44 protein-coding genes, 2 tRNA genes and 1 pseudogene are annotated in these 49,461 nt (G+C 72.3%); 22 read left to right on the forward strand and 25 right to left on the reverse strand.

Annotated elements, in window-relative coordinates:
* From BG452_RS29475 to BG452_RS29485, 3 genes and pseudogenes are all read left to right on the forward strand, one after another.
* Positions 1 to 324: pseudogene (locus tag BG452_RS29475) on the forward strand (hypothetical protein); the annotation flags it as partial.
* A 227-nt stretch (positions 325 to 551) separates the two neighbouring features.
* A complete protein-coding gene (locus BG452_RS29480) occupies positions 552 to 2,090 on the forward strand; it encodes a N,N-dimethylformamidase beta subunit family domain-containing protein (RefSeq protein WP_188307401.1) in 1,539 nt (512 codons plus the stop codon).
* A gap of 134 nt (positions 2,091 to 2,224) precedes the next feature.
* Positions 2,225 to 3,124 carry a phosphoribosylaminoimidazolesuccinocarboxamide synthase gene (locus BG452_RS29485; protein WP_188307402.1) on the forward strand — a complete coding sequence of 300 codons (900 nt, stop codon included), beginning with the start codon at positions 2,225 to 2,227 and terminating at the stop codon, positions 3,122 to 3,124.
* 28 nt (positions 3,125 to 3,152) lie between these two features.
* Here the strand turns inward: BG452_RS29485 and BG452_RS29490 are convergent, their stop codons facing one another.
* The 7 genes from BG452_RS29490 to BG452_RS29520 all read right to left on the reverse strand — a co-directional run bounded on the left by BG452_RS29490 (position 3,153) and on the right by BG452_RS29520 (position 7,764).
* Positions 3,153 to 3,776 (reverse strand): response regulator transcription factor, encoded by a 624-nt coding sequence (locus BG452_RS29490; RefSeq protein WP_188307403.1) that lies wholly within the window; start codon positions 3,774 to 3,776, stop codon positions 3,153 to 3,155.
* A gap of 17 nt (positions 3,777 to 3,793) precedes the next feature.
* Positions 3,794 to 5,029 (reverse strand): sensor histidine kinase, encoded by a 1,236-nt coding sequence (locus BG452_RS29495; RefSeq protein ID WP_188307404.1) that lies wholly within the window; start codon positions 5,027 to 5,029, stop codon positions 3,794 to 3,796.
* 86 nt (positions 5,030 to 5,115) lie between these two features.
* Positions 5,116 to 5,943 (reverse strand): ABC transporter permease, encoded by an 828-nt coding sequence (locus BG452_RS29500; protein WP_188307405.1) that lies wholly within the window; start codon positions 5,941 to 5,943, stop codon positions 5,116 to 5,118.
* Positions 5,940 to 6,956, reverse strand: a complete 1,017-nt coding sequence (locus BG452_RS29505; RefSeq protein WP_188307406.1) for an ABC transporter ATP-binding protein — start codon at positions 6,954 to 6,956, stop codon at positions 5,940 to 5,942. Before BG452_RS29505 ends, BG452_RS29500 begins: the two co-directional genes overlap by 4 nt.
* A gap of 160 nt (positions 6,957 to 7,116) precedes the next feature.
* Positions 7,117 to 7,192 (reverse strand) — tRNA-Gly (locus tag BG452_RS29510).
* 40 nt (positions 7,193 to 7,232) lie between these two features.
* Positions 7,233 to 7,305: transfer RNA gene (locus BG452_RS29515), tRNA-Gly, on the reverse strand.
* A gap of 141 nt (positions 7,306 to 7,446) precedes the next feature.
* Positions 7,447 to 7,764 carry a histone-like nucleoid-structuring protein Lsr2 gene (locus tag BG452_RS29520; protein ID WP_188307407.1) on the reverse strand — a complete coding sequence of 106 codons (318 nt, stop codon included), beginning with the start codon at positions 7,762 to 7,764 and terminating at the stop codon, positions 7,447 to 7,449.
* Between the two features lie 468 nt (positions 7,765 to 8,232).
* Between BG452_RS29520 and purS the strand changes: the two genes are divergently transcribed.
* The 4 genes from purS to BG452_RS29540 all read left to right on the forward strand — a co-directional run bounded on the left by purS (position 8,233) and on the right by BG452_RS29540 (position 12,344).
* Positions 8,233 to 8,487 carry a phosphoribosylformylglycinamidine synthase subunit PurS gene (gene purS, locus BG452_RS29525; protein WP_188307408.1) on the forward strand — a complete coding sequence of 85 codons (255 nt, stop codon included), beginning with the start codon at positions 8,233 to 8,235 and terminating at the stop codon, positions 8,485 to 8,487.
* Positions 8,484 to 9,161: a phosphoribosylformylglycinamidine synthase subunit PurQ gene (gene purQ, locus BG452_RS29530; RefSeq protein ID WP_188307409.1), complete on the forward strand. Its 678-nt coding sequence runs from the start codon at positions 8,484 to 8,486 to the stop codon at positions 9,159 to 9,161. Before purS ends, purQ begins: the two co-directional genes overlap by 4 nt.
* Positions 9,161 to 11,416 (forward strand): phosphoribosylformylglycinamidine synthase subunit PurL, encoded by a 2,256-nt coding sequence (purL, locus tag BG452_RS29535; protein ID WP_188307410.1) that lies wholly within the window; start codon positions 9,161 to 9,163, stop codon positions 11,414 to 11,416. The genes purQ and purL overlap by 1 nt, the downstream gene beginning before the upstream one ends.
* A 115-nt stretch (positions 11,417 to 11,531) precedes the next feature.
* A complete protein-coding gene (locus BG452_RS29540; RefSeq protein ID WP_223242906.1) occupies positions 11,532 to 12,344 on the forward strand; it encodes a maleylpyruvate isomerase family mycothiol-dependent enzyme in 813 nt (270 codons plus the stop codon).
* Here BG452_RS29540 and BG452_RS29545 read toward each other — a convergent pair.
* Positions 12,341 to 13,042: a hypothetical protein gene (locus BG452_RS29545; RefSeq protein WP_188307412.1), complete on the reverse strand. Its 702-nt coding sequence runs from the start codon at positions 13,040 to 13,042 to the stop codon at positions 12,341 to 12,343. The two genes, BG452_RS29540 and BG452_RS29545, sit on opposite strands and share 4 nt — an antisense overlap.
* A 146-nt stretch (positions 13,043 to 13,188) precedes the next feature.
* A complete protein-coding gene (locus tag BG452_RS29550; protein ID WP_188307413.1) occupies positions 13,189 to 13,962 on the reverse strand; it encodes a DUF3152 domain-containing protein in 774 nt (257 codons plus the stop codon).
* Between the two features lie 261 nt (positions 13,963 to 14,223).
* Between BG452_RS29550 and BG452_RS29555 the strand changes: the two genes are divergently transcribed.
* Positions 14,224 to 14,655: a DUF3151 domain-containing protein gene (locus BG452_RS29555; protein WP_188307414.1), complete on the forward strand. Its 432-nt coding sequence runs from the start codon at positions 14,224 to 14,226 to the stop codon at positions 14,653 to 14,655.
* Between the two features lie 98 nt (positions 14,656 to 14,753).
* On the opposite strand, the gene fbaA is transcribed toward BG452_RS29555, so the two are convergent.
* A complete protein-coding gene (gene fbaA, locus BG452_RS29560; protein WP_188307415.1) occupies positions 14,754 to 15,776 on the reverse strand; it encodes a class II fructose-bisphosphate aldolase in 1,023 nt (340 codons plus the stop codon).
* A gap of 341 nt (positions 15,777 to 16,117) precedes the next feature.
* On the opposite strand from fbaA, the gene BG452_RS29565 reads away from it, so the two are divergent.
* Complete coding sequence (locus BG452_RS29565) at positions 16,118 to 16,837, forward strand: DedA family protein (protein ID WP_188307416.1); 720 nt, start codon at positions 16,118 to 16,120, stop codon at positions 16,835 to 16,837.
* 164 nt (positions 16,838 to 17,001) lie between these two features.
* Here BG452_RS29565 and pyrE read toward each other — a convergent pair whose 3' ends face one another.
* The 5 genes from pyrE to BG452_RS29590 all read right to left on the reverse strand — a co-directional run bounded on the left by pyrE (position 17,002) and on the right by BG452_RS29590 (position 22,773).
* Positions 17,002 to 17,538: an orotate phosphoribosyltransferase gene (gene pyrE / locus BG452_RS29570; RefSeq protein ID WP_188307417.1), complete on the reverse strand. Its 537-nt coding sequence runs from the start codon at positions 17,536 to 17,538 to the stop codon at positions 17,002 to 17,004.
* A 43-nt stretch (positions 17,539 to 17,581) separates the two neighbouring features.
* Positions 17,582 to 18,640 (reverse strand): hypothetical protein, encoded by a 1,059-nt coding sequence (locus BG452_RS29575; RefSeq protein ID WP_188307418.1) that lies wholly within the window; start codon positions 18,638 to 18,640, stop codon positions 17,582 to 17,584.
* Positions 18,641 to 18,952: 312 nt separating this feature from the next.
* Positions 18,953 to 20,620: a polyamine aminopropyltransferase gene (locus BG452_RS29580; protein WP_411293041.1), complete on the reverse strand. Its 1,668-nt coding sequence runs from the start codon at positions 20,618 to 20,620 to the stop codon at positions 18,953 to 18,955.
* 169 nt (positions 20,621 to 20,789) lie between these two features.
* On the reverse strand, positions 20,790 to 21,317 hold the full coding sequence (locus BG452_RS29585) for a DUF2617 family protein (protein WP_188307419.1): 528 nt from the start codon (positions 21,315 to 21,317) through the stop codon (positions 20,790 to 20,792).
* Between the two features lie 685 nt (positions 21,318 to 22,002).
* Positions 22,003 to 22,773, reverse strand: coding sequence for an MBL fold metallo-hydrolase (locus BG452_RS29590; protein WP_188307420.1), 771 nt, complete (start codon positions 22,771 to 22,773; stop codon positions 22,003 to 22,005).
* 330 nt (positions 22,774 to 23,103) lie between these two features.
* Here BG452_RS29590 and BG452_RS29595 point away from each other — a divergent pair, with 330 nt between their 5' ends.
* The 3 genes from BG452_RS29595 to BG452_RS29605 are packed head-to-tail and all read left to right on the forward strand — an operon-like array spanning position 23,104 to position 25,488.
* Positions 23,104 to 23,631, forward strand: a complete 528-nt coding sequence (locus BG452_RS29595) for a hypothetical protein (protein ID WP_188307421.1) — start codon at positions 23,104 to 23,106, stop codon at positions 23,629 to 23,631.
* A gap of 25 nt (positions 23,632 to 23,656) precedes the next feature.
* Positions 23,657 to 24,823: a sensor histidine kinase gene (locus tag BG452_RS29600; RefSeq protein WP_188307422.1), complete on the forward strand. Its 1,167-nt coding sequence runs from the start codon at positions 23,657 to 23,659 to the stop codon at positions 24,821 to 24,823.
* The gene (locus BG452_RS29605; RefSeq protein ID WP_188307423.1) at positions 24,820 to 25,488 is read left to right on the forward strand and encodes a response regulator; all 669 of its coding nucleotides are present in this window, start codon (positions 24,820 to 24,822) and stop codon (positions 25,486 to 25,488) included. Before BG452_RS29600 ends, BG452_RS29605 begins: the two co-directional genes overlap by 4 nt.
* Positions 25,489 to 25,597: 109 nt before the next feature.
* On the opposite strand, the gene BG452_RS29610 is transcribed toward BG452_RS29605, so the two are convergent.
* Together BG452_RS29610 and BG452_RS29615 are read right to left on the reverse strand one after the other, a co-directional pair.
* The gene (locus BG452_RS29610; protein WP_188307424.1) at positions 25,598 to 26,758 is read right to left on the reverse strand and encodes a pyridoxal phosphate-dependent aminotransferase; all 1,161 of its coding nucleotides are present in this window, start codon (positions 26,756 to 26,758) and stop codon (positions 25,598 to 25,600) included.
* A gap of 186 nt (positions 26,759 to 26,944) precedes the next feature.
* Positions 26,945 to 27,508, reverse strand: a complete 564-nt coding sequence (locus BG452_RS29615) for a YbjN domain-containing protein (RefSeq protein WP_188307425.1) — start codon at positions 27,506 to 27,508, stop codon at positions 26,945 to 26,947.
* 358 nt (positions 27,509 to 27,866) lie between these two features.
* On the opposite strand from BG452_RS29615, the gene BG452_RS29620 reads away from it, so the two are divergent.
* Positions 27,867 to 28,148 (forward strand): helix-turn-helix domain-containing protein, encoded by a 282-nt coding sequence (locus tag BG452_RS29620; protein WP_188307426.1) that lies wholly within the window; start codon positions 27,867 to 27,869, stop codon positions 28,146 to 28,148.
* A gap of 76 nt (positions 28,149 to 28,224) precedes the next feature.
* Here the strand turns inward: BG452_RS29620 and clpB are convergent, their stop codons facing one another.
* Positions 28,225 to 30,831: an ATP-dependent chaperone ClpB gene (gene clpB, locus BG452_RS29625; protein WP_188307427.1), complete on the reverse strand. Its 2,607-nt coding sequence runs from the start codon at positions 30,829 to 30,831 to the stop codon at positions 28,225 to 28,227.
* Between the two features lie 187 nt (positions 30,832 to 31,018).
* Positions 31,019 to 31,951, reverse strand: coding sequence for a LysR family transcriptional regulator (locus BG452_RS29630; protein ID WP_188307428.1), 933 nt, complete (start codon positions 31,949 to 31,951; stop codon positions 31,019 to 31,021).
* A 70-nt stretch (positions 31,952 to 32,021) separates the two neighbouring features.
* Here BG452_RS29630 and BG452_RS29635 point away from each other — a divergent pair, with 70 nt between their 5' ends.
* The 6 genes from BG452_RS29635 (at position 32,022) to BG452_RS29660 (ending at position 38,718) form a co-directional block, all read left to right on the forward strand.
* Positions 32,022 to 33,158, forward strand: coding sequence for a TDT family transporter (locus tag BG452_RS29635; protein ID WP_188307429.1), 1,137 nt, complete (start codon positions 32,022 to 32,024; stop codon positions 33,156 to 33,158).
* A gap of 669 nt (positions 33,159 to 33,827) precedes the next feature.
* Positions 33,828 to 34,823, forward strand: coding sequence for a LuxR family transcriptional regulator (locus BG452_RS29640; RefSeq protein ID WP_188307430.1), 996 nt, complete (start codon positions 33,828 to 33,830; stop codon positions 34,821 to 34,823).
* Complete coding sequence (locus tag BG452_RS47280; RefSeq protein WP_188307431.1) at positions 34,813 to 35,844, forward strand: helix-turn-helix transcriptional regulator; 1,032 nt, start codon at positions 34,813 to 34,815, stop codon at positions 35,842 to 35,844. Before BG452_RS29640 ends, BG452_RS47280 begins: the two co-directional genes overlap by 11 nt.
* The gene (locus tag BG452_RS29650) at positions 35,837 to 36,799 is read left to right on the forward strand and encodes a LuxR C-terminal-related transcriptional regulator (RefSeq protein ID WP_188307432.1); all 963 of its coding nucleotides are present in this window, start codon (positions 35,837 to 35,839) and stop codon (positions 36,797 to 36,799) included. The genes BG452_RS47280 and BG452_RS29650 overlap by 8 nt, the downstream gene beginning before the upstream one ends.
* The gene (locus tag BG452_RS29655; protein WP_188307433.1) at positions 36,792 to 37,754 is read left to right on the forward strand and encodes a LuxR C-terminal-related transcriptional regulator; all 963 of its coding nucleotides are present in this window, start codon (positions 36,792 to 36,794) and stop codon (positions 37,752 to 37,754) included. The genes BG452_RS29650 and BG452_RS29655 overlap by 8 nt, the downstream gene beginning before the upstream one ends.
* Positions 37,747 to 38,718: a helix-turn-helix transcriptional regulator gene (locus BG452_RS29660; protein WP_188307434.1), complete on the forward strand. Its 972-nt coding sequence runs from the start codon at positions 37,747 to 37,749 to the stop codon at positions 38,716 to 38,718. The genes BG452_RS29655 and BG452_RS29660 overlap by 8 nt, the downstream gene beginning before the upstream one ends.
* Before the next feature lie 7 nt (positions 38,719 to 38,725).
* Here the strand turns inward: BG452_RS29660 and BG452_RS29665 are convergent, their stop codons facing one another.
* Positions 38,726 to 39,343 (reverse strand): hypothetical protein, encoded by a 618-nt coding sequence (locus BG452_RS29665; protein WP_188307435.1) that lies wholly within the window; start codon positions 39,341 to 39,343, stop codon positions 38,726 to 38,728.
* Positions 39,344 to 39,669: 326 nt separating this feature from the next.
* Between BG452_RS29665 and BG452_RS29670 the strand changes: the two genes are divergently transcribed.
* Positions 39,670 to 39,837 carry a hypothetical protein gene (locus tag BG452_RS29670; RefSeq protein ID WP_188307436.1) on the forward strand — a complete coding sequence of 56 codons (168 nt, stop codon included), beginning with the start codon at positions 39,670 to 39,672 and terminating at the stop codon, positions 39,835 to 39,837.
* Between the two features lie 38 nt (positions 39,838 to 39,875).
* Here the strand turns inward: BG452_RS29670 and BG452_RS29675 are convergent, their stop codons facing one another.
* The 5 genes from BG452_RS29675 to dnaK form a co-directional block, all read right to left on the reverse strand.
* The gene (locus BG452_RS29675; RefSeq protein ID WP_188307437.1) at positions 39,876 to 40,892 is read right to left on the reverse strand and encodes a helix-turn-helix transcriptional regulator; all 1,017 of its coding nucleotides are present in this window, start codon (positions 40,890 to 40,892) and stop codon (positions 39,876 to 39,878) included.
* A gap of 197 nt (positions 40,893 to 41,089) precedes the next feature.
* Positions 41,090 to 41,602: a heat shock protein transcriptional repressor HspR gene (locus BG452_RS29680; protein WP_188307444.1), complete on the reverse strand. Its 513-nt coding sequence runs from the start codon at positions 41,600 to 41,602 to the stop codon at positions 41,090 to 41,092.
* Positions 41,603 to 41,651: 49 nt separating this feature from the next.
* A complete protein-coding gene (gene dnaJ / locus BG452_RS29685; protein WP_188307438.1) occupies positions 41,652 to 42,806 on the reverse strand; it encodes a molecular chaperone DnaJ in 1,155 nt (384 codons plus the stop codon).
* 145 nt (positions 42,807 to 42,951) lie between these two features.
* On the reverse strand, positions 42,952 to 43,572 hold the full coding sequence (grpE, locus tag BG452_RS29690) for a nucleotide exchange factor GrpE (RefSeq protein WP_188307439.1): 621 nt from the start codon (positions 43,570 to 43,572) through the stop codon (positions 42,952 to 42,954).
* On the reverse strand, positions 43,569 to 45,416 hold the full coding sequence (gene dnaK, locus BG452_RS29695; protein WP_188307440.1) for a molecular chaperone DnaK: 1,848 nt from the start codon (positions 45,414 to 45,416) through the stop codon (positions 43,569 to 43,571). Before dnaK ends, grpE begins: the two co-directional genes overlap by 4 nt.
* A gap of 408 nt (positions 45,417 to 45,824) precedes the next feature.
* On the opposite strand from dnaK, the gene BG452_RS29700 reads away from it, so the two are divergent.
* Positions 45,825 to 48,047 (forward strand): (Fe-S)-binding protein, encoded by a 2,223-nt coding sequence (locus tag BG452_RS29700; RefSeq protein ID WP_188307441.1) that lies wholly within the window; start codon positions 45,825 to 45,827, stop codon positions 48,045 to 48,047.
* A 292-nt stretch (positions 48,048 to 48,339) separates the two neighbouring features.
* Positions 48,340 to 49,461 (forward strand): NDP-sugar synthase (locus BG452_RS29705; RefSeq protein WP_188307442.1); only part of this gene is annotated, 1,122 nt, incomplete at its 3' end.

Genomic DNA, 49,461 nt, shown 5'->3' on the forward strand with positions numbered 1-49,461 from the left:
GGCGACGGCGAGCAGCTGGCCGCGGCCCTGGCCGCCCAGCTCGCCCGCACCACCGCCCCGGCGCCGCTGCTCGAACCCGACCGCACCGGCCGCGACCTGCTGGTCGACCACGTCACCGCGATGGTCTGCTGCGCCGCCGTGGACACCGCGGGCGGCGCCCCCGGGCTGGACTGGCTGGACGGCCCGGTGCTGCTGCTCGGCGGGGTCCGCCGCACCGACCTGGCCGGCCCGGTGGCCCAGGCCGTGGAGCAGGGCCAGGACGGACCGCTGCGCGCCTGGCTGGACGCCGCCGAGGTCCGGCTGGAGAAACCCGTCCGCCTCTGATGTCGCTACCGTCCCGGGCGGCGCTCGGTGCCCCGGCACGCGCCCCCGGGAGCCCCAGCCGCCGGCCGTCTCCGCAGGCCGGAGGCCCTGCCCCGACGGCCCGGAAGATTCCCGACACCAATTGCCACCGTGGGGTGACGGAGCGCCAGCACGGTGTGGTGTATTAGACCGCACGCACATCCGGGGGGCACGTGCCAGCCGGACGGAAGTGCACCTGGGAGGGGCGCGTGGGGACCGAACTCAACCGCCGCTGGGAGTCGGGCACGCACGCTTACAGCGTCTCCGACCCCTTCGGCCAGGGCCCGTTGCCCTGGCTGCGCAGCCCCGAGCAGTACCTGGCCGGGGCCGAGGGCGCCGTGCCCTGGTACGTCTCGGTGGACGCGCCCGGCCAGCAGCCGCTGTCGGCGGGCGTGCGGCCCAAGCCGCCGGTCGGCACCCCGCAGAGCTCCAACGACGTGGACCAGCAGATCAAGGGCTTCGCCTCGGCCGGGGTGGTCCGCCCCGGCGGCTCGGTGGACTTCCGGGTCACCGTCAACCCACCCCGCGAGTTCACCGTGGACGTCTACCGGATCGGCCACTACGGCGGCGACGGCGCCCGCCACATGACGTCCAGCCCGCTGATCGCCGGGCTGGTCCAGCCCGCCCCGCTGGTGGTCGAGCGGACGGTCTCCTGCCACCACTGGTGGCACTCCTGGCGGCTGCAGGTCCCGCCGCACTGGAAGCCCGGCGCGTACGTCGCCGTGCTGACCACCGCGGACATGCTGCACCGCAGCCACATCCCGTTCACCGTAAGGGACTTCGCCGACCAGGGGCATACCGCCGAACTGCTCCTGGTGGTCCCGGACGTGACCTGGCAGGCGTACAACCTGTTCCCCGAGGACGGTCGCACCGGCGCCAGCCTCTACCACGCCTGGGACGGCCGGGGCGGCCTGGTCGGCGAGCCCGAGGCGGCCGTCACCGTCTCCTTCGACCGCCCGCACGCCACCGCCGGACTGCCGCTGCACGTCGGCCACGCCTACGACTTCATCCGCTGGGCCGAGCGCTACGGCTACGACCTCTCCTACGCCACCGCCACCGACCTGCACGCCGGGCTGGTGGACCCGGGGGAGCACCGCGCGCTGGTCTTCCCCGGCCACGACGAGTACTGGTCCGAGCCGATGCGCCGGGCCGCCGAGCGGGCCCGGGACGGCGGCACCTCGCTGGTCTTCCTGTCCGCCAACACCATGTACTGGCGGGTCGAACTGACCGCCGCCGCCTCCGGCGAGCCCCACCGGCTGCTCAACTGCCGCAAGCGGCAGAAGGTCGGGCCGGGCAGCCCGGCCGCCGGGGTGCCCGGCGCGGCCAGCGCGCTGTGGCGGGACGCCGGTGAGCCCGAGCAGCACCTGCTCGGGGTGCAGTACTCGGGCCGGGTCGCCGCGCCCGTACCGCTGGTCGCCCGGCACACCGCGCACTGGCTGTGGGACGGCACCGGGCTGCAGGAGGGCGACGAGCTGCCCGGCCTGGTCGCGGGGGAGGCCGACCGGTACTACCCGAAGGTCGCGCTGCCCGAGCACGCCGAGCGGGTGCTGCTGGCCCACTCGCCGTACCGGGACCTGGCCGGCCGCACCCGCTACCAGGAGACCTCGCTGTACCGGGCGCCCAGCGGCGCGTACGTCTTCGCGGCCGGCACCTTCGCCTGGTCGCCCGCCCTCGGCCGCCCCGGGCTCACCGACGAACGGGTCCAGCGGGCCACCGCCAACCTGCTGGACCGCCTCTGCAAGAACTGAGTCCGGGCTGCGCAGGAGCCGAGCTCCGGCTCCGCAGGAACCGGGGCCGGGCGGGCGTGAAAGACTGCGGGAGCAGTGACCTCCCCTTTCGCGGGTGCCCCACGCCCGTGAACGACCCCTGAGGACTGAACACCTTGAGCGGATTTGTCACCAAGCCCGAGCCGGTCCTGGTACCCGGCCTGGTCCACCTGCACACCGGCAAGGTGCGCGACCTGTACCGCACCGAGGCGGGCGAGCTGGTGATGGTGGCCAGCGACCGGACGTCCGCCCACGACTGGGTGCTGCCGAACGAGATCCCGGACAAGGGCCGGGTGCTCACCCAGCTCTCGCTGTGGTGGTTCGAGCGGATCGCCGACATCGTCCCCAACCACGTGATCTCCACCGAGGTCCCGGCCGGCGCCCCCGCCGACTGGAAGGGCCGCACGCTGATCTGCAAGAGCCTGGACATGATCCCGGTCGAGGCGGTCGCCCGCGGCTACCTGGCCGGCTCCGGCCTGACCGAGTACCGGGAGAGCCGCACGGTCTGCGGCATCGCCCTGCCGGAGGGCCTGGAGAACAGCTCCGAGCTGCCCGCCCCGATCTACACCCCGGCCCTCAAGGCCGAGGTCGGTGAGCACGACGAGAACGTCCCCTACGAGGAGACCGCCCGCCGGATCGGCGCCGAGCTGGCCAACCAGGTCCGCCGCACCACCCTGGACGTCTACTCCCGGGCCCGCGACATCGCCCGCGACCGCGGCATCATCCTGGCCGACACCAAGTTCGAGTTCGGCCTGCTGGACGGCGAGCTGATCATCGGCGACGAGGTGCTCACCCCGGACTCCTCCCGCTACTGGCCGGCCGACGAGTACGAGCCGGGCCGCTCGCAGGCGTCCTTCGACAAGCAGCTGATCCGCGACTGGCTGGTCTCCCCGGCCTCCGGCTGGGACCGCTACAGCGAGCAGCCGCCGCCGGAGCTGCCCGCCGAGCTGGTCGAGCGGACCCGCGCCAAGTACATCGAGGTGTACGAGCGGCTGACCGGCACCAGCTGGGTGTGACCTCCCCGACCGCCCGCGGGCACGGCCGCTAGATCCAGCCGTGCTCGCGGGCGATCCGCACCGCCGCGTGCCGGTTCTCCGCGCCCAGCTTGGTGGCCGCCGAGGACAGGTAGTTGCGCACGGTGCCCTGGGACAGCGCGGCCCGCTCGGCGATCTCCGCGATCGGGGTGCCGTCCGCGGCCAGCTCCAGGACGTCCGTCTCGCGCGGGGTCAGCGGGGTCTCCCCGGCACTGATCGCGTCCGCCGCCAGCTCCGGGTCCACGTACCGGCCGCCGGAGCGCACGGTGCGGATGATGCCGGCCAGGTCGGCCGCGGAGACGGTCTTCGGCAGGAAGCCGCGCACCCCGACCTCCAGTGCCCGCTTCAGGTAGCCGGGCCGGCCGTGGCCGGTGACGATCATGCAGCGGCACTCCGGCAGCAGCCGGCGCAGCTCGCTGGCCACCTCGATGCCGTCCTTGCCGGGCATCTGCAGGTCCAGCACCGCGATGTCCGGCCGGTGCGACCGAGCCATCGCCAGCGCCTCCGGGCCGGAGCCGGCCTGGGCGACCACCTCGATGTCGTCCTCCAGCGAGAGCAGCGCGGCCAGTGCGCCGCGGATCAGGTGCTCGTCGTCGGCGAGCAGGACGCGGACGGGCGCGGTGTTCTCGGTCATCGGGCGGCCTTCCTCGGTTACGGGGTTCGGAGCGGTACGGCGGCGAGCACCCGGAAGGTGCCCGGCACGGCCGTCGGGACGGTCAGTTCACCGTCGTGGGCGGCCAGCCGTTCGCGCAGGCCGCGCAGCCCGGTGCCGGCGCCCTGGGAGGGGATCGGGACCTCCGGCACGCCGTCGTTCTCCAGCTCCAGCACTGCCCGGCCGTCCTCCCGCCGCAGCCGGATCAGGCAGTGGGCGGCCTCGCTGTGCCGCAACACGTTGGTGGTGGCCTCGCGGATCACCCAGCCGAGCACCGATTGGACCGCCAGCGGCAGCCGGTCGGCGTTCTCGCCGAGGTCGATCTCGCAGGCGATGTCGGCGGAGCGCAGCACCGCCCGGGCACCGATCGCCTCGGCGTGCAGGTCGGCGGTGCGGTAGCCGCGAATGACGTCCCGGACCTCACGCTGCGAATCCTGGGCGATCTTCTGCACCTCGGCCATCTGCTCGGCGGCCTCCGGGCGCCCGCGCCGGGCGAGCTGGACAGCGAGTTCGCTCTTCAGCGCGATGGTGGTGAGGTTGCGGCCCATCACGTCGTGCAGGTCGCGGGAGAAGCGCAGCCGCTCCTCGGCGACGGCCAGTCGGGACTGCGCCTCGCGGGCGGCGTCCAGCTCCCAGACGATGGCGGTCACCCAGGCGAAGCTGCGGCAGCTGCCGATCAGGATGAGCGTGCCGATGGCCGCGCCGACCAGCCATCCCGTGGTGACGGCGGGGCTGATGCCGGCCAGCAGCATCGCGGGGGCGAGCGCGAGCGGTAGCGCGGCTCCGGCGAGGAAGGCCCAGCGCAACCGCAGACCCACCCCCGCGGGGCCCGCGGTCGCGCTCACCAGGGTGGCGGCGACCACTGCGGTGAACGGTGGGCCGGGATGGGACGACACCCCGTCGGAGGACGGGCCGAGTAGCAGCACGGCCCAGGAACCGGCCACCGTGAGGACGGTGTTGACGATCAGCCAGCGCCGGTGGGTGCTGGGCCGCCCCAGGTAGTGATCCAGCGAGGTGCGGTAGGCCCGGAGGGTGACCAGGACCGAGGCGAGGGGCAGGACCAGGGCGACCTGGGTGGCGGCCGTCGCACCCGTGTTCCGCATCGAGGAGGCGATGGCCAGCAGGTTCAGCGGCAGCATGAACCACGCCATCAGGTAGAGCGACCAGCGGAAGTACAGCTCGGCGCGTTGCGGCTTGCCGTAGCCCTTCCAGCGGCGGATAGGCCCCCGGACCATCGCAGTGCTCCCCGTCTGATCACGATCGTGTCGCTGCCTTCATATCAGAGGTCGAACGGGGAGGGGCCCTTCGGATTCCACCCAGGTCAGCGCCGCGGCTCCCAGCGGAAGTAGCGGACCGCGCCCCAGACCGCCAGGCCGAGCCAGACCGTACCGGTGACCAGGTACGGGGCGGCGGCGCCCCAGCTGCCGAGGAAGCCGGTCGGGGCGGCCGAGCCGTCGGTGCCGAACCAGCCGACCCGGATCAGCTGGAAGGCCGGGGTGGTCGGCAGCAGGCGGCAGATGTCGGCCAGCTGCGAGGGCATGACCTCCAGCGGGACGAACAGGCCGGAGCCGAACTGCATGACCAGCATGACCGGCAGGGTGGTGATGCCCGCGCTCTCCACGGTCTTGGTGAAGGCGCTGGAGAGCGCGGCCAGGGCGATCATGGTGGCCAGGGTCAGCACCAGGCCGACCAGCATCAGCAGCGGGTTGACCGGCACGGCCAGGTGCAGGCCGAGGCTGCCGCCGATCCCGATCAGGGCGGCCATCAGCAGGCCGAGGACGAGCGAGGGGACGGCGGTGCCGAGCAGGATCTCCAGGTCCCTGGCCTCGCCGGTGCGCAGTCGCTTGAGCACCAGCTCGCCGCGCCGCCCGACGTACGCGGCGGTCAGGTTGTAGTAGACGACGAAGGTCAGGATCATCCCGACCGAGCCGTAGACCAGCAGTGAGTCGACGTCCAGCCCGGGGGTGTTCTCGGCCTGCTTCCTGAGCATTCCGCGCAGGGTGCTGATCAGCACCACCGGCAGCACCACGGCGGTGAAGAGCGCGGTGCGGTTGCGCAGCAGCAGGGTGGCCTCGGCGCGGCCGAGGGCGAACAGCCGGCCGGCGGTGGTGCTCGGGGCACCCGTGGCGGTGGTGGCGGCGGTGGTCATCGGGCGGATCCGATCAGGCGGCGGCGGGCGGGACGGGTGGGCCCTGAAGGCGGTGTGGTGCGCGGTGGGGCCTGGTGGGCGGCCTCGGAGGCGATGGCCAGGAAGGCCTCCTCCAGCGAGGCGCTGCGGGCGTCCAGGGCGCCGAGGGCGATTCCGTGGTGCCGGGCCCAGCCGAGCAGGTCGGTGAGGGTGTCCTGGAGACCGGTGCTCTGCACGGTGACCTTGCGGCCGTCGACGGTGACCTCGGCCCCGGGCAGGACGGGCAGCGCGCTGCCGGTGAACTCGGGGAGTTCGAAGGTGATCCGGGAGGGCCGGCCGGCGATCACCTCGGCGACGGTGCCGGTGGTGACGACCCGGCCGCCGTGCATGATGGCGAGCCGGTCGGCGAGCTCCTCGGCCTCCTCCAGGTAGTGGGTGGTGAGCAGCACCGTGGTGCCCTGGGCGCGCAGTTCGCGCACCAGCCGCCAGACGGCGGCGCGCGCCTCCGGGTCGAGGCCGGTGCTGGGCTCGTCCAGGAACAGCACTTCGGGACGGCCGAGCAGGGCCATCGCGAGGTCGAGCCGGCGCCGTTCGCCGCCGGAGAGCTGCTTGACCCGGACGTCGGCGCGGTGGCCGAGGCCGACCAGGTCCAGGGCCTCCGCGACCGGGCGGGCGCCGCTGGTCACCCCGGCCCAGGTGCGGCCGGTCTCGGCGGCGGTGAGTTCGCCGGGGAAGCCGCCCTCCTGGAGCATGATGCCGATCCGCGGCCGGACGGCGGTGCGCTCCTTGAAGGGGTCGTGGCCGAGCACCCGGACGGTGCCCCCGCCGGGCGCGGCCAGGCCCTCGATGACCTCCATGGTGGAGGTCTTGCCGGCGCCGTTGGTGCCGAGCAGGGCGAACAGCTCGCCGCGGCCGACGGTCAGGTCGACGCCGCGGACGGCGTGGTACTCGGTGGCGCCGGTGCCGTAGTGGCGGTGCAGGTCGGTGACCTCGATCACGCTGTCGCCGGGGCGGGCTGGCTGGCTCTTCTCCATGCCTCAAGCCTTCCGCCGGCCCGGCCGCGCGGGCAGTGCGCGCCGTCATGAACCGGCGGTGCGGATCCACGGGTCGGCGATGACAAATGTCATGGGGAGGAGTAGGGGAGGAAGTGCGGGAATACGCCGAAGGCCCCCTCGATCGAGGGGGCCTTCGTTCTGGAGCGGACGACGAGATTCGAACTCGCGACCCTCACCTTGGCAAGGTGATGCTCTACCAACTGAGCCACGTCCGCAGGGTCAAGATATTGAGTTGTGCTGTGCTCGCGCACTGCGAGCGGACGACGAGATTCGAACTCGCGACCCTCACCTTGGCAAGGTGATGCTCTACCAACTGAGCCACGTCCGCGCGGTGCCTGGTGGGGCACCCGCCGCCTCTTCGGATCTCTCCGTTGCGGCGACGAGGATTACTCTACAGCATCGTTCGGGGTGGTCGCCCCACCCTTTCGGTCCAGGCGGGCAGGGCGACCGGGGCGGTGCCCCGACGGGGTCAGTTCGCCGCGGCGAACTCCTCGTACACGTGCTTGGGGATGCGGCCCCGGGCCGGCAGCTCCAAGCCGTGCGACTGGGCCCAGGCGCGGACGGCGGCCGGGTCCGGGGTGAGCGCGGTGCGGCGGAAGGACTTTCCGGTGCGGCTTTGGCGACGGCCGGCCGCGACGAACGGAGCGAGGGCCTCCCGCAGCTTTTCCGCGTTGTCCACGGACAGGTCGATCTCGTACGACTTCCCGTCGACGCCGAAGTGGACGGTTTCCGCGGCGGCACCGCCGTCCAGGTCGTCGGAGAGCGTGACAACTACACGCTGAGCCATGGGTGTCAATCCTCTCGGGCAATTCGACCGCCGGTTCGCGGAGTGCGTCCGGGGGCCTGATGTGCACCAACTCGCGCAAGCGCACACGGGCAGGCCGGGTGGCCCGCCGGATACGCAGCACTTGCCGCGACAGGTGGCCCTATTCTGCACCCGAAGGGGGTCGAAATCGAAGAGTTCGGCATTCTTTTCCGGATATTCACGAGTCTTCGCGGGACTGCGGGATACCGGCGTGCGGGACGGGCGGGTCTGTCCCCAAGTGCCGTATTCGGGTGTTCTTCGGGTGTCGCGGTTCGGGTCCGCGAATCCTGGGAAACGGGTCGGGTCGCGCGGGGGGTGGGGGTGCTGGATCCCTTGTGTCGTAAGGGTCCTGGGTCTACGCGCGTCACCCTCCCCGGCCAGCAATCCTGCCCCGAACGGCCGGTAGTCTGGAGTTCCCCCGCCTCACCGAAGACACCACCGGGAGTGCCAGTGGCACGCGTCGTAGTCGACGTCATGCTCAAGCCGGAGATCCTCGACCCCCAGGGACAGGCGGTGCAGCGTGCACTGCCCCGTCTCGGATTCACCGGGATCGCCGACGTCCGCCAGGGCAAGCGTTTCGAGCTGGAGCTGGAGGGTCCGGTCGACGACGCCGCGCTCGCCCGTATCCGCGAAGCCGCCGAGACCTTTCTCGCCAACACCGTGATCGAGGACTTCACCGTCCGGGTCGAGGAGGAGGTGAAGTGACCACCCGCGTAGGCGTCGTCACTTTCCCCGGATCCCTCGACGACCGCGACGCCCAGCGCGCGGTCCGCCTGGCCGGCGCGGAGCCGGTCGCCCTCTGGCACCGTGACAAGGATCTCCACCAGGTCGACGCCGTCGTCCTGCCCGGCGGATTCAGTTACGGCGACTATCTGCGCTGCGGCGCGATCTCCCGCTTCTCGCCGGTGATGGAGACCGTCATCGAGCAGGCCCGGCTCGGAATGCCCGTGCTGGGTATCTGCAACGGCTTCCAGGTGCTGTGCGAATCGCACCTGCTGCCCGGCGCGCTCACCCGGAACGACTCGCTGCACTTCATCTGCCGCGACCAGAAGCTGCGCATCGAGAACGCGGAGACCGCCTGGACCCGGGATTACTCGGCCGGCCAGGAAATCGTCGTCCCGCTGAAGAACGGCGAGGGCCGCTTCGTCGCCGACACGCACGTCCTGGACGAACTCGAGGCCGAGGGCCGGGTCGTGGCCCGTTACCTCGACGTCAACCCGAACGGTTCGTACCGCGACATCGCCGGCATCACCAACGCCGCCGGCAATGTCGTCGGCCTGATGCCGCACCCGGAGCACGCCGTGGAGTCGCTCACCGGTCCGACCACCGAGGGCCTGGGCTTCTTCACTTCCGTCCTGAAGCAGCTGGTGAACGCCTGATGAGCCTCGACACCGTCAAGAACGCCGAGCAGACCCCGGACGCCGCCCAGCCGTGGGCCGAACTCGGCCTCAAGGAGGACGAGTACGCGCGCATCCGGGAGATTCTCGGCCGCCGCCCGACCGGCGCCGAACTCGCGATGTACTCGGTCATGTGGTCCGAGCACTGTTCGTACAAGAGCAGCAAGGTCCACCTGAAGCAGTTCGGCGAGAAGAAGCCGGATTCGGACGCGATGCTCGTCGGCATCGGCGAGAACGCCGGTGTGGTCGACGTCGGCCAGGGCTACGCGGTGACCTTCAAGGTCGAGTCGCACAACCACCCCTCGTACATCGAGCCCTACCAGGGCGCGGCCACCGGCATCGGCGGCATCGTGCGCGACATCCTGGCGATGGGCGCCCGCCCGGTCGCCGTGATGGACCCGCTGCGCTTCGGTGCGGCCGACCACCCGGACACCCGGCGCGTGCTGCCCGGCATCGTCGCGGGCATCGGCGGCTACGGCAACTGCCTGGGCCTGCCGAACATCGGCGGCGAGGTCGTCTTCGACTCCTGCTACCAGGGCAACCCGCTGGTCAACGCCCTGTGCGTGGGCGTCATGAAGCACGAGGACATCCACCTCGCGCAGGCCTCCGGAGCCGGCAACAAGGTCATCCTGTACGGCGCCCGCACCGGCGGCGACGGCATCGGCGGCGTCTCGGTGCTGGCCTCCGAGACCTTCGACGACACCAAGCCGGCCAAGCGCCCGGCCGTCCAGGTCGGCGACCCGTTCCAGGAGAAGCTCCTGATCGAGTGCACCCTGGAGATCTTCCGGGAGAAGCTCGTCAAGGGCATCCAGGACCTCGGCGGCGCCGGTCTCTCCTGCGCCACCAGCGAGCTGGCCTCGGCCGGCTCCGGCGGCATGCGGATCGACCTCGACACCGTGCACCTGCGCGACCACACGCTCTCGCCGGAGGAGATCCTCATGAGCGAGTCGCAGGAGCGCATGTGCGCGATCGTCGAGCCCGACAAGGTCGCCCGCTTCCTGGAGATCTGCGAGAAGTGGGACGTCATCGCCAACGTCATCGGTGAGGTGACCGACGGCGAGCGCCTGGAGATCTTCTGGCACGGCGAGCTCGTGGTGGACGTGCCCCCGCGCACCGTCGCCCACGAGGGCCCGACCTACGAGCGCCCCTACGCCCGCCCGAGCTGGCAGGACGCGCTCCAGGCCGACGCCCCCACCGCCGAGCGGCTGGCCCGTCCGACCACCGGCGAGGGCCTCAAGGCCGACCTGCTGAAGGTCGCGAGCCACCCGAACCAGGCCTCCAAGTCCTGGATCACCGACCAGTACGACCGCTACGTGCTCGGCAACACCGTGCTCTCGCACGGCGAGGACTCGGGCATGATCCGGATCGACGACGAGACCAACCTCGGCGTCTCGGTCGCCACCGACGGCAACGGCCGCTACGCCAAGCTGGACCCGTACACCGGCGCCCAGCTGGCCCTGGCCGAGGCCTACCGCAACGTCGCGGCCGGCGGCGCCAAGCCGCTCGCCGTCTCCGACTGCCTCAACTTCGGCTCCCCCGAGGACCCGGACGTCATGTGGCAGTTCGCCGAGGCCACCCGCGGCCTGGCCGACGCCTGCCTGGTGCTCGGCACCCCGGTGACCGGCGGCAACGTCTCGCTGTACAACCAGACCGGCGAGGTCGCCATCCACCCGACCCCGGTGGTCGCGGTGCTCGGCGTCATCGACGACGTCACCCGGCGCACCCCGGTCGCCTTCGCCGAGGAGGGGCAGCTGCTCTACCTGCTCGGCGACACCGCGGACGAGCTCGGCGGCTCGGCCTGGTCGCAGGTCGTCCACGACCACCTCGGCGGCCTGCCGCCCGCGGTGGACCTGGAGCGCGAGCGGCTGCTCGGCGACATCCTGATCGCCGCCTCGCGCGACGGCATGATCGACGCCGCGCACGACCTCTCCGACGGCGGCCTCGGCCAGGCGCTCGTGGAGAGCTGCCTCAAGGGCGGTCACGGCGCGCGGATCGTCGTGCCCGCGGGCACCGACCCGTTCGTCCTGCTGTTCTCGGAGTCGGCCGGCCGCGCCCTCGTGGCGGTGCCGCGCAGCGAGGAGCTCCGCTTCAACGACATGTGCACCGCGCGTGGCCTGCCGGCCACCCGGATCGGTGTCGTGGACGGCGACAGCATCGACGTCCAGGGGCAGTTCAGCGTCACGCTGGCCGAGCTGAAGGACGCCCACACCGGCGTCATCGAGGCCCTGCTGGCCTGATCGGGCCGTACCGAGGGGCGGGCGGTTCAACCGAACCGTCCGCCCACAGGGGCCCGTCTTCAAACTCCCGCCTGCCGGGCGTTTGAAGACGGGCCCCAGGCGTATGTTGGGCCCCATGCCTGCCAAGTCCCGTACGTACCAGCCGCAGAAGGTCCGTGCCGCGCTGGCCGCCCAGACCGGGGCGCTGCGCGCCGCCGTGGACGGCCTCGGCGACGGGCAGTTGGACCTGCCGACCAGGCTGGGGGACTGGCGGGTGCGGGAGTTGCTCGCGCACCTGGCCGTCCAGCTGGACTACGTCCCCGCGCACCTGGACGACCCGTTGCAGGGGCGCCCGCCGCTCGACCTGACGGGCTGGGTGGCGGCGGTCGGCACGGTGGCGCCGCTGCTGGACGAGCAGGCCCGGGAGCGGGCCGCGACGGACTTCGACGGGGACGCGGCCACGGTCGCGGCGGCCTTCGGGCGCGCCGCCGAGGCGTTGACCGGGCTGCTGGCGAGGCCCGAAGCCGCCGACCCGGCGCGGCGGTTCGAGATCCGGCTCGGCTCGATGACGCTCGCCGACATGCTGGTCACCCGGCTCGTCGAGACCGTGGTGCACGCCGACGACCTGGCCGCCGCCCTCGGCCTCGACGCCTTCCCGCACGACCGCCAGGCCCTCGCCGCCGTCACCCGGCTGCTCGCCGACGCCCTGGCCGCCCGGGCCCCCGGCGGGGCGGTCGAGCTGCGGATCCCGCCGTACGCCGTCGTGCAGGCCGTCGAGGGCCCCCGGCACACCCGCGGCACCCCGCCCAACGTGGTCGAGACCGACCCGCTGACCTGGATCCGGCTCGCCACCGGCCGGGTGCCGTGGGCGGCAGCGGTGGCGGACCACGACGTGTCCGCCTCCGGCGAGCGCAGCGACCTGGGGGAGTACCTGCCGGTCCTGGGCTAGCGGAGCTGGCCGACCAGGTTCTCGGCGGCCTTGCGCAGGGGTTCGCCGGTGAGGCCCCGGTCCGGCTCGCCGCTGCCGGTGTCCTGGGACAGCATCAGGACGATGTCCCCCTCGCCCTTGGGCGCGATCCGGGCGAGCGCCGCGGTCCCCTTGCCGACGAGCCTGGTCTGGCCGGGGCCCGGCTGCTCGGTGGCGAACTGCTGGAGCCCGGCCACGCTGAGCTGCGCGGCCCGCTGGATGCCCGGGAGCAGCATGTTGACGGCGGTCCCGGGCTGCGGGACGGCGAACAGCTCGATGTTCAGCCCGGTCGTACCGGCCCGGTACGCGCAGATGATGTCGGCGTGCGGGGGAGTGGCCGGGACGGACGGCATGGATGCCGGATGGCTCGCGCCGGACGGCCACGGCTGCGGGGGCAGGCCGTCGCCGACGCTGCCCTGGACGGCATGCCCGCCCTCGTGGTCGGGGGTGATGCCGCCGGGGATCCCGGCCGCCTTCAGGGCCTTGGCGAGGTCGAGGTCGAAGGGGCAGGTGTCCTGCTTGTCCGTCTGCAGCTTCTCGGCGGTCGAGCGGACGGTGTCGTAGGAGAGCGCGCCGGGCCCTGGAACGCCCCCGGCGGAGGACGAGCAGGCGGCGGCGCCGAGGGTGATCCCGGCGGCGGCGAACACGGCGGTGAGCCTTCGGCGGTGGGCAGCGGTCATGATCGCAGGCTAGGTCGTCGAGGTCCCGGCTGTCCGGCGATCAGGTCTCAACTCCGTTCCGGTCCGCGCCTTGAACGGACGGGCCGGCGACGGGACGACCGGCTGGGGGCGGCCGGCGACGGGAGGGCCGGCTGGGGGAGGGCCGGCTACGGGACGGCCGGGCCGCTCAGGTAGGTGCCCTCGGCCGAGTACGGCCAGGCGTTCGGCGCGCAGCCCTTGAGGCCGTAGATCTGCTGCATCATCGCGGGGGCGGGCTTGCCGGGGCCGGGGCAGGTCTCGTGCCCGTGGCCGATCCGGTGGCCGACCTCGTGGTTGACGATCAGCGCCCGGTACTCGTCCAGCGGGCCGCTGAACTGGGGTGAACCGGTGTTCCAGCGCTTGGAGTTGACCAGCACCTGGTTGCCGACGTTGCAGTTGACCTCGCCGTGGGTGTCCAGGCCGGAGGCGCCGCAGAGCTTGTCCACGGTGGCCGGGGAGGCGATCTTCACGGTGAAGTCGTAGGAGCCGCCCGCGACCAGCTGGAAGGCGTTCTTGCGGTCGTTGGTCCAGCCGCGGCGGTCGCCGAGGATGCCGTGGATCTGGGCGGCGGCGGACGCGGCGTCGATGCCGATGCCGTCCTCGACCTCCACCCGGTACCGGCGCACGGTGCCACGGCCGACGGCCTTGGCGCTGGCGGGGGCGATGCTGAAGGTGCCCGAGCCCTTGGTGGGGCCGGGGTCCGGCGCGGTCGGGGTGGGCGTGGGGGTGTCCGTCGGGGTGGGGGCCGCCGGTGTCGTCGGGGTGGCGCCGGTCGACTGTTCGGCGGGCGGGGCGAGCCGGGCCTGGGCGGTCGGGGCCGGGGCCGGGGTGTCCGCGCCCCGGCTCAGGGCGAAGGCCGCGGTGCCCAGCAGCAGGACGGAGAGCACCAGTGCCGTGAGCATGCCAGGCTTGATCCCGCGGCGCGCCCGACGGCGTCGGCGGCCGCCGCGAGCGCTGCTGGGTGGAGCGGCTCGCCGGCGGGCGGGTCTGGCTGCGGGCACGACCGACACCTTGGCATGCGAATGGGTGAATGTCTACATACGGGGTATGCAGACGCCTGTTCCCGGCGGGACCGTGGTGACCGTCCGGCACCGACCGCTCGCGGGGCGCACGGTCACGGCCGGGCGGTTGACCCCAGGGCACCGGATGGCAGACTGCACCCCATGGCGATTCACAGGAATCTTCTCGACGGCCCCGAACCGACCCTCCTGCCGGAGGATGAGCAGCCCTACCGGATGCTGGCGGAGGAGTCGGCCTCACCGACCCAGGTGGCCGCCGACTTCCCCGGCTTCTGCCTCGCCTGGGCCATGCTCGCCGACGACGCCTACGTGGCCGGCCGTTACGTCGAGTCCTATGCCTACGCCCGCACCGGCTACCACCGCGGCCTGGACGCGCTGCGCCGCAACGGCTGGAAGGGCCACGGCCCGGTGCCGTGGGACCACCGCGGCAACCGCGGCTTCCTGCGCTGCCTGGCGGGGCTCGCCCGGGCGGCCGGCGCGATCAAGGAGACCGAGGAGGAGGCCCGCTGCTGGCAGTTCCTGAAGGACAGCAGCGCCGAGGCGTACGCGGAGCTCAAGCCGTCGTCCGAGCTGTAGGGACCCGGACGTGACCGTGCCCCCGGTGGATCATCCACCGGGGGCACTCGTCACTTCAGGCGCCCGTCACTGCGGGTGCCCGTCGCTCCGGGCGTTCGTCACTTCAGGCGCTTGCCGGCCGAGCGCAGCTGCTCGGCGGCCTCGAACACGCGGGCGGCCATGCCGGCCTCGGCCAGCTTGCCCCAGGTGCGGGGGTCGTAGGTGTTCTTCTTGCCGACCTCGCCGTCGACCTTCAGCACGCCGTCGTAGTTGGCGAACATGTGGCCGGCCACCGGGCGGGTGAAGGCGTACTGGGTGTCGGTGTCCAGGTTCATCTTCACGACGCCGTTCTCCAGCGCGGTGGCGATCTCCTCGGCGGTGGAGCCCGAGCCGCCGTGGAAGACGAAGTCGAACGGGTCGGTCTTGCCGTACTGCTTGCCGATCGCGTCCTGCAGCTCGCGCAGCAGCTCCGGCTTCAGCACGACGTTGCCCGGCTTGTACACGCCGTGCACGTTGCCGAACGAGGCGGCCAGCAGGTAGCGGCCCTTCTCGCCCAGGCCCAGCGCCTCGGCGGTGCGCACGGCGTCGTTGACGGTGGTGTACAGCTCGTCGTTGATCTCGTGGGTGACGCCGTCCTCCTCGCCGCCGGTCGGGGTGATCTCGACCTCGAGGATGATCTTGGCGGCGGCGGCCTGGGCCAGCAGCTCCTGGGCGATCGCCAGGTTGTCGGCGAGGGTCTCGGCCGAGCCGTCCCACATGTGCGACTGGAACAGCGGGTTCTCGCCCTTGGCCACGCGCTCGGCGGAGACCGCCAGCAGCGGGCGGACGTAGCCGTCCAGCTTGTCCTTCGGGCAGTGGTCGGTGTGCAGCGCGACGGTGATGTCGTACTTGGCGGCGACGATGTGCGCGAACTCGGCGAGCGCGACCGCTCCGGTCACCATGTCCTTGTTGTGCTGGCCGCCCAGGAACTCCGCGCCACCGGTCGAGATCTGGATGATGCCGTCGCTCTCGGCCTCGGCGAAACCACGCAGCGCGGCGTGCAGGGTCTGCGACGAGGTGACGTTGATGGCCGGGTAGGCGAACTTGCCCGCCTTGGCCCGGTCCAGCATCTCGTTGTAGACCTCGGGAGTTGCGATGGGCATGCGATCCGCTCCTGTCGGGTTGCGGCGTACGGACGGTGCTGTCCGACGCTGTGTACGCCTTCGTGACGACTCCGTGCCGGCCCGCCGACGCGCGGCGCTGCGGTGTGGCTCTCCGGCACCAAGGTTCGAGGCGACCTCCGCGGTACGGCCATGAGGGTGGTGGGCCGCTGCGGACCGGACGCCTGGGCCATCCTCCCAGACTCGTGCCCGCAGGTCAGCAGGAGCCCGCCTGTCGGGACGTCGCGCGGGAGGGCTCGGCCGGAACCCGTCGGCCGTCCTGGACCGGGCCCGGGGGGCTTGGCCGGAAGTCGCCGGAAAGGTACGCCCGCTATCCTGCGCCCGTGGACTACAACCAGCTGGCCGTCAATCTACTCGACGCCAAATCCCTGATCTCGTCCCTCGGCGCCATCGGGCTGATCGCGATCATCTTCGCGGAGACCGGCCTGCTGGTCGGCTTCTTCTTCCCGGGCGACTCGCTGCTGATCCTGGCGGGCGTCGCCGCCTCGAACGCGGCCTCCTCGGTGCTCGGCGACGGGGCGAAGCTGCCGATCGCCGTGCTGCTCGTCGGCTGCCCGATCGCGGCGGTCGCCGGAGCCCAGCTCGGGCACCTGATCGGGGCCAAGGTCGGGCCGAAGATGTTCGACAAGCCCGATTCGAAGATCTTCCGCCGCGAGTACGTGGTGAAGGCGGAGGAGTACTTCAACAAGTTCGGCTCCGGCAAGGCCGTGGTGCTGGCCCGCTTCATGCCGATCATCCGGACCTTCCTGAACCCGGTGGCCGGCACCCTGGAGATGCCCGCCAGGACCTTCTTCGTGTGGAACCTCATCGGCGGCGTGCTGTGGACCGAGTCCATGCTGCTGATCGGCTACTTCTTCGGCGACGCCCTCGCCCCGGTGATCGACAAGTACCTGATCCCGGCGGTGCTGCTGATCGTGCTGCTGTCGATCTCGCCGATCCTGGTCGAGGTCATGCGGGAGCGCCGGAAGCGGAAGGCCGGCGTGGTCGAGACCCCGGCCGCCGACGCCGTGCAGGGCAGCAGCGGGCGGCACCGGCGCGGCTGAGCCCCCGCTGCGGCTGCTACGGCCGCTATGGCGTTCACGGCGTTCACGGCGTTCACGGCGCTCACGGCGCTCACAGCGTTCACGACAGAGGGCCGGGCCCCGTTCCACGTGGTTTCACGTGAAACAGGGCCCGGCCCTTCGTGCTGCTCGGAGACCCGTACGGGTCAGAGGCCCAGGTCGTCCAGGGTGTACGCGGTCACGTACGCCAGGCCCTGCTCCTCGACGGCGGCCGCGCCACCGCGCTCGACGATCACCGCGACGCCGACCACCTCGGCGCCCGCCTCGCGCAGTGCCTCGACGGCGGTCAGCACCGAGCCACCGGTGGTGGAGGTGTCCTCGACCGCCAGCACCCGGCGGCCCTTCACCTCGGGGCCCTCGATCCGGCGCTGCAGGCCGTGCGCCTTGCCGGCCTTGCGGACCACGAAGGCGTCCAGCTTCTGCCCGCGCGCGGCGGCGGCGTGCAGCATCGAGGCGGCCACCGGGTCGGCACCCAGGGTCAGACCGCCGACGGCGTCGTACTCCAGGTGCGAGGTCGCGTCCAGCATCACCCGGCCGACCAGCGGGGCGGCCTCGCCGTCCAGCGTGATCCGGCGCAGGTCGACGTAGTAGTCGGCCTCCTTGCCGGAGGAAAGGGTGACCTTGCCGTGGACGACGGCCTTGTCCTTGATCTGTGCCAGCAGGGCGTCGCGGTCGTTGCTCATGAGCGTTCAGTCTAGGGCCTGAACACTCGTGGGGCGCTCGCGACTAGCGCCGGCGCAGTGCCCTGACCAGCACCACGGCACCGCCCAGCAGGGCCACCGAGCCACCGATCACCCACGGCACCGCGCTGCGGCCGCCACTGCCCGGCACCACGATGCCGCCCGCCTCGCCGCCCCAACGGGTCGCCGCCCGGGCCCGCGCACTGCGGGCCGGCAGCGCCGGGGCGTAGCGGCCGCGCGGCGGGGCGTGGTCCACCTCCTCGGCCGAACGGCCGACGATGCTGCGGCGGACCGGGCCGCTGAGCTCGGGCTCGTCCTCGTAGGCGAAGAGCGGCTCGACGGGGAGTTCCTCGGCGACCCCGTCCTGGGGGCCGCCGTTGCCGGCGGCGTCGGCCTCGTCGTGGTCGTCGACGTCGTCCGCGTCGTCCGCGTCGTCGGCGGCGGAGCCGGTGGGGAGGCCGAAGCGCTCGGCGTCGGCGTCGGAGAAGGCGATCAGCTCGGAGAGGTCGTCGTCCAGGTCGTCGCCGGGCTGGTCCTGGCGCTCCTCGATGAAGACGACCTCGGCGTCCGCCCCGGTCGCGCTGTCGGCCCCGCCGTCGGTCTCGTCCGTCGCCCCGTCCGTGGCTTCGTCGGCGGGCTCCTCGTCGCCCTCCGCCGGGGCGTCCGGGGAGGTGAGCGCGGTGGCGAAGCGCTCCAGCAGGCGGCGGCCGGTGGCGTCGAGGGTCTCGTCGTCGAACTCGGTCAGCCGGCCGGTGGCGCTCAGGTCACCGGTGAAGCGGACCGTCGCGGTGCCGTCCTCGGCGCCCTCCGCGACGCTGACCCGCACGGTGGCGGTCGCCTCGCCGTCGCCCCGGGCCTCCTGACCCTCGGCGAACACGGTCAGCACGCCGCCCCGGCCCTCGATCAGCGACAGCACGCCCTTGTAGGTGATCGTGGAGCCGCCGATCCGCAGCTTCAGCCGCCCGCCGATCTCCTCCGCCGGCCCGGCCCCGACCGCGGCCGGCTCGGTGCTCAGCCCCGGCACGCTCCGCGCCAGCAGCGCGGGATCCTGCAAGGCCTGCCGCACCAACTCTGCGGACATCGGGACGACAACCTCATGCTCCATGTCACGGAGCCTACCGACTGCGCCCGGCCCGGTCCCCACCCACCACCGCCCGACTTTCCGCACCACCCGACGGGGCCCGCGCGCCCCCGCCCGCCGGGGCCGGTCCTGGGCCCGGGGCGTCCGGCGCTCGGGTTGTTCGCCCGCCCGGGTCGTCACCCGGGGTGTCCAGCCGCCCGTTTCCTTCCCGCGACGGCCGGATTTCCGCACCGCCCGCCTGCGGCTGCCGACCCGTCTCGCCCGCCGGGGGCGTCGGCCGGGCCTTCGCCCGCCTCTCCCGCGCGCCCGGGGTGCCGCGCCGCCCCGTTCGTTCCGTCAGCGGGGGCCCAGGAGGGTGAGGGGGGCTGGGGGGTGGGGTGGGCGGAGGGCGGTGAGCTGGGTGGTGGAGGTGCGCAGGGTGTCGGGGGTGAGGGCGCGGGGTGGTGGGGCGTCGGGGGCGAGGGTGAGCGGGGGCGGGGTGGCGGCGGCGAGCAGGAAGTCCTGGGCGGTGTCCGGCGGGCCGGGGCGGCAGTCGGCGGTGGCGCTGCCCTGGACCGCGTACGGGGTGGTCCGCAGTCCGGCCGCCTGGAGCCCCGACTCGATCTGCCAGAGCCCGTCGCCGTCCCGGCTGTCCCTGCCGTCCCCACCGTCCCCGCGGTGCCCGCCGGCGCGGACGGCGATCCGGCCGCCGGGGGCCAGCAGCCGGGTGGCGAGGCCGTAGAACTCCTGGGAGTGGAACTTGACCGGTCCGCCGTCCGAGGGCGCGGGCAGGTCGGCGAGCACCACGTCGTACTCCTCGTCGGGCGCGCCGCGCAGCCAGGCCATCGGGTCGGCGGCGGTGGTGCGGACCCGGGGGTCGTCGAGGGAGTGGCCGCCGAGGGCGGCGAGCCCGGGGTCGGTGCGGGCGAGCCGGGGGAGGGCCGGGTCGGCGTCGACCAGCCGGACGGTGCGGACGCCCCGGTGCCGCAGCACCTCCCGCAGGGCGAGGCCGTCGCCGCCGCCGAGCAGCAGGACCCGGGCGTCCGGCCCGGCGGCCATGGCGGGGTGGACGAGGGCCTCGCTGCCCCGGTACTCGTCGGGCCCGCAGACCGCGAGCCGTCCGTCGAGGTAGAGCCGGAGCGGGCCCTCGGCGGGGCCGGTGAGCACGATCTCCTGGTACCGGCTGCGGGTGGCGTAGCGGACCTGGTCGCCGTAGAGGGTGTGCCGGGCGGCGTGTTCGATCGCGTCGGAGCCGACGGCGGCGGCCGCGAGCAGGGCGAGGACGAGGGTGCAGCCGGCCCAGAGCAGCCGTCGTATCCGGGGGGCGGGTTCCTCGCGGAAGAGCCAGAGCACCACGGCGGCCCCGGCGACGGCGTTGACGGCCCCGGTGAGCAGCGCGCCGTCGCCGGGGCCGAGGAGGGGGAGGATGAGGAAGGGGAAGGCGAGGCCGCCGATCAGCGCGCCGACGTAGTCGGCGGCGAACAGGTCGGCGACGGCGCGGCCGGCGTCCTCGCGCCGGATCCGCTGGATGAGGGTCATCAGCAGGGGGATCTCGGCGCCGATCAGGATGCCGATCAGGCAGGTGAGGCCGACCATCGCGGCCTGGTAGCGGCCGATCCAGGCCCAGCAGGAGTAGAGGGCGAGGACGGAGAGTCCGCCGGTGAGCGCGAGGGCGCATTCGACCAGGGCGAAGGCGGTGGCCGGCCGGCTGGTGAGCCGTTTGGCGAGCAGCGAGCCGAGGCCCATCGCGAACACCATGACGGAGAGCACGACGGAGGTCTGGGTGACGGTGTCTCCGAGCAGGTAGTCGCCGAGTGCGACGAGTTCGAGTTCGTAGACGAGTCCGCAGGCCGCGCAGACGAAGGCGGCCAGCAGGACGGTCAGCCGGGCGAGCCGGGGTCGGGAACGCAGCCGGGATCGACGGCGGGCGGGCAGGGGGGTGAGGGTTCGCCCGGGCCGGGGTGGGGTGCCGTCGTCGAGGTCCGCTCGCGGGCGTGCGGGCGGACCGGCCGGATGGTTGATCACGAACAAACGCTAGGGGACGTGCGGGACGGATCGCTGCGCCCATCCGACGGACAGCGAGGGCCGTCGGATTGACGAATCGTTCCTGGGTGCGATTCATAGGCTTGTGCCGGGTGGTGCATGACCGGATCGGCGGTGCCGCTCCGGCTCGCTGCGCCCGGCCCCTCGCTCGTCACGCCCCCGACACCACCAGTGAGGAGCGGGTGCAGACCAGCTGCCCCTCCTGCGGGTAGGCGTGCCAGGTCCGCCAGAGCAGCCGGTCCGTGCCGCCCTGGGTGACGAGCGCGGTGAAGGCGCTCGGATCCCCCGGGAAGACCCCGGCGAGGCCGCGCGGGTGCCCTTCGACCAGGGCCAGCAGTTCCTGGGCGCGGGCCGCGAAGTCGTGCGGCGGCATGGCCTCGATGCGGGCGGCGAACTCGTACTCCCAGCCGCCGACCTGCTTGGCCACCCGGGCCGGCAGCGGGGTGCGGCGGCCGGGCAGGCAGGCGACGGTCTCCAGGCAGTCGCCGGGGCCGGCCGAGATCACCACCTGGTGCGAGGCGCCCAGCAGTCGCAGCTGGAGGGTGCCGGAGGTGCTGGGGCGGTCACCGTCGAGTCTCAGGTCGCGGACGGCGAGAGCGGGCAGCGGCTCGCCGCCGAGGCACCAGGCGAGGTCACCGGCGCGGGTGTCCGTGTAGGAGGTCTGCAGTGTGGTGAGCATGCTCGGCTCCGCGTTTCAGCTCCGTGCGCGCCCGCCGAGCAGCATCGAGTAGGCCTAGGCGATGGCGAGGCTGTTCGTGGCTGTGCGGCCCTGGGCGCGGCCGACCGTGGAAGGAAGGATTCCGGCTGGAGATTCAGCAGCAGAGAAGCATGAATACGCCGGGTCCGTCGGTGATTTACCCAACTTTGTCAAGCATTCACCGTTTCGGGCACACCTGCTTCCCGGCTCTGATCGAGCCGGTGTGCGACTTTGCACAGCGCGCGCCCCTGTCACCGGCCTGTGCGCCGTGTGCGCTGGTAGTGCGCTGTTCGCGCGCTACATGCGCCGCCGCCCTCGACACGCGGGGCGCGGGGGATGGCCGTGGTGTGCCGGACCGGTCACCGGATTTGCCTCAGCGGCAGCAAAGGAGCATGCCATCCACGGAAGTTGAGGGTCGCTCAGCGCAGGCGTCGGGCCAGAATTGGTCCCGGCCGAGGGGGCGCGCGAAACCCCTGCACACGCCTCCTGTGCGCGCCGGACTCCCGGAACGCCCCGCTCCCCTTGCACAAAGCGGCCCGCGACGGGATAGGTGTCGTCGCGGGCCGTGGGGCGAGGTCCTGCCGGTGCGTTCTGCTGTTCTCAACTCGCTTGGCGGGCAGCCTCGTTCACGTCGGCCACCGGATCAGGGCCACCGCCCGGAGGGCCGTCAGACGGTGAGCCGCTCGCCCGGCTTGGGTAGGCGCAGTGTGTCCTGTGCGCCGGTCTGCGCGAAGGCCTCCGTCAGCGTCTCCGGGCCCTGGGTGAAGTGTCCCCAGTGCTCGAAGTGGAGTGGCACGACGTGCCGGGCCCCGAGGATGCGTGCGGCCTCGGCGGCCTGGTCGCTGGTCAGCGTGAGGTGCGCGCCCGGTATCAGTGGCGTGCTGGCGCCCCCGGCGAACAGCACCGCGACGTCGACCGGGCCGACCCGGTCGGCGATCGTCCGCACCACGTCCAGCGAGGCGTTGTCCCCACTGATGTAGACCGTGGGCAGCCCCGTGCCGGTGAGGACGAATCCGGTGACCTCTCCGACGAGGTGCTCGCTGCCGTCCGGGCCGTGCTGTGCGGGTACCGCGGTCACCCGCAGCGATCCGCCGTCCGGCCGGGGAAGGTCGACGTGCTCCCCGTCGGCCAGAGCCCGGACGGTGCCGCCGAGCCGCTCCCGGGCGGCGGCGGTGGAGAGCACCAGCGGGGCGGCGGCGAGGTAGGAGCGCCCGGCGGTGTCGAGGTTGTCGGGGTGCTGGTCGTGGGAGAGCAGGACGGCGTCCACCGGGCCGAGGTCCTCGGCGGCCACGGCCGGGCCGGCGGTCTTGGCGAGGACCCGGGTGCCGATCGGATACTCCCCGGGGCCGTCGAACGTCGGGTCGGTCAGCAGGCGCAACCCGCCGACCTCGATCAACGCGGTCGGCCCGCCCACGTACTGGATGGTCACCTGAGTCAACTGGAACGCCCCCCTCGAATGCGCGCGAAGATCGCTGCGCCGATGACAAGACCACCGCTGTTCCTGCTATTCCCCGGCCGGAGGGCGAGGCCGGCGTGAGACCGCCGCGAGCCCCGACCGGCTCGAACGGGAGCACCACCCCTTCCTCCGCCGTGAGATGACGGACCCTCCCGTTCGTTCGGCCGCCCGCCGGGGGCATGGTCGGGGTGCCGCCTCCAGAGGCCCGCTACCCCGGTAGGGGGTCGAGGTTGGCTCCATGGCGGGACGTGGGCGGGCGGGCGCGAAACCTAGTCTCGAACCAATCGGTCGCCCTCCCAGGAGATACCCCCCATGGCACTCGCTACGTCCTCCGCTCTCACTGCCAAGTCGCTTACGGCAAAGGCTGGTTGGCTTCGCGCCAGCTACGACTGGCGCAGCTCGGCGTACGCCGTCGCGGCGCTGCCGGTCGGCCTGGTGGCCGTGCCGCTCGCGCTGCTCGGCGGGTCGCGCGTCGCCTACCGGCTGCAGCGCGGGCTCGCGGTGCGGCTGCTGGACGCGCGGATCGCCGAGCCGGCGCGTGGCCGGCCGGCGCGGGTCGTGAGTCATGGCGTGCTGGCCCTGCCACTCCAGCTGCTCGTCGGTCTGCTCACCGCGGCGCTGTGGGCGGACTTCCTGGCCCGCGGGGTCTGCTACCCGCTGGCGGTGTGGGGACGGGACGTGAGCCAGGCCTGGGGCGGCCCCACGCTCGTCGGCGCGTGGGCCGCGCACTTCGCCGTCGGGGTGCTCACGCTGGCGATCCTGCTGCCGGTGTTCCGGGTGCTCGTCGTCGCCCAGCGGCGGCTGGCCGTCCGGCTGCTCGGCACGACCGCGGGGGTCTGAGGTGCTGGCCCTAGGATGGCCGCCGATGAGTATCGAACAGACGGTCCAGCGGCTGCGGCCCGTGGCCCTTCCGGCCGCCGTCGTCGCCCTGGTGCCGCTGGGATGGCTGGACCTGGTTCAGCACTACGCCCTGGGGGCCGCCCCGGCGATGGCCCTGAGCGTGGCCCGGGTGGCTCCGCTGCTGTGGTGCCGCAGCCGCCCGGTGCTCACGTGGGGTGTTTCGCTCGCCGCGATCCTGCTGACCTCGCTGGTGGCCCGGCCGGTCTCCGGGGCGGAGCCGTGGCCGTGGCCCGTGACCAGCCTGGCCGCGGAGGTGCTGGTGCTGGTGCTGGCCGGGAGCCGGGTGGAGCGGCGGCTGTCAGTGGCGATGGGGGCGGCGGTCCTCGCCGTGACCACCGTCCTGCTGGCCGCGCTGCCCGGGCGTGGCGGCTGGTCGGGCCTGCTTCCGGTCGCCGTCGCCACCGTGCTCGCGCTGGTCGGCGCCGAGGTGCTGCGCGACCGCGCGCTGACCCGGGCCCGGCTGGCCGAACAGGAGCTGATCAGCGAGACCGAGCGGACCAGGCGCGCCCTGCTGGAGGAGCGGTCCCGGATCGGTCGCGAGCTGCATGACGTCGTGGCCCACCACATGTCCCTGATCGCCGTCCGGGCCGAGACCGCGCCCTACCGCCTGGCGGACACCTCCGCGGAGACCCGGGAGGAGTTCCGGGCGGTCAGTGGTGCGGCGCGCGAGGCGCTGACGGACATGCGGCGCCTGCTGGGGCTGCTGCGCGGTGACGGGGCCGCCGAGCGGATGCCGCAGCCCGAGCTGACCCAACTCGCCGATCTCGTCCGGGACGCCGGACCTTCGGTCACGCTGGAGGTGGTCGGCGACCTCGGGTCCGTTCCGGCCGCGGTCGGTGTCTGCGCCTACCGGATCGTCCAGGAATCACTGTCGAACGCGCGCCGGCACGCGCACGGCGCATCGGTGGCGGTCCGGGTGGAGCGGTCCGTGACCCGGCTGCTGATCGTCGTTCAGAACGGCCCCGGTGGAACCGAGTCGGCCGTCACCCTGCCGTCGGCCGCCGGGCCCGGCCATGGTCTGATGGGGATGCGGGAACGGGCCGCTCTGCTGGGCGGGACGTTCTCCGCCGAGGAAGCACCCGATCGTGGGTTCACCGTGACGGCCGACCTGCCACTGCCAGAGGAACGATGACCACCAGCATTCTGATCGTCGACGACCAGGCCATGGTCCGCCAGGGCTTCGGTGCGCTGCTCGACGCCCAGCCGGGCCTGGCGGTGGTCGGCGAGGCCGCCGACGGTGCGGCCGCGCTGGAGGCCGCGGCCCGCCTCGACCCCGATGTGGTCCTGATGGACGTGCGGATGCCGGTGATGGACGGCCTTGAGGCGACCCGTCGGCTGTTGGAGGGCCGCAGCCAACGGCCCCGGGTGCTCATGCTCACCACCTTCGACCTGGACGACTACGTCTACGAGGCGCTGCGGGCCGGCGCGAGCGGCTTCCTGCTGAAGGACGCGACGGCCGAGGAGCTGATCCAGGCCGTGCGTGTCGTCGCCGACGGCGACGCGCTGCTCGCCCCGTCGGTCACCCGGCGCCTGATCGAGGACTTCGCCCACCGCAGGCCCGCTCCCCTCCGTGGCGGCCCCGCCCGCCGGCTGCCCGAGCTGACTCCGCGGGAGACCGAGGTCCTCCGGCTCATCGCCCAGGGGCTCTCCAACAACGAGATCGCCGCTGACCTCGTGCTCGCCGAACAGACCGTCAAAACGCATGTCAGCCGGATCCTGACCAAGCTCGGCCTGCGCGACCGGGCCCAGGCCGTGGTCTTCTCCTACGAGTCCGGCCTGGTCGCCCCGGGCGCCTGATCGTGCGGTCCGGCCCCGCGGATCACCCGGACCACCGGGACCGCCGGGACCACCACCCGATCCCGGGCGTCCGGTTCGGCTCTCGCCGGGTGCCGGCCGGTGCGGCCCGTCAGAGCCGCCGCAGGCGGGTGACGGCCTCGGCGAGCACCTCGTCCTTCTTGCAGAAGGCGAAGCGCACCTGGCTGCGGCCCGCGTCGGGGTCGTCGTAGAAGACGGCGTTGGGGATGGCGACCACGCCGCAGCGCTCGGGGAGGGCGCGGCAGAACTCGATGCCGTCCTTCTCGCCGAGGGGGGTGATGTCGGTGGTGATGAAGTACGTGCCCTCGGGGGTGAAGGCGCGGAATCCGGCCGCGGTGAGGCCGTCGAGCAGCAGGTCGCGCTTGCGGAGCAGGTCGGTGCGCAGGGTGTCGAAGTAGCTGTCCGGGAGGCGGAGCGCCTCGGCGACGGCGTACTGGAAGGGGCCGGCGCTGACGTAGGTGAGGTACTGCTTGGCGGTGCGGACGGCGGAGACCAGGGCGGGGCTCCCGGTGACCCAGCCGACCTTCCAGCCGGTGAAGGAGAAGGTCTTGCCGGCCGAGGAGATGGTCACGGTGCGCTCGCGCATGCCGGGAAGGGCGGCGAGCGGGTGGTGGGTGGTGCCGAAGACCAGGTGCTCGTAGACCTCGTCGGTGACGACCAGCAGGTCGTGCTCGACGGCGAGCGCGGCGATGGCGGCCAGTTCCTCGGCGGTGAGGACGGTCCCGGTGGGGTTGTGCGGGGTGTTGATCAGCAGCAGCCGGGTGCGCGGGGTGATCAGGGCGCGCAGCTCGTCCAGGTCGGGGCGGAAGTGCGGGGCCCGGAGGGTGAGCGGCACGCGGGTGGCGCCGGCCATGGCGATGCAGGCGGCGTAGGAGTCGTAGAAGGGTTCGAGGGCGATCACCTCGTCGCCGGGCTCCAGCAGGCCGAGCAGGGCGGCGGCGATGGCCTCGGTGGCGCCCGCGGTGACCAGCACCTCGGTGTCCGGGTCGTACGTGAGGCCGTGGAAGCGCTGCTGGTGTTCGGCGACGGCGGTGCGCAGCTCGGGGATGCCGGGGCCGGGCGGGTACTGGTTGCCGCGGCCCCCGCGCAGGGCCCGGACGGCCGCCTCGCGGATCTCCTCGGGCCCGTCGGTGTCGGGGAAGCCCTGGCCGAGGTTGATCGAGCCGGTGGCGGTGGCCAGGGCGGACATCTCGGCGAAGATCGTCGTACCCATCCCGGCCAGTCGGCGGTTCAGCAGCGGCCTGGTACCCATCGGTGGCTCCTCACGGCTCGTCGTCAGGGCCATCCTGGGGCAGCCGGGGGCCGGGGACAAGGACGGCCCGGCGAAGAGGGGGCCCGGCGGCGAAGGGGGGACGGGTCCGGGAACGGGAACGGGAACGGCCCGGCTGCCCGGCGGTGCCGGGCGGCCGGGCCGCGGGGGTGCGCGCCGGGGCCGGGATCAGGCCTCCTCGCCGCCCTCACCCTCGCCCTCGCCGTCCTCGCCCTCGATCTCGTTCTGCAGGCCGAGGCGCTCGACGATCCACTGCTCGAAGCCGACCGCGGCCTGGGTCCAGTTCGCCGTGGTGGTGACGAAGTAGTCCAGGTTGACGCCGGTGCCGACGATCATCTGGGCCTCGCCGATCAGGCGGACCACGCCGTCCTCGTGGGTGTGGGTGTAGACCTTCGGCCAGAGGGTCTCGCGGTTCCACTCGTCGATCAGGTCGAGGATCTCGCCCTTCTTCTCCAGCGGGTACGCGCGGTCGTAGAAGGCGCGCACCGCGAAGAGCTCCTTCTGCTCGCCGCGGAACATGTAGTAGACGCGGAAGCCCTCCCAGGGGGCGGTGAGGTCGCCCTCCTCGTCCACGACGTGCTTGAGCTGCATCTGGTCGAGCAGCTGGGTCACCAGGGCCTGGTCGGGGACGATGATCGGCGGAGGGCCGGCCGGCCGGCCGCCCTGGCCACCGGGCTGGCCGCCGCCCTGGGGCACGCCGAACGACGGGATGGACGACGGGTCGATGCTCATGGGGGTCCTCTTCCTCAGTGCACGTGGTGGCCGGCAATGAGAGGCCGCCCTTTCCACCTCCCATCCTGCCTCATTCAGGGCTCTGCTCACAGGGGCACCGAGGGGCGCGTCGATCTTCCTCCGGGGGCACGCGGAGGCCTCTGTCACGCACGGTGCGCGGGGTTCGGCCGACCGGGTGCGCGGGGTTCGGCCGACCGGTCGGGCACCGGGTGGGCGCGTGAGCCAAGTCACGCGCCCGGCGGCCGGGTTCGCCTGCCGTGCGGGCCGGATGCGGTTAGCGTGCGACGGAACTCGCCGGGAGCAAAGCCCGTTCGCCCCGGTCGAGTTGAGGTGATTTGGACCGAAGGGGGGAGCAGGGATGGAACGTACGGTGACCGGGGAGGGCGCCTCGCTCGGGGCGCTGCTGCGGAACATCCGGCTGGGCCGGGGGATGACGCAGGAGCAGTTGGGCGAGGCGTCGGGGCTGAGCGTGCGGTCGATCCGCGACCTGGAGCGGGGGGTGTCCTGCCCGCGGGTGTCCACCCTGCGGCTGCTCACCCAGACCTGGAGCCTGCCGGAGTCCCAGGGGGCCGAGCTGCACCGGCTGGCCCGCGCCTGGCGGGACCGCTCACGGCGGCAGCAGCGCGGAGCGGCGGGCTAGGACACGGCGCGGGCCGCCCGGAGACGGTGCGGGCCGCCCCCTCGCGTGAGCGGGGAGGCGGCCCGGACGGCAGCGCCTACTTCTCCAGCGGGCCCCGGCCGCGGACCGTGAGCCGGTCGCCCTCCTCGTCCCGCTCGACCAGCACGGTGTCCCCGTCGTGGACCTGGCCGGAGAGGATCGCCCGGGCCAGCTGGTCGCCGATCGCGGACTGCACCAGCCGGCGCAGCGGGCGGGCGCCGTACGCCGGGTCGTACCCGGTGAGCGCCAGCCAGTCGCGGGCGGCCACGGAGACGTCCAGGGTGAGCCGGCGCTCGCGCAGCCGTTCGCCGAGGCGGGCCACCTGGAGGTCGACGATCCGGCTGAGCTCGGCGGTGCCCAGCGGGTCGAAGACCACGATGTCGTCCAGCCGGTTGAGGAACTCCGGCTTGAACGCGGCCCGGACGGAGTCCAGCACCAGGGCCTTCTTCTTGTCCTCCGGGATGGTCGGGTCCACCAGGTAGTGGGAGCCGAGATTGGACGTGAGGATCAGGATCGCGTTGCGGAAGTCCACCGTGCGGCCCTGGCCGTCGGTGAGCCGGCCGTCGTCGAGCACCTGGAGCAGCACGTCGAAGACCTCCGGGTGGGCCTTCTCCACCTCGTCCAGCAGCACCACGCTGTACGGGCGCCGGCGGACCGCCTCGGTGAGCTGGCCGCCCTCCTCGTAGCCGACGTACCCGGGCGGGGCGCCGACCAGACGGGAGACCGAGTGCTTCTCGCCGTACTCGCTCATGTCGATCCGGACCATCGCCCGCTCGTCGTCGAACAGGAAGTCGGCCAGGGCCTTGGCGAGTTCGGTCTTGCCGACGCCCGTCGGGCCGAGGAACAGGAAGGAGCCGGTCGGGCGGTCCGGGTCGGCGATGCCCGAACGGGTGCGGCGCACCGCGTCCGAGACGGCCTGCACGGCCTCCGCCTGGCCGATCAGCCGTCGGCCCAGCTCCTCCTCCATGCGCAGGAGTTTGGCGCTCTCGCCCTCCAGCAGCCGGCCGGCCGGGATGCCCGTCCAGGAGGCGACCACGTCGGCCACGTCGTCCGGGCCGACCTCCTCCTTGACCATCGAGGCGGAGGCGTCCTGGTCGGCGGCGCGCTCCTGGGCCTCGGTGAGCTCCTCCTCGGCGGCCGGGATCTCGGCGTACATCAGCTTGGACGCCCGCTCGAAGTCCCCGTCCCGCTGGGCCCGTTCGAGCGCGCCCTGCAGGTCGTCCAGCCGCTCCTTGAGTTCGCCGACCCGGTTGAGGCTCTTCTTCTCCTGCTCCCAGCGGGCCGTCAGCACGCTCAACTGCTCGTTCTTGTCGGCGAGATCGCGCCGCAGCCGGGCCAGCCGGTCCACCGAGGCGGGGTCCGACTCCTTCTCCAGGGCCAGCTCCTCCATCCGCAACCGGTCGACGGCGCGCTGGAGTTCGTCGATCTCCACCGGGGAGGAGTCGATCTCCATCCGCAGCCGGGAGGCCGCCTCGTCGACCAGGTCGATCGCCTTGTCGGGCAGGAAGCGGGAGGTGATGTAGCGGTTGGACAGGGTGGCGGCGGCGACCAGGGCGGCGTCCGAGATCTGCACCTTGTGGTGCGCCTCGTACCGGCCCTTGAGGCCGCGCAGGATGGCGATCGAGTCCTCCACGCTGGGCTCGCCGACCAGCACCTGCTGGAAGCGGCGCTCCAGGGCCGGGTCCTTCTCGATCCGCTCGCGGTACTCGTCCAGCGTGGTGGCGCCGACCATCCGCAGCTCGCCGCGGGCCAGCATCGGCTTGAGCATGTTGCCGGCGTCCATCGCGGAGTCGCCGCCGGCGCCCGCGCCGACCATGGTGTGCAGCTCGTCGATGAAGGTGACGACCTGGCCGTCGGAGGACTTGATGTCGTTCAGGACGGCCTTCAGCCGCTCCTCGAACTCGCCGCGGAACTTGGCGCCCGCGACCATCGCGCTGAGGTCCAGGGCGACCAGCCGCTTGCCGCGCAGCGACTCCGGCACGTCGCCGGCCACGATGCGCTGGGCCAGGCCCTCGACCACGGCCGTCTTGCCGACGCCGGGCTCGCCGATCAGCACCGGGTTGTTCTTCGTCCGGCGGGAGAGCACCTGGACCACCCGGCGGATCTCGTGGTCGCGGCCGATCACCGGGTCGAGCTTGCCGTCCCGGGCGGCCTGGGTGAGGTCGGTGCCGTACTTCTCCAGGGCCTTGTAGGTGCCCTCCGGATCCGGCGAGGTGACCTTGCCGCTGCCCCGGACGTCCTTGAAGGCGGCGAGCAGGGCCTTGGCCGTCGCGCCCTGCTGCACCAGCAGTTCGGCGACCGCCCCGCCCTCGGCGGCCAGGCCGACCAGCAGGTGCTCGGTGGAGACGTACTGGTCGTCCAGGTCGTCCGCGCGCTTGCCGGCCTCGGTGAGCACGGCCAGGGTGTCCCGGGCGAGCTGCGGGGCGGCGACCGTCGAGCCCATCGCGCTGGGCAGCGCGGTCAGCTGGCGGCGCGCCTCGGCGTCGACCCGGGCCGCGTTCGCCCCGACCGCCTCCAGCAGGGGCCGGGCGATGCCCTCGGGCTGCTCCAGCAGGGCGATCAGGATGTGCACCGGCTTGACGTCCGGGTTGCCGGCCGCGCCCGCCTGCCGGATCGCGGCGGACAGGGCGTCCTGCGTCTTGGTGGTGAACTTGCTCGCGTCCACTGCTGGGGGATCCTCCCTCGTCGTCTTTCAGTACTGCCACCTACAGCATGCACTAAGTTGAGTGTATTCCGCTCAACTTTTGGCTGAAGGCTTCACCCCGGGGCTCGGATCGCCCTCGGGGCTCGGTCCGGGCCCGGGCCTTCCGCCCCGGGGCCGGGCCCCGGGCCTTCCGCCGCGGGGCCCGGTCTCAGGCCCTCCCCCGCGGGGACCGGCCGGGGCGGCGCCGGGTCAGCCCCAGCAGCTCCCGGGCCGGCCCGCCCGGCCGCTGCCCGGCCGGCCACACCGCCCGCAGCGGCCGCCGCAGATCCAGCTCCTCCACCAGCGGCACCTCGACCAGCCGCCGGGTGGCCAGCTCCTCCACCACCGCCAGCTCGCTCAGGCAGACCGGCCCCGCCCCGGTCATCGCCGCCGCCTTCAGCGCGGTCGACGACGCCAGCTCCATCCGGGGCCGCGCCGGGCCCCCGTACGGCGCCAGCGCCATCTCCAGCACCTCCCGGGTGCCCGAGCCCGGTTCGCGCAGCACCAGCGGGGTGCCCGCCAGCTCCGCCCCGGTCAGCGGGGTGCGGCGGCGCGCCCACCGGTGGCCGGGCGCCACCACGACCACCAGCCGGTCCGCCGCCACCACGACGCCGGACAGCCCCGGCGGGCTGGACGGGCCCTCGACGAAGCCGAGGTCGGCGTCCCCGGCCAGCACGTGCCCGGCGACCTCCGCCGAGTTCGCCGTCCGCAGCGTCACCGCCGTCCCCGGACTGGCCTCGGCGAGCGCCAGCAGCCAGCCCGGCATCAGGTACTCGGCGACGGTCAGACTGGCCACCACCCGCAGCTTGGCGTCCCGTCGCTCGCGCAGCGCGTCGATCCCGGCGTCCAGCGCCTGTGCCGCCTCCACCACCTGCCGGGCCCACTCGACCACCAGCCGGCCCGCCTCGGTCGGCCGGCTGCCCCGGGGCGAGCGCTCCAGCAGCGGGACGCCGATCTGCCGCTCCATGCCCTTGATCCGGGCGCTCGCGGTCGGCTGGCTCACCCCCAGCTCGGCCGCCGCCCGGCCGACGCTGCCGAGCCGGGCCACCGAGAGCAGCAGTTCCAGGGCGCCCAGTTCGGGGACGTGCGGGGAGAGGGGCATAGGTTCAGGCTATGCCCTCATAGGATCCGCGGCGCTACCGGAGGCCGGGCCGCTCGGCGAGGGTGGAACCATGTCCACCTCGGCCGACGTCCGCCCGCTCACCCGCCCCGCCGCCCCCGCCGCTTCCGCCGCCGGCTCCCGGCTCTCCCGGCTCGACCTCGCCCAGCTCGGCCCCAACTGGTACGCCGCCGTGATGGGCACCGCGATCGTGGCCAACGGCGCCGCCGCCCTGCCGGTCCGGCTGCCCGGCCTGATCGGCTTCGGCGAGGTCATGTGGGCGCTCGGCGCGACCGCCCTGCTGGTGCTGGCCGGCGCCCGGCTGGTGCACCTCACCCGGCACCGCGAGGCGGCCCGGACCCAGCTGCTGGACAACCCGGCCACCGCCGTCTTCTACGGCTGCCCGCCGATGGCGCTGCTGGCCGTCGGGCTCGGCACCCTGCTGCTCGGCTCGCGGGTCATCGGCACCGGCCCGGCCGTCGCCGTCGACGCCGTGTTGTGGGGCGCCGGCACGCTGTACGCGCTGACCGTCGCGGCCGGCATCCCGTACCTGATGATCACCCGGCACCGGGTGTCCGCCCTGGAGGCCAACCCGACCTGGCTGCTGCCCGTGGTCGCCCCGCTGGTCGCCTCCGCCTGCGGCCCGGCCCTCGTCCCGCACCTGCCCGCCGGAACGCCCCAGCAGGCCATGCTGTACGGCTGCTGGGCGCTGTTCGGGATCGGCCTGCTGGCCACCCTGGTGCTGCTGCCGGTGGTGTTCACCGGGCTGTTCCACAGCAAGCTGTCCACCCTGGCGCTCACCCCCGCGCTGTTCCTGGTGCTCGGCCCGCTCGGCCAGTCCGTCACCGCGATCCACCAGCTCGCCGACGCGGCCCGTCCGGTGCTGCCCGCGCTGGCGCCCGTCATGGTGCCGCTGGCCGAGCTGTACGGCGTCGCGGTGATCGGCGTCGCGATGCTCTGGCTGGCCGTCGCGCTCGCCGCCAACCTGCGCGCCCGGCGGGCCGGGATGCCCTTCGCGATGACCTGGTGGGCGTACACCTTCCCGATCGGCACCTGCGTCACCGGCGCCGCCGCGCTCGCCCGGCACACCGGCTTCGGCGGCTTCACCGCCCTGACCGTCGGGCTGTACCTGCTGCTGGGCACCGCCTGGGTGCTGGCGGCGGGCGGTACGGCCGCCGGGCTGCTGCGCGGGCGGCTGCTGGCGCGCTGAACCGCCCGGCCGGCGGCCCGCGGAACCGCCCGGCCGCCGGTGGGCTGAGCTGCGCGTCGTGCCGTTCGGCGGGTCCCCGCCGCTCACGAGCACGCCGCCGTTGCAGGAACGCGCACCTACAGGATGACGGTGCACAGCCAACCGCCGTCCGCAGCCCCACCCCCCGCTGGCCTAGGCCTTTACCGGAATCCCGGCCCCCGCCCCCGCCCCCGCGCCCACTCCGGGATGCAGATAGTTGCAATTGCGCGAACCTGCACTCGGGCGGCACTTGTCCACCGGCCGTCACGCTGTGAGGGTGGAGGCACGCCAGGTCGTCCGGGCACCGCAGCCCGATGTGGCGACTTGCTCTTCAGAACTGACCACGGGGGCGACGTTCCGTACCCGTGGAACGGGGGGGAAGAGCCCCGGCCGGGATCCATGTGTGGTGATGGAGCCCGGACCGGAGCCGGCGAGGCGTTGCTGCTCCGCCTCGCCGGAAGCGCCTTGGCACTGGCGTGCTGATGGCGGCCCCCGGGAGCCCGTGTGCGACGGCACCCGGACCCGGGGGCCCGCCGTCCGACCGGTAGCGTGAGACGCCCGGCCACCGGTCCCCGCGGACCGCGCACCCCGACGGCGCGCCTACCGGCGGGGAGACAACAGGGGAGAGGCGTCCGGCAGGGAGAGTACGACGTGACGGCGGAACCGGCGGTCGCGCCGCACCAGGCGGTACCCGAGGGCGAGGAACCCGACGAGGCCGCCCGACAGCTCTACCTGGCGATCATCGCCGAAGGCGGCCGCATCCCGTTCGCCGACATCACCGACACCGAGCGGACCGCGCTCCGCCAACTCCTCGACATCGGCCTGCTCATGGCCAACCGGATGGACCGCTGCTACACCGCCGTCAGCCCGCGGTCCGTCAGCGACCGTCTCGGCTCCGAACTCCGCAGCGAGGCCACCCGGCTGCTGGTCCGCGCCGAGAACCTCCCCGGCGCCCTCGACGGCCTCACCCGCGCCTACGACGCGATGCCCCGCCCGTCCGGCCGCGCCGGCGGCGCCGTCTACGTCGAGGGGCACGTCCACATCCGCCAGCGGATCTCCCAACTGGTCTCCGACTGCCGCTCCGAGGTCCTCACCGCCCAACCCGGCCACCGCCCCGCCGACACCCTGCAGATCGCCCTCGCCCAGGACGTCCAGCTCCTCCAGCGCGGCTGCTCGCTGCGCACCATCTACCAGCCGGTCGCGTTCGCCGAACCGCCCGCCATCGCCTACGCCGAGGAGGTCACCCGGCACGGCTCGCAGATCCGGGTCCTCGACGAGCCCTTCCAGCGGCTGATCGTCTTCGACCGCAGCGTCGCCGTCATCTCCGCCAACGACGACAACAGCACCGCCGCGTTCATCAGCGACCCGGCCTCCCTCGCCTTCCTGATCGGCGGCTTCGAACGCGACTGGGCCCGCGCCGACACCGCCGAAGCCGCCGCCGCCCTCGGCCACGGCCCCGCCCGCACCATCCCCGACCGGGTCGGCCGCCTGCTCGCCCGAGGCCTCACCCAGCGCGCCGTCGCCACCCGCCTCGGCCTCAGCGAACGCACCGTCGCCGGCCACATCTCCCGCCTCCGCGACCGCTACGGCGCCCAGACCCTCTTCCAGCTCGGCTGGCTGATGAGAGGTGACCGCGATGACCGATGAACCCGGCCCGGCCGAGCGCGACCTCTACCTCGCCGCCGTCCGCGGCGGAGGCCGACTGCGCCCCGAGGACCTCGCACCCGCCGACCGGCCCACCGTCGCCGCCCTCGTCGCCCGAGGCCTCCTCACCCCCACCGCCACCGGCTACACCGCCGCCAACCCGCGCGCCCTCGGCGACCGCCTCGGCGCCGAACTCCGGCTGCGAGCAACCCGTTTGCTCGTGCACGCCGAACGGCTCCCGGGAACCCTGCGGCCGCTCTCCCACGCCTACGAGGCGCTCCACCGGTCGGCCGGCCCGGGGGGTGGGGTGCTCGACGCCCGATCCGTCCCCGCCCGATCCGTCCCCGCCGGGTCCGTCGAAGCCGGATCCGTTCCCGTCGCATCCGTTCCCGCCGGGGCCGTCGACGCCACCCGACTCGACGGCTTCGCCGCCATCCGCCGGCGCGTCGCCGAACTCCTCGCCGGCTGCGAGGAGGAGTTCCTCTCCGCCCAACCCGGCCCCCGCCCCGCCGAACTCCTCCAAGTGACGCTCGGCCAGGACCTCTCCCTGCTCCGGCGCGGCTGCACGATGCGCACCCTGTACCAGCCCGCCACCCTCGACGACCCCGCCGTACTGCACCAGATCGGCCTCCGCAGCCGCCAGGGCGCCCAGACCCGGGTACTCGCCGAACCCTACGAGCGGATGCTGGTCTTCGACCGCTCGGTGGCCGTCATCCCCGCCGCCGAGGACCGCGACTGCGTCGCCGTCCTCACCGACCCCGCCACCGTCGCCCACCTGGTCGCCCACTTCGACCGCGACTGGGCCCGCGCCACCCCCGCCGACCGCCACCTCGGCGTCCCCCACCCCACCACCGTCCGCATCGGCCGCCTGCTCGCCCGCGGCCTCACCCAACGCGCCGTCGCCACCCGCCTCGGCCTCAGCGAACGCACCGTCGCCGCCCACCTCGCCCGCCTCCGCGACCGCTACGGCGCCCAGACCCTCTTCCACCTCGGCTGGCAGATGCGCGGAGAACGCCATGGCTGACCCCGCCACCCTCCCCGACCCCGCCGCCCGCACCCTCTACCTCGCCATCGTCCGCGAGGGCGGCCGCATCCGCGCCGCCGACGTCGACCCGGCGGATCGGGAGGCGCTCGACCGGTTGGTCGAAGTCGGCCTGCTGGTAGCACAGTTGCAGGACGCCTCGTACAGCGTGGTGGACCCGCGGGTGGCCACCGAGCGGATCGGCACCGCGATCCGGCAGCAGAGTGCCCGACTGCTCGCGAAGGCCGAACAACTCCCCGCACTCATGGGCGAACTCGCCCGGGCATACGACGCGAGCCCGAAACGCCAGAGCGACTCGACCGGCGTGCGGTACATCACCGGGAAGGAGCGGATCCGGCACGAGATCGAGCGACTCAGCCAGGAGTACCCCTGCGACGGCATGGCCGCCCAACCCGGCGGCCCCCGCCCCGTCGCCGAGCTGGCGGACTCGCTGGAACGCGCCCGCCGCTTCCACGGCCGCGGCGGCACCGTGCGCTCCCTCTACGAGCTCTCGGCCAAGTACGACCCGCCCACCGTACGGTTCGCCGCCCAGGTCGCCCCTCTCGGCTCCACCACCCGCGTCCTCGCCGTACCGTTCAAGCGCTTCCTGGTCTTCGAACGCGCCATCGCCGTCATCCCCGCCGCCGCCGACTACACCAGCGCCGCCGTGGTCGACGACCCGGCGATGGTCGCCTTCGCGGCCGACACCTTCGAGACGCTCTGGCAGCAGGCCGACGGAGTCAACTGGGCGGCCCTGGAGGAAAATTCCGCCGAATCCGCCATCCATGAACAGGTCGGCGCCCTCCTCGCCCAGGGCTTCACCCAGCGGTCGATCGCCACCCGCCTCGGCCTCAGCGAACGCACCGTCGCCGGCCACATCGCCCGCCTGCGCGAGTCGTACGACGCGGAGACCCTGTTCCAACTCGGCTGGCAGATGCGGGGAGCCCGCGATGTCTGAGCCGGTACTCGACCTGTCGGACGCGGCCCGCGAGCTCTATCGCACGATCCTGCGGGACGGCGGCCGGATGCGGATCGCCGACATCCCGGCCGAGGTCGCCGGGACCGTTCAAACCCTCCTGGAAACCGGCCTGTTGAGGCCGTATATCTCGGACGGAGTACTCACCGCGGTCAACCCGCGCTCGGTCACGGCCCGGATCGCGGCGGACCTGCGGACGGCCGGAACCCGCCTGCTGGTCCAGGCGGAGGAGGTACCCGCCCTCCTCGACGACCTCACCGCCGCCTACGACGGCGCCCCGCGACGCCATGACCACACCGGTGGCACCCGGATCGTCGAGGGGTTCGCGAACGTCCGGCACCGGGTCTCCCAACTCACCGCCGAACTGGGCAACGAGGCACTGTCCCTGCGTCCGGGCGGCGCCCGACCGGCGGAAGCCGCGGACGACATCGTGGAGCACGCCCGCCGCTACCGGGAGGCGGGTGGCACCTTGCGCACGATCTACGAGGTCGCGGCCCGCCTCGACGGCCCCACGGTCCGGATGGCCGCGCGGATGACGGAGCTCGGCTGCCACATCCGGGTCCTGCCCGTGCCGTTCAGGCAGCTGATGATCCTCGACCGGACCGTCGCGGTGATCCCCGCCGGGCCGGACGACAGCAGTGCGGCCTTCGTCGAGGACCCGGCCGTGGTCGACTTCCTGGTACGGGACTTCGAGACTCACTGGCAGCAGGCTGACGGCGTGAACTGGACGGCTCTCGCCGACGGCTCCGCCGAGTCCGCCACCCACGAACAGGTCGGCCGCCTCCTCGCCCGAGGCCTCACCCAGCGCGCCATCGCCACCCGCCTCGGCCTCAGCGAACGCACCGTCGCCGGCCACATCGCCCGCCTGCGCGAGTCGTACGACGCGGAGACCCTGTTCCAGCTCGGCTGGCAGATGCGGGGAGCCCGCGATGTCTGACACCGAACTCCCCGACGCCGCCGCCCGCGAGCTCTACCGCGCGATCCTGGCCGAAGGCGGCCGGATCCGCATCAGCGACATCCGCCCCGAGGACGAAACCTCCGTCAAGCAACTCGCCGCCCTCGGCCTGCTCGTCCTCCGCACCGCCGACAGCACCTTCAGCGCGGTGAACCCCCGTGCGGTCGGTGAGCGCATCGGTGCGGATCTACGGGAGGAGAGTGCCCGCCTCCTCGCCCGAGCCGCGGCGGTCCCGGACCTGTTGGAGGACCTGACCCATGCCTACGATGTCGCCCCCCGCCGTGCGGAAGCAGTTGGTGGGACGCGTCGGGCGGTGGGGTTCGACCAGATTCGGCATGTGATCGCGCAGTGCCTCCGCGACTATCCGCACGATGCCTTGGTTGCCCAGCCGGGCAGGATCCACCCGCCCGCGCATCGAGCTGACTCACTGGCGCAGACGCGTCGGTACGTCGAGTACGGCGGTTCGGTCCGGACGCTCTACGGGCCGCAGGCTCGGATGGATTCGGAGCACGTCGAGTTCGCGGCGGAGATCACGAAAGCGGGTTCGCGGATCCGAATCCTGAACGCGCCGTTCAACCGGATCATGATCTTCGATCGAGCCGTCGCCCTGATCCCGGCCGCGCCGGACAACCAAGTGGCTGCTGTCGTGGAGGATCCGGCGGTGGTGGCGCACCTGGCGGACATCTTCGACCAGCAGTGGCAACAGGCCGAGGCGGTGGACTGGGCTGCGCTCGCGGACGGTGCCGTCACGCCCGCCGCCCACGAGCAGGTGGGTCGCCTGCTCGCCAGGGGTCTCACGCAGCGGGCGATCGCCAGCCGCATGGCCTTGAGCGAGCGGACCGTGGCCGGTCACATCGCCCGGCTGCGTGAGGTGTACGACGCCGAGACCCTGTTCCAGCTCGGCTGGCAGATGCGGGGAGCCCGGACGGGGGAGTCCGGTGGGTGAGCTCTGCTCAGCCGGTGGCGGCGCCGGTCGGCCAGTAGCCGGGGACGGAGGTCTGCTGCCGGGGGACGTTGAAGCGGTCGCCGGGGGCGGTCCAGAAGCCCTCGCGGAGGGAGAGCGCCATGCCGGCCCAGTCGAGGGCGGTCTCCACGGTGTGGTGGAGGGCCTCCTGGGACCAGGTGTCGTCGAAGACCAGCGGCAGGACGGGGGCGACCTGCTCGATGGTGGCGATCAGCGGGTTGTGGGTGATGGCCTCGTCGACGAGCAGGACGATCGGCTTCCGCAGTGCCGACGCCCAACCGAGTTCGAGGCTCACGCCGGCCGAGAGCGGTGCGCCGACGTAGGCGAACACCAGGTCCGCGGACTGCAGCGCCCGGAAGTCGGACGGCACCCGGGGCTCGGGCGCCCGGCCGGCGACGGTCCAGGCGTCGCTGTGGTGCGCGCTGTACACGGCGGCACCGCTGCGGAGCAGGGTGGTGCGGAGTGTCGTCAGCCGCGTCCGGCTGGCGAGCGTCACCACGCTGTCCGCGGGGCCGGTCAGCCGCATCAGCGGCGCGGCCAGGAACACACGTGCACGCCGACCCTCAGGGGCCTGGCTGTCGCTGTGACGCAGGTAGGGCTCGGTCATGTCGACTCCGGGGAGATGGTCTTCCGGTCTGATCTGAGCATCGGTCGAATGCAGTCCGATCAGGCTGGAGTACCTACGGGGAAGGGGGAAGATGGCGCATTTGACTGAACATTGCCAGGAATGGAAGCTCTGTCGGACCATCGAGAGCGAACTGATCGTCCATCGCTGAGGGCCTATGCGTCCAGGGTTCACTGGTGTCATGTGGATGCCTGGCAGGGAGATGACGCGTAGGCGAGCTTGGCATGCCTGTACGACTTGAGGCAGCATATGGACGCTGGTGCTTCTCTTGTTGGTTGATGCAGTGCGCACGAGGAAGGGGTAGGCGCGTGTCTCGTCTGCGCCGATTTGTCTTCAAGGCCGTCTTGATGTCGGCCGTTGGCATGACTGTCCTGACCGGGTATTGCGCTGCTGCGGGTGCGGTGGACCACCCCGATGCCATCTCTACCGCCAAAGTGACGGGAGTGACCCAGGACCTGGACATCGGCTGGGCGTGACGCGGGTTGCTGGGGCGATCGGATCCTGCGCGTGACGGTCAGTCGCTCCCTGTGTCCAAGCCTTCCACTGGAGAGTGTTCGGCGGCGCGAGCCAGCGCGTAGCCGAGTTGAAACAGCGACTCGACGTTGTAGTCCTCTCGCATCTCGGCGATGTGCCGGGCGAGGGTCCGTTCGCTGATTCCCAAGCGACGTGCGATGACCCGGTGGTTGATGCCGGCGAGCATCAAGTCGATGATCATCTGGCGCAGTCGCGATACGACCTGCTGCGGTACGGCGCGATTGCCGTCGAATTTGAGAGCTCTGTTCCAGCTGGGCTCGAAGACTTCCTCCACCAGGTAGTTGGCGATCACCGGCTCGAATATGAATGCGGCCAGCGTCATGTCATTGGCCACTGGTATGACGGCCACCCGCCGGTCTATGACGATGAGGCGGGTGTACGGCTCGTCCAGCGTGCGGAATTGCCCGCCGACCTTTGCGAGTTTGGCGACGTAGTCTCTGGTGGGCTGGTGGTAGCGGGTGCTGGCGTGGTAGATGGTACGCATTGACGTGCCGCGATTGAGCGCGTCCAGATCGCGTTCGACCATGGCCGCGAGCAGCTCTGGTGGCCGCGGGCCGCCCGGCTGGAGTGCGAGCGTCTCTTCAGTTCCGTTCGTGAAGAGTTGATCGAGTCGCTGATTTATCAGAACCTTTCCCCGGACGTACTCGATCGCGCCACTGCTCTTTTCTGGCGCATGGAATTCCTGGGAGAGCTCTTGGAGTTCGGCGGGCAGTGATACCGCCCGTGACAGAAGGTCGAGAGCCTGCCGTTGCCAGCTGCCGCTAAGCCGCGCGGAGAGTTGGGCGGGATCGACGGCTACCAATTCGTTGCGGTCGTCGCCGTCGGGCATCAGTAGCCCGATCTCCAGCAGCTCGCTCAGGCCATTCAGTTGGTGGTAATCAGATTCCGACGAAACTCGCCCGTCGGCCTTGACGATCTCGAGGTAGAGCGCCCGGGCCTCCGGTGACAGAACGGGAACCCCACCTGCAGTGGGGCCGAGTTGAGCCCGTCCACTCATCTTCGGCTCCTTGCCGTATATCCGAGGCTTTCCAGGATCTCTGCCAGCACTGGAGCTTGGGCTGCAAATCCCGTGACCTGTGACCGTGTGGTGTGCCGGCCAGCTTGTCAGAGTGTCACTCTCTCACCAACACCCAGCCGCCGGCACCCCCCGAACAGGAGGGAGCCGGCGGCTGGTGGGGCGAGCGGTGCCGCGGGTCAGCGCTTGGGGCGCCAGACGACGAGGGCGCTGGATTGGGGGGTGGGGGGCTGGTAGGGGACGAGGTCGCGGCGGTAGGAGGCGTGGACGGCGGCCTCGCGCTGCTGGAGGGCGGTGGCGGCGCCTTCGAGGGAGTCGGCCAGTTCGGTGATGCGGGCCTGGAGGGCGGTGACCTGGTTCTCCAGCTCGATGATCCGCTTGATGCCGGCCAGGTTGATGCCCTCGTCCTGGGAGAGCCGCTGGACCTCGCGCAGCTGCTGGATGTCGCGGGCGGAGTAGCGGCGGCCGCGTCCGGCGGTGCGGTCGGGGCAGACCAGGCCGAGGCGGTCGTACTGGCGCAGGGTCTGCGGGTGGAGGCCGGAGAGTTCGGCGGCGACCGAGATGACGTACACCGGGGTGTCCTCGGTGAGGACGTACTGCGGCGGGGCGGTGGCGCGGCGGGGGCGGCGGGGGCCGTTGCCGGGCAGGCCTTCGCCGAGACCCGGGCCGGGGCCGATGGGACCGCCGTCCATCGGGTCCATCGGGTTCATCGGGTTGAGGGGGTTCGGGGACATCTGGTCGTCACGCTCCCTTCGCCGCCCGGAAGAGAGCGGCTCGCGGGTCGTCGGAGGCGGTGGCCTCGCGGTACTGCTCCAGAGCGTTCAGCGCGTCGCCGGTGACGTGCTGTGGCACCACGACCTCGACGGTGACGAGGAGGTCGCCGCGGGTGCCGTCCTTGCGGGTGGCGCCCTTGCCGCGGGCGCGCATGGTGAGGCCGTTGGCGCTGCCCGGGGGGAGCTTGAGCTTCACGGCGGGGCCGTTCAGCGTGGGCACCTCGATGGTGGCGCCGAGGGTGGCCTCGGGGAAGGTGACCGGGACGGTGACGGTGAGGTTGTCGCCCTTGCGGCCGAAGACCGGGTGCGGGTCGACGTGCACGGTCACGTAGAGGTCGCCGGGCTGGCCGCCGCGTTCGCCCTGGGCGCCCTTGCCCTTGAGCCGGATCCGCTGGTCGGCCTGGACGCCGGCCGGGATGCGGACCTGCATGGTGCGGGCGGAGCTGGCCCGGCCGCTGCCGTGGCAGTCGGGGCACGGGTCGTCGACGATCATGCCGCGGCCGCGGCAGTCCTTGCACGGCTCGGAGAGCGCGAAGGCGCCCTGGCCGCGGCTGACGGTGCCGGCGCCGACGCAGGTCGGGCAGACCCGCGGGGTGGTGCCGGACTTGGCGCCGGTGCCGTTGCAGAGTCGGCAGGGGGCCTGGCTGGTCATCCGCAGCGGGACGGTCGCGCCGTCGACGGCTTCTTCGAAGGAGAGCGTCACTTCGGTCTCGACGTCGCTGCCGCGCCGGGGCTGGGCCTGCCGCGTGCCGCCGCGGTTGAAGAGGCCGCCGAAGACGTCGCCGAGTCCGCCGCCGCTCCCGCCGCCCTGGTTGCCGTTGAAGAGGTCGCCGAAGTCGAAGCCGTAGCTGCCGGTGCCGGGGCCGCCGGTGCGGAAGCCGCCGTTGGCGAAGAGGCTGCGGGCCTCGTCGTACTCCTTGCGGCGCTTCTCGTCCGAGAGGACGTCGTAGGCCTCGGAGATGTCCTTGAAGCGCTCCTCGGCCTTGGCGTCACCCTTGTTCGCGTCGGGGTGGAACTCGCGCGCCAGCTTGCGGTAGGTCTTCTTGATCTCGGTGGCGGTGGCGTCCTTGGGCACGCCGAGGACCTTGTAGTAGTCCTTCTCGACAAAGTCCTTGCCGCTCATGGCTTCCGCCACCTCCCGATGTCCATCGTCACTGCGCTGTCAACAGCCTCTGGAAGAGTGCTGCTGACAGCGCGCTGCGGAGCCGGCCGCCGTACTGGCCGGCGTACGACTCCGCAGCGCACTGGTTGTCAGCTGTCACAGGTTGTCAGCTGTCCGAGTCACCGTCGGACTTGTCCGGGTCGGCGGACTTGGCCTCGGCGTCCGGGCCGGGCGTCGTCTGGGTGCCGGGCTGGGGCTCGGCGACGGCGACCATGGCCGGGCGGATGATCCGCTCGCCGATGCGGTAGCCGGGCTGGAGGATCTGCACGCAGGTGTCCTCGGTGACGTCCGAGGAGTAGCTGTGCATCAGCGCCTCGTGCTGGGTCGGGTCGAAGGGCTCGCCCTCCTTGCCGAACTGCTGCAGGCCCAGCTTGGCGACGACCATCTCCAGGGAGTCGGAGACGGACTTGAAGCCGCCCGTCACCTCGCCGTGCTCGCGGGCGCGGCCGATGTCGTCCAGGACGGGGATCAGGGACTCCAGGATGTTGGAGACCGCGATCTCGCGGACCGTCAGCCGGTCGCGCTCGACCCGCTTGCGGTAGTTCTGGTACTCGGCCTGCAGGCGCTGCAGGTCCGCGGTGCGCTCGGCCAGCTCGCGCTTGGCCGCGGCGAGTCCCTCGGAGCCTTCGCCGGCACCGCCGGCCGCGGCCTCCTCGGCAGCCTTGATCACGGCCTCCTCGGCGGCGGATTCGTCGCCGGGCTTACCGCCCTGCGGCTTGTCCGTCATGCCGACGCACCGCCCTTGGGCTTCTCGTCGTCCACGATCTCGGCGTCGACGACGTCGTCCTCCTTGGCGTGGGTGGACTCGCCGGCCGCGGCGGCACCGGCACCGGCGGCGTCGGCGTTGGCGTAGAGCGCCTGGCCGAGCTTCTGGGCGGTGGTGGAGACCTTCTCGGAGGCCTCGCGGATCTTCGCGATGTCCTCGCCCTTGAGGGCTTCCTTGAGCTCGCCGATGGCGGTCTCGACCTCGGTCTTGACGTCGGCCGGGAGCTTGTCGGAGTTGTCGGCGATGAACTTCTCGGTCGAGTAGACGAGCTGCTCGGCGGAGTTGCGGGTCTCGACGGTCTCGCGGCGCTTGTGGTCGTCCTCGGCGTACTGCTCGGCCTCGCGGCGCATGCGGTCGACCTCGTCCTTCGGCAGCGAGGAGCCGCCGGTGACGGTCATCTTCTGCTCCTTGCCGGTGCCGAGGTCCTTCGCGCCGACGTGCATGATGCCGTTGGCGTCGATGTCGAAGGTGACCTCGATCTGCGGCAGGCCGCGCGGCGCCGGCGGCAGGCCGGTCAGCTCGAACATCCCGAGCTTCTTGTTGTACGCCGCGATCTCGCGCTCGCCCTGGTAGACCTGGATCTGCACGGACGGCTGGTTGTCCTCGGCCGTGGTGAAGATCTCGGAGCGCTTGGTCGGGATCGTGGTGTTGCGCTCGATCAGCTTGGTCATGATGCCGCCCTTGGTCTCGATGCCGAGGGACAGCGGGGTGACGTCCAGCAGGAGGACGTCCTTGACCTCGCCCTTGAGGACACCGGCCTGGAGCGCGGCGCCGATGGCGACGACCTCGTCCGGGTTGACGCCCTTGTTGGCGTCCTGGCCGCCGGTCAGCTCCTTGACGAGCTCGGCGACGGCGGGCATGCGGGTCGAGCCACCGACCAGGACGACGTGGTCGATCTCGGAGAGCGAGATGCCGGCGTCCTTGATCACGTTGTGGAACGGGACCTTGCAGCGCTCGAGCAGGTCCGCGGTCAGCTGCTGGAACTGGGCGCGGGTGAGCTTCTCGTCCAGGTGCAGCGGGCCCTCGGCGGAGGCCGTGATGTAGGGCAGGTTGATCGAGGTCTCGGAGGACGAGGACAGCTCGATCTTGGCCTTCTCGGCGGCCTCGCGCAGACGCTGCAGGGCCATCTTGTCCTTGGACAGGTCGACGCCGTGGCCGGACTGGAAGACCTTCACCAGGTGGTCGACGACGCGCTGGTCCCAGTCGTCACCACCGAGGTGGTTGTCACCGTTGGTGGCCTTCACCTCGACGACGCCGTCGCCGATCTCCAGCAGGGAGACGTCGAAGGTGCCACCGCCGAGGTCGAAGACCAGGATGGTCTGGTCGTCCTTGTCGAGGCCGTACGCGAGGGCGGCCGCGGTCGGCTCGTTGACGATGCGCAGGACGTTGAGGCCCGCGATCTCACCGGCCTCCTTGGTGGCCTGGCGCTCCGAGTCGTTGAAGTACGCCGGGACGGTGATGACGGCGTCGGTGACGGTCTCGCCCAGGTAGGCCTCGGCGTCGCGCTTCAGCTTCTGCAGCACGAAGGCCGAGATCTGCTGCGGGTTGAAGTCCTTGCCGTCGATGTTGATCTTCCACCCGGTGCCCATGTGGCGCTTCACCGAGCGGATGGTGCGGTCCACGTTGGTGACCGCCTGGCGCTTGGCCACCTCGCCGACCAGAACCTCGCCGTTCTTCGCGAAAGCGACGACGGACGGCGTGGTCCGGGCGCCCTCGGCGTTCGTGATGACGGTGGGCTCGCCACCCTCGAGAACGCTGACGACCGAGTTCGTCGTACCGAGGTCGATGCCGACCGCGCGTGCCATCGTAAATACCTCCACGGAAGAGTTGAGCTTTACGGGCTCAAGGATGCACGACTCGACGGGGAGCGTCAACAGCTATGAGTGCGTGGCACTCAACTTTGCTGATGCCCGTCCTGAGCTCGGGGGCGGTCCGGGGGTCCGGGCGGACGGGCGGGCGGACGGCCGGGGCGGCGGGCGTGCGGTCACGTGACTGCCGCCATAGCTTGGGAACCTTCTGGAGAACTGTTGCGCACCGGTAATGTCCGGGCCGTCGGCCCGGCAAGTTACCGACCAGTACAATCACTTCGGAAAACTGCGGAACCGCAGAACCAGCAGAACCAGCGGAACCGCAAAGCCGCAGACACTGCTCAACCGCAGAACCAGCAGAACCGCAGACACTGCTCAACCGCAAGCCGCAGGAGACGGAGAGCGATGCAACTAGCAGCGATCGTCATCTCGCTGGTCACGTTCGTGATCGGCACCGCGCTCGCCCTCCGTGCGGCGTGGCACATCTTCAGGGTGGTACTGACCGGCGCGCCGGACTCCACCCGCTTCGGGAAGCCCGCCCAGCGCGTGAAGACCGTCGCGACCGAGTTCTTCGGCCACACCCGGATGAACCGCTGGGGGATCGTGGGCATCGCCCACTGGTTCGTCGCGGTCGGCTTCTTCAGCCTGGTGCTGACCATCGTCAACGCGATGGGCCAGCTCTTCGACGCCGAGTGGGAACTGCCGATCATCGGCGACTGGATGATCTGGCAGCTCTTCGTCGAGCTGGTCGGCACCCTGACCACGCTGGGCATCGCCACCCTGATGGTGATCCGGCTGATGAGCCTGCCGTCCCGGTCGGGCCGCAAGTCCCGGTTCGCCGGCTCGATCGCCTGGCAGGCCTTCTACGTCGAGTACACGATCCTCGGCATCGGCATCTGCATCCTGATGCTGCGCGCCCTGGAGGGCGCCCTGGCCGGCGTCGACTCGTACGGTCCGGAGCACCTGGTCTCGTACCCGATCACCTCCGCGCTGAGCGGCCTGTCGCACGGCACGCTGGAGAACCTGGTCTACCTGTTCGCGATGCTGAAGATCTGCATCTCGTTCGCGTGGGCGGCCACCATCGGCCTCAACCCCTCGATGGGCGTGGCCTGGCACCGCTTCCTCGGCTTCTTCAACATCTACTTCAAGCGCGAGGAGGACGGCGGCACCGCGCTCGGCGCGCTCCGTCCGATGACGAGCAAGGGCGAGCCGATCGACTTCGAGGACCCGGCCGAGGACGCCGTCTTCGGCGTCTCCCAGGTCGAGCACTTCTCCTGGAAGGGCATCCTCGACTTCTCCACCTGCACCGAGTGCGGCCGCTGCCAGTCGCAGTGCCCGGCCTGGAACACGGGCAAGCCGCTGTCGCCCAAGCTGCTGATCATGAGCCTGCGCGAGCACGCCTACGGCAAGGCCCCGTACCTGCTGGCCGGTGGCGGCAAGGACATGGAGGGCACCGAGCAGGCGACCGCCGAGCAGCTCAAGGACGTCCCGGCGGCCGCGCTGGCCGAGGCCGAGCGCCCGCTGATCGGCACCGCCGAGGAGAACGGGGTCATCGACCCGGACGTGCTGTGGTCCTGCACCACCTGCGGCGCCTGCGTCGAGCAGTGCCCGGTGGACATCGAGCACATCGACCACATCGTCGACATGCGCCGCTACCAGGTGATGATCGAGAGCAACTTCCCGACCGAGGCCGGGACGATGCTCAAGAACCTGGAGAACAAGGGCAACCCGTGGGGCATGGCCACCAAGGCCCGCCTGGACTGGGTGAAGGAGCTCAAGAAGGAGACCGGCATCGAGGTGCCGGTGATCGGCGAGGACATCGACCCCGCCGAGGTCGAGTACCTCTACTGGGTCGGCTGCGCCGGCGCCCTGGAGGACCGCGCCAAGAAGACCACCAAGGCCTTCGCCGAGCTGCTGCACACCGCGGGCGTGAAGTTCGCCATCCTCGGCAAGGAGGAGACCTGCACCGGTGACTCCCCGCGCCGCCTGGGCAACGAGTTCCTCTTCCAGATGCTCGGCGCGCAGAACGTGGAGACGCTGAACGCCGCGCTGGAGGACGCCCCGACCAAGCGGATCGTGGCCACCTGCCCGCACTGCTTCAACACCATCGCCAACGAGTACCCGCAGCTCGGCGGGCACTTCGAGGTGATCCACCACACCCAGCTGCTGCAGCACCTGATCGACGAGGGCAAGCTCGTCCCGGTCAACCCGGTCGAGGGCCTGATCACCTACCACGACCCCTGCTACCTGGGCCGCCACAACAAGGTCTACAGCCCGCCGCGCGAGATCATGGACAAGGTCCCCGGTCTGCGCCAGCAGGAGATGCACCGCCACAAGGAGCGCGGCTTCTGCTGCGGCGCCGGCGGCGCCCGGATGTGGATGGAGGAGCGCATCGGCAAGCGGATCAACACCGAGCGCGTGGACGAGGCGCTGTCCCTCAACCCGGACATCGTCTCCACCGCCTGCCCGTTCTGCCTGGTGATGCTCTCCGACTCGGTCAACGGCAAGAAGAACGAGGGCGCGGCCAAGGAGCACCTGAAGGTGGTCGACGTGGCCCAGCTGCTGCTCGACTCGGTGAAGGCGACCCCGCCGGCCGAGGCCGAGGAGCCCACGACGGTGGACGCGTAACCGCGATCGCTGTTCGACAGTTCTGTTACAACCGCCCGGCCCGGTGGACGCCGCCAACGCGCCCGCCGGGCCGGGCTTTTCGGCGCCCGGGCGACGGCCGGCGGTACGGCGGGCGGACGGCGAGTGACGCTGATCGCACGACCGCCGGACGGGCATCCGGTCGGAAGGAAATACAGTAGGCGCCGGACCGGCTGCGAGCCGGTCTTCCCGTTCAGGACGGGTTCAGACCACCGACGGAGGCATCGGCCCGCCGGGCCGGGCCGCAGAGAGCACAAGGGGAACAGCGCAGACCATGACCGAGGCGATCATGCTCGTCGGTGGTAAGGGCACGCGACTGCGTCCGCTGACCACCCACACCCCCAAGCCGATGCTGCCGGTGGCCGGTGTTCCGTTCATCGCGCACCAGCTGGCCCGCGCGGCCGCCGCCGGGGTCACCCGGGTGGTGCTGGCCACGTCCTACCTGGCCGAGGTGTTCGAGGACCACTTCCAGGACGGCACCCCGTACGGCATCGAGCTGGTCTACCTGACCGAGCGCGAGCCGCTGGGCACCGGCGGAGCCATCCGCAACGCCGCCTCCGGGCTGACCTGTGGCCCGGACGAGCCGGTCCTGGTCTTCAACGGCGACATCCTCTCCGGCCTCGACATCGCCGCCCTGCGCGACGGCCACGTGGCCGCCGGGGCCGACGTCACGCTGCACCTCACCCGGGTGGAGGACCCGCGGGCCTTCGGCCTCGTCCCCACCGACGCCGACGGGCGGGTGCTGGAGTTCCTGGAGAAGCCGGAGACGCCGGAGCAGATCGTCACCGACCAGATCAACGCCGGCTGCTACGTCTTCACCCGGTCCGTCATCGACCGCATCCCGGCCGGCCGGGAGGTGTCCGTCGAGCGCGAGACCTTCCCCGAGCTGCTGGCCACCGGCGCCCTGCTGCGCGGCGTCGTCGACACCTCGTACTGGCTGGACCTCGGCACCCCGGCCGCGTTCGTCCGCGGCTCGGCCGACCTGGTGCTCGGCAAGGTCGACTCCCCGGCCGTCCCCGGCCCCACCGGCGACGCCCTGCTGCTGCCCGGCGCCACCGTGCACCCCGGCGCGGTGCTCAGCGGCGGCACCGTGGTCTCCGCGGACGCGGTGATCGAGGCCGGCGCCATCGTCGAGGGCAGCGTGATCCTGCCCGGCGCGCTGATCGGCCCGGACACCCTGGTCAAGGACTCGATCGTGGGCGCCTACGCCACCGTCGGCGACCGCTCGGCGCTGGACGGCGCCGTGATCGGCGACGGCGCGATCGTGGAGTCCGACAACGAGCTGCCGGGCGGCATCCGGATCGCCTGCGGCACCCTGCTGCCGGTCGGCGCAGTCCGCACCACGGCCGGCCCGGGCGGCTGCCCGGCCGGCACCGCTGCGGCCGCCGCGGTGCAC

Origin of the sequence: Streptomyces sp. CBMA123 (assembly GCF_014596465.1) — a bacterium.
GTDB lineage: Bacteria > Actinomycetota > Actinomycetes > Streptomycetales > Streptomycetaceae > Kitasatospora.

Excerpts from the sequence above, each read along its gene's own strand:
- BG452_RS29490 (WP_188307403.1), bottom strand. The coding sequence starts at position 3,776 with ATGACCGAGAACACCGCGCCCGTCCGCGTCCTGCTCGCCGACGACGAG.
- BG452_RS29495 (WP_188307404.1), bottom strand. The coding sequence starts at position 5,029 with ATGGTCCGGGGGCCTATCCGCCGCTGGAAGGGCTACGGCAAGCCGCAA.
- BG452_RS29500 (WP_188307405.1), bottom strand. The coding sequence starts at position 5,943 with ATGACCACCGCCGCCACCACCGCCACGGGTGCCCCGAGCACCACCGCC.
- BG452_RS29505 (WP_188307406.1), bottom strand. The coding sequence starts at position 6,956 with ATGGAGAAGAGCCAGCCAGCCCGCCCCGGCGACAGCGTGATCGAGGTC.
- BG452_RS29520 (WP_188307407.1), bottom strand. The coding sequence starts at position 7,764 with ATGGCTCAGCGTGTAGTTGTCACGCTCTCCGACGACCTGGACGGCGGT.
- purL (WP_188307410.1), top strand. The coding sequence starts at position 9,161 with ATGAGCCTCGACACCGTCAAGAACGCCGAGCAGACCCCGGACGCCGCC.
- BG452_RS29540 (WP_223242906.1), top strand. The coding sequence starts at position 11,532 with ATGCCTGCCAAGTCCCGTACGTACCAGCCGCAGAAGGTCCGTGCCGCG.
- BG452_RS29545 (WP_188307412.1), bottom strand. The coding sequence starts at position 13,042 with ATGACCGCTGCCCACCGCCGAAGGCTCACCGCCGTGTTCGCCGCCGCC.
- BG452_RS29550 (WP_188307413.1), bottom strand. The coding sequence starts at position 13,962 with ATGCTCACGGCACTGGTGCTCTCCGTCCTGCTGCTGGGCACCGCGGCC.
- BG452_RS29555 (WP_188307414.1), top strand. The coding sequence starts at position 14,224 with ATGGCGATTCACAGGAATCTTCTCGACGGCCCCGAACCGACCCTCCTG.
- fbaA (WP_188307415.1), bottom strand. The coding sequence starts at position 15,776 with ATGCCCATCGCAACTCCCGAGGTCTACAACGAGATGCTGGACCGGGCC.
- pyrE (WP_188307417.1), bottom strand. The coding sequence starts at position 17,538 with ATGAGCAACGACCGCGACGCCCTGCTGGCACAGATCAAGGACAAGGCC.
- BG452_RS29575 (WP_188307418.1), bottom strand. The coding sequence starts at position 18,640 with ATGGAGCATGAGGTTGTCGTCCCGATGTCCGCAGAGTTGGTGCGGCAG.
- BG452_RS29585 (WP_188307419.1), bottom strand. The coding sequence starts at position 21,317 with ATGCTCACCACACTGCAGACCTCCTACACGGACACCCGCGCCGGTGAC.
- BG452_RS29595 (WP_188307421.1), top strand. The coding sequence starts at position 23,104 with ATGGCACTCGCTACGTCCTCCGCTCTCACTGCCAAGTCGCTTACGGCA.
- BG452_RS29600 (WP_188307422.1), top strand. The coding sequence starts at position 23,657 with ATGAGTATCGAACAGACGGTCCAGCGGCTGCGGCCCGTGGCCCTTCCG.
- BG452_RS29605 (WP_188307423.1), top strand. The coding sequence starts at position 24,820 with ATGACCACCAGCATTCTGATCGTCGACGACCAGGCCATGGTCCGCCAG.
- BG452_RS29610 (WP_188307424.1), bottom strand. The coding sequence starts at position 26,758 with ATGGGTACCAGGCCGCTGCTGAACCGCCGACTGGCCGGGATGGGTACG.
- BG452_RS29615 (WP_188307425.1), bottom strand. The coding sequence starts at position 27,508 with ATGAGCATCGACCCGTCGTCCATCCCGTCGTTCGGCGTGCCCCAGGGC.
- BG452_RS29620 (WP_188307426.1), top strand. The coding sequence starts at position 27,867 with ATGGAACGTACGGTGACCGGGGAGGGCGCCTCGCTCGGGGCGCTGCTG.
- BG452_RS29630 (WP_188307428.1), bottom strand. The coding sequence starts at position 31,951 with ATGCCCCTCTCCCCGCACGTCCCCGAACTGGGCGCCCTGGAACTGCTG.
- BG452_RS29635 (WP_188307429.1), top strand. The coding sequence starts at position 32,022 with ATGTCCACCTCGGCCGACGTCCGCCCGCTCACCCGCCCCGCCGCCCCC.
- BG452_RS47280 (WP_188307431.1), top strand. The coding sequence starts at position 34,813 with ATGACCGATGAACCCGGCCCGGCCGAGCGCGACCTCTACCTCGCCGCC.
- BG452_RS29650 (WP_188307432.1), top strand. The coding sequence starts at position 35,837 with ATGGCTGACCCCGCCACCCTCCCCGACCCCGCCGCCCGCACCCTCTAC.
- BG452_RS29655 (WP_188307433.1), top strand. The coding sequence starts at position 36,792 with ATGTCTGAGCCGGTACTCGACCTGTCGGACGCGGCCCGCGAGCTCTAT.
- BG452_RS29660 (WP_188307434.1), top strand. The coding sequence starts at position 37,747 with ATGTCTGACACCGAACTCCCCGACGCCGCCGCCCGCGAGCTCTACCGC.
- BG452_RS29665 (WP_188307435.1), bottom strand. The coding sequence starts at position 39,343 with ATGACCGAGCCCTACCTGCGTCACAGCGACAGCCAGGCCCCTGAGGGT.
- BG452_RS29675 (WP_188307437.1), bottom strand. The coding sequence starts at position 40,892 with ATGAGTGGACGGGCTCAACTCGGCCCCACTGCAGGTGGGGTTCCCGTT.
- BG452_RS29680 (WP_188307444.1), bottom strand. The coding sequence starts at position 41,602 with ATGGACGGCGGTCCCATCGGCCCCGGCCCGGGTCTCGGCGAAGGCCTG.
- dnaJ (WP_188307438.1), bottom strand. The coding sequence starts at position 42,806 with ATGAGCGGCAAGGACTTTGTCGAGAAGGACTACTACAAGGTCCTCGGC.
- grpE (WP_188307439.1), bottom strand. The coding sequence starts at position 43,572 with ATGACGGACAAGCCGCAGGGCGGTAAGCCCGGCGACGAATCCGCCGCC.
- dnaK (WP_188307440.1), bottom strand. The coding sequence starts at position 45,416 with ATGGCACGCGCGGTCGGCATCGACCTCGGTACGACGAACTCGGTCGTC.
- BG452_RS29700 (WP_188307441.1), top strand. The coding sequence starts at position 45,825 with ATGCAACTAGCAGCGATCGTCATCTCGCTGGTCACGTTCGTGATCGGC.